This is a genomic window from Aquabacterium sp. (assembly GCF_049274795.1).
In the GTDB taxonomy this organism is placed as follows: domain Bacteria; phylum Pseudomonadota; class Gammaproteobacteria; order Burkholderiales; family Burkholderiaceae_C; genus Aquabacterium.
On the sequence record NZ_JBASTH010000120.1, the window covers coordinates 1 to 56,725 of the forward strand.

The 56,725-nt window shown below is 65.6% G+C and carries 46 protein-coding genes and 3 pseudogenes (1 of these 49 cut by a window edge); 24 read left to right on the forward strand and 25 right to left on the reverse strand.

The window, feature by feature from the left end; all coding sequences use genetic code 11:
- Positions 1 to 385: 385 nt before the first annotated feature.
- Entirely contained in the window at positions 386 to 664 is a 279-nt protein-coding gene (locus tag WAQ08_RS19475; protein ID WP_422193961.1) for a hypothetical protein, read from the forward strand.
- Positions 665 to 818: 154 nt separating this feature from the next.
- Complete coding sequence (locus WAQ08_RS19480) at positions 819 to 1,403, forward strand: recombinase family protein (protein ID WP_422193963.1); 585 nt, start codon at positions 819 to 821, stop codon at positions 1,401 to 1,403.
- A 26-nt stretch (positions 1,404 to 1,429) separates the two neighbouring features.
- Here WAQ08_RS19480 and arsB read toward each other — a convergent pair whose 3' ends face one another.
- Genes arsB through WAQ08_RS19500 form a run of 4 tightly spaced genes read right to left on the reverse strand, consistent with a single transcriptional unit; the run spans position 1,430 to position 3,858 of the window.
- Positions 1,430 to 2,452 (reverse strand): ACR3 family arsenite efflux transporter, encoded by a 1,023-nt coding sequence (gene arsB, locus WAQ08_RS19485; protein WP_422193965.1) that lies wholly within the window; start codon positions 2,450 to 2,452, stop codon positions 1,430 to 1,432.
- Between the two features lie 33 nt (positions 2,453 to 2,485).
- The gene (locus tag WAQ08_RS19490; protein ID WP_422193968.1) at positions 2,486 to 2,989 is read right to left on the reverse strand and encodes an arsenate reductase ArsC; all 504 of its coding nucleotides are present in this window, start codon (positions 2,987 to 2,989) and stop codon (positions 2,486 to 2,488) included.
- 7 nt (positions 2,990 to 2,996) lie between these two features.
- On the reverse strand, positions 2,997 to 3,503 hold the full coding sequence (locus WAQ08_RS19495; protein WP_422193970.1) for an ArsI/CadI family heavy metal resistance metalloenzyme: 507 nt from the start codon (positions 3,501 to 3,503) through the stop codon (positions 2,997 to 2,999).
- A gap of 10 nt (positions 3,504 to 3,513) precedes the next feature.
- On the reverse strand, positions 3,514 to 3,858 hold the full coding sequence (locus tag WAQ08_RS19500; protein ID WP_422193972.1) for an ArsR/SmtB family transcription factor: 345 nt from the start codon (positions 3,856 to 3,858) through the stop codon (positions 3,514 to 3,516).
- 363 nt (positions 3,859 to 4,221) lie between these two features.
- On the opposite strand from WAQ08_RS19500, the gene WAQ08_RS19505 reads away from it, so the two are divergent.
- From WAQ08_RS19505 to WAQ08_RS19515, 3 genes are all read left to right on the forward strand, one after another.
- The gene (locus WAQ08_RS19505; protein WP_422193975.1) at positions 4,222 to 4,476 is read left to right on the forward strand and encodes a hypothetical protein; all 255 of its coding nucleotides are present in this window, start codon (positions 4,222 to 4,224) and stop codon (positions 4,474 to 4,476) included.
- A complete protein-coding gene (locus WAQ08_RS19510) occupies positions 4,436 to 5,242 on the forward strand; it encodes a hypothetical protein (protein WP_422193977.1) in 807 nt (268 codons plus the stop codon). The genes WAQ08_RS19505 and WAQ08_RS19510 overlap by 41 nt, the downstream gene beginning before the upstream one ends.
- A 268-nt stretch (positions 5,243 to 5,510) precedes the next feature.
- Entirely contained in the window at positions 5,511 to 5,915 is a 405-nt protein-coding gene (locus WAQ08_RS19515; RefSeq protein ID WP_422193979.1) for a hypothetical protein, read from the forward strand.
- Between the two features lie 92 nt (positions 5,916 to 6,007).
- Here WAQ08_RS19515 and WAQ08_RS19520 read toward each other — a convergent pair whose 3' ends face one another.
- Both WAQ08_RS19520 and WAQ08_RS19525 read right to left on the reverse strand, forming a co-directional pair.
- A complete protein-coding gene (locus tag WAQ08_RS19520; protein ID WP_422193981.1) occupies positions 6,008 to 6,352 on the reverse strand; it encodes a DCL family protein in 345 nt (114 codons plus the stop codon).
- A 7-nt stretch (positions 6,353 to 6,359) separates the two neighbouring features.
- Positions 6,360 to 7,613: a carph-isopro domain-containing protein gene (locus WAQ08_RS19525; RefSeq protein WP_422193983.1), complete on the reverse strand. Its 1,254-nt coding sequence runs from the start codon at positions 7,611 to 7,613 to the stop codon at positions 6,360 to 6,362.
- A 238-nt stretch (positions 7,614 to 7,851) separates the two neighbouring features.
- Between WAQ08_RS19525 and WAQ08_RS19530 the strand changes: the two genes are divergently transcribed.
- Positions 7,852 to 8,751, forward strand: a complete 900-nt coding sequence (locus tag WAQ08_RS19530) for an SDR family NAD(P)-dependent oxidoreductase (RefSeq protein ID WP_422193985.1) — start codon at positions 7,852 to 7,854, stop codon at positions 8,749 to 8,751.
- 25 nt (positions 8,752 to 8,776) lie between these two features.
- Complete coding sequence (locus WAQ08_RS19535) at positions 8,777 to 10,093, forward strand: carboxylesterase/lipase family protein (protein WP_422193986.1); 1,317 nt, start codon at positions 8,777 to 8,779, stop codon at positions 10,091 to 10,093.
- 80 nt (positions 10,094 to 10,173) lie between these two features.
- Here the strand turns inward: WAQ08_RS19535 and WAQ08_RS19540 are convergent.
- Positions 10,174 to 10,512: pseudogene (locus WAQ08_RS19540) on the reverse strand (carbonic anhydrase); the annotation flags it as partial.
- Between the two features lie 193 nt (positions 10,513 to 10,705).
- Here WAQ08_RS19540 and WAQ08_RS19545 point away from each other — a divergent pair.
- Both WAQ08_RS19545 and WAQ08_RS19550 read left to right on the forward strand, forming a co-directional pair.
- Positions 10,706 to 11,458, forward strand: a complete 753-nt coding sequence (locus WAQ08_RS19545) for a helix-turn-helix domain-containing protein (protein WP_422193987.1) — start codon at positions 10,706 to 10,708, stop codon at positions 11,456 to 11,458.
- 115 nt (positions 11,459 to 11,573) lie between these two features.
- Positions 11,574 to 12,398: an SDR family oxidoreductase gene (locus tag WAQ08_RS19550; protein ID WP_422193989.1), complete on the forward strand. Its 825-nt coding sequence runs from the start codon at positions 11,574 to 11,576 to the stop codon at positions 12,396 to 12,398.
- Between the two features lie 22 nt (positions 12,399 to 12,420).
- Here the strand turns inward: WAQ08_RS19550 and WAQ08_RS19555 are convergent, their stop codons facing one another.
- The 3 genes and pseudogenes from WAQ08_RS19555 to WAQ08_RS19565 form a co-directional block, all read right to left on the reverse strand.
- Complete coding sequence (locus WAQ08_RS19555; protein WP_422193990.1) at positions 12,421 to 13,296, reverse strand: SIR2 family NAD-dependent protein deacylase; 876 nt, start codon at positions 13,294 to 13,296, stop codon at positions 12,421 to 12,423.
- 50 nt (positions 13,297 to 13,346) lie between these two features.
- The gene (locus tag WAQ08_RS19560) at positions 13,347 to 13,706 is read right to left on the reverse strand and encodes an H-NS family nucleoid-associated regulatory protein (protein WP_422193992.1); all 360 of its coding nucleotides are present in this window, start codon (positions 13,704 to 13,706) and stop codon (positions 13,347 to 13,349) included.
- A 111-nt stretch (positions 13,707 to 13,817) separates the two neighbouring features.
- Positions 13,818 to 14,631 (reverse strand): annotated as a pseudogene (locus WAQ08_RS19565) (NAD(P)H-dependent oxidoreductase).
- A gap of 96 nt (positions 14,632 to 14,727) precedes the next feature.
- Here WAQ08_RS19565 and WAQ08_RS19570 point away from each other — a divergent pair.
- From WAQ08_RS19570 to WAQ08_RS19580, 3 genes and pseudogenes are all read left to right on the forward strand, one after another.
- A pseudogene (locus tag WAQ08_RS19570) lies at positions 14,728 to 15,642 on the forward strand (LysR family transcriptional regulator).
- Positions 15,643 to 15,736: 94 nt separating this feature from the next.
- Positions 15,737 to 16,039 (forward strand): hypothetical protein, encoded by a 303-nt coding sequence (locus WAQ08_RS19575; protein ID WP_422193994.1) that lies wholly within the window; start codon positions 15,737 to 15,739, stop codon positions 16,037 to 16,039.
- Between the two features lie 39 nt (positions 16,040 to 16,078).
- Positions 16,079 to 17,362: an acetyl-CoA C-acyltransferase gene (locus WAQ08_RS19580; protein ID WP_422193996.1), complete on the forward strand. Its 1,284-nt coding sequence runs from the start codon at positions 16,079 to 16,081 to the stop codon at positions 17,360 to 17,362.
- A 13-nt stretch (positions 17,363 to 17,375) separates the two neighbouring features.
- Here the strand turns inward: WAQ08_RS19580 and WAQ08_RS19585 are convergent, their stop codons facing one another.
- Positions 17,376 to 18,371 carry a DUF535 family protein gene (locus tag WAQ08_RS19585; protein WP_422193997.1) on the reverse strand — a complete coding sequence of 332 codons (996 nt, stop codon included), beginning with the start codon at positions 18,369 to 18,371 and terminating at the stop codon, positions 17,376 to 17,378.
- Between the two features lie 476 nt (positions 18,372 to 18,847).
- Here WAQ08_RS19585 and WAQ08_RS19590 point away from each other — a divergent pair, with 476 nt between their 5' ends.
- Together WAQ08_RS19590 and WAQ08_RS19595 are read left to right on the forward strand one after the other, a co-directional pair.
- A complete protein-coding gene (locus tag WAQ08_RS19590; protein ID WP_422193999.1) occupies positions 18,848 to 19,534 on the forward strand; it encodes an NAD(P)H-hydrate epimerase in 687 nt (228 codons plus the stop codon).
- Positions 19,535 to 19,543: 9 nt separating this feature from the next.
- Complete coding sequence (locus WAQ08_RS19595; protein ID WP_422194001.1) at positions 19,544 to 20,374, forward strand: NAD(P)H-hydrate dehydratase; 831 nt, start codon at positions 19,544 to 19,546, stop codon at positions 20,372 to 20,374.
- 28 nt (positions 20,375 to 20,402) lie between these two features.
- On the opposite strand, the gene WAQ08_RS19600 is transcribed toward WAQ08_RS19595, so the two are convergent.
- The 3 genes from WAQ08_RS19600 to WAQ08_RS19610 form a co-directional block, all read right to left on the reverse strand.
- Positions 20,403 to 22,175 (reverse strand): diguanylate cyclase domain-containing protein, encoded by a 1,773-nt coding sequence (locus tag WAQ08_RS19600; protein ID WP_422194002.1) that lies wholly within the window; start codon positions 22,173 to 22,175, stop codon positions 20,403 to 20,405.
- 84 nt (positions 22,176 to 22,259) lie between these two features.
- Positions 22,260 to 24,482: a putative bifunctional diguanylate cyclase/phosphodiesterase gene (locus WAQ08_RS19605; protein WP_422194004.1), complete on the reverse strand. Its 2,223-nt coding sequence runs from the start codon at positions 24,480 to 24,482 to the stop codon at positions 22,260 to 22,262.
- Positions 24,479 to 28,465 (reverse strand): response regulator, encoded by a 3,987-nt coding sequence (locus WAQ08_RS19610; protein ID WP_422194006.1) that lies wholly within the window; start codon positions 28,463 to 28,465, stop codon positions 24,479 to 24,481. The genes WAQ08_RS19605 and WAQ08_RS19610 overlap by 4 nt, the downstream gene beginning before the upstream one ends.
- A gap of 192 nt (positions 28,466 to 28,657) precedes the next feature.
- Between WAQ08_RS19610 and WAQ08_RS19615 the strand changes: the two genes are divergently transcribed.
- Positions 28,658 to 30,148, forward strand: a complete 1,491-nt coding sequence (locus WAQ08_RS19615; protein WP_422194008.1) for a sensor histidine kinase — start codon at positions 28,658 to 28,660, stop codon at positions 30,146 to 30,148.
- Here WAQ08_RS19615 and WAQ08_RS19620 read toward each other — a convergent pair.
- The 3 genes from WAQ08_RS19620 to apbC all read right to left on the reverse strand — a co-directional run bounded on the left by WAQ08_RS19620 (position 30,131) and on the right by apbC (position 34,345).
- Positions 30,131 to 30,778, reverse strand: coding sequence for a response regulator (locus WAQ08_RS19620; protein WP_422194009.1), 648 nt, complete (start codon positions 30,776 to 30,778; stop codon positions 30,131 to 30,133). The genes WAQ08_RS19615 and WAQ08_RS19620 overlap by 18 nt on opposite strands.
- Positions 30,779 to 30,916: 138 nt before the next feature.
- Positions 30,917 to 33,157, reverse strand: a complete 2,241-nt coding sequence (locus WAQ08_RS19625) for a PAS domain-containing protein (RefSeq protein ID WP_422194011.1) — start codon at positions 33,155 to 33,157, stop codon at positions 30,917 to 30,919.
- A gap of 54 nt (positions 33,158 to 33,211) precedes the next feature.
- Positions 33,212 to 34,345: an iron-sulfur cluster carrier protein ApbC gene (apbC, locus tag WAQ08_RS19630; protein WP_422194012.1), complete on the reverse strand. Its 1,134-nt coding sequence runs from the start codon at positions 34,343 to 34,345 to the stop codon at positions 33,212 to 33,214.
- 199 nt (positions 34,346 to 34,544) lie between these two features.
- On the opposite strand from apbC, the gene metG reads away from it, so the two are divergent.
- Both metG and WAQ08_RS19640 read left to right on the forward strand, forming a co-directional pair.
- On the forward strand, positions 34,545 to 36,647 hold the full coding sequence (gene metG, locus WAQ08_RS19635) for a methionine--tRNA ligase (RefSeq protein ID WP_422194014.1): 2,103 nt from the start codon (positions 34,545 to 34,547) through the stop codon (positions 36,645 to 36,647).
- A gap of 55 nt (positions 36,648 to 36,702) precedes the next feature.
- Positions 36,703 to 38,472, forward strand: coding sequence for a SulP family inorganic anion transporter (locus tag WAQ08_RS19640; protein WP_422194016.1), 1,770 nt, complete (start codon positions 36,703 to 36,705; stop codon positions 38,470 to 38,472).
- Positions 38,473 to 38,480: 8 nt separating this feature from the next.
- On the opposite strand, the gene WAQ08_RS19645 is transcribed toward WAQ08_RS19640, so the two are convergent.
- Positions 38,481 to 39,518, reverse strand: coding sequence for a CYTH domain-containing protein (locus tag WAQ08_RS19645; RefSeq protein WP_422194018.1), 1,038 nt, complete (start codon positions 39,516 to 39,518; stop codon positions 38,481 to 38,483).
- Between the two features lie 88 nt (positions 39,519 to 39,606).
- On the opposite strand from WAQ08_RS19645, the gene WAQ08_RS19650 reads away from it, so the two are divergent.
- From WAQ08_RS19650 to WAQ08_RS19660, 3 genes are all read left to right on the forward strand, one after another.
- Positions 39,607 to 40,278 (forward strand): hypothetical protein, encoded by a 672-nt coding sequence (locus WAQ08_RS19650; RefSeq protein ID WP_422194020.1) that lies wholly within the window; start codon positions 39,607 to 39,609, stop codon positions 40,276 to 40,278.
- 76 nt (positions 40,279 to 40,354) lie between these two features.
- Complete coding sequence (locus WAQ08_RS19655) at positions 40,355 to 40,564, forward strand: DUF3460 family protein (protein WP_422194022.1); 210 nt, start codon at positions 40,355 to 40,357, stop codon at positions 40,562 to 40,564.
- A gap of 29 nt (positions 40,565 to 40,593) precedes the next feature.
- The gene (locus WAQ08_RS19660) at positions 40,594 to 41,457 is read left to right on the forward strand and encodes a segregation and condensation protein A (RefSeq protein ID WP_422194023.1); all 864 of its coding nucleotides are present in this window, start codon (positions 40,594 to 40,596) and stop codon (positions 41,455 to 41,457) included.
- Here the strand turns inward: WAQ08_RS19660 and WAQ08_RS19665 are convergent.
- Positions 41,442 to 42,401, reverse strand: a complete 960-nt coding sequence (locus tag WAQ08_RS19665; RefSeq protein ID WP_422194025.1) for a sterol desaturase family protein — start codon at positions 42,399 to 42,401, stop codon at positions 41,442 to 41,444. The genes WAQ08_RS19660 and WAQ08_RS19665 overlap by 16 nt on opposite strands.
- Positions 42,402 to 42,540: 139 nt before the next feature.
- On the opposite strand from WAQ08_RS19665, the gene panB reads away from it, so the two are divergent.
- Together panB and panC are read left to right on the forward strand one after the other, a co-directional pair.
- Positions 42,541 to 43,371 carry a 3-methyl-2-oxobutanoate hydroxymethyltransferase gene (gene panB / locus WAQ08_RS19670; protein ID WP_422194027.1) on the forward strand — a complete coding sequence of 277 codons (831 nt, stop codon included), beginning with the start codon at positions 42,541 to 42,543 and terminating at the stop codon, positions 43,369 to 43,371.
- Positions 43,372 to 43,401: 30 nt separating this feature from the next.
- Positions 43,402 to 44,277 carry a pantoate--beta-alanine ligase gene (panC, locus tag WAQ08_RS19675; RefSeq protein WP_422194029.1) on the forward strand — a complete coding sequence of 292 codons (876 nt, stop codon included), beginning with the start codon at positions 43,402 to 43,404 and terminating at the stop codon, positions 44,275 to 44,277.
- A gap of 59 nt (positions 44,278 to 44,336) precedes the next feature.
- On the opposite strand, the gene WAQ08_RS19680 is transcribed toward panC, so the two are convergent.
- From WAQ08_RS19680 to ettA, 6 genes are all read right to left on the reverse strand, one after another.
- A complete protein-coding gene (locus WAQ08_RS19680; RefSeq protein ID WP_422194031.1) occupies positions 44,337 to 46,433 on the reverse strand; it encodes an ATP-dependent DNA helicase in 2,097 nt (698 codons plus the stop codon).
- A gap of 84 nt (positions 46,434 to 46,517) precedes the next feature.
- Positions 46,518 to 49,394 carry a zinc-dependent metalloprotease gene (locus WAQ08_RS19685; protein ID WP_422194033.1) on the reverse strand — a complete coding sequence of 959 codons (2,877 nt, stop codon included), beginning with the start codon at positions 49,392 to 49,394 and terminating at the stop codon, positions 46,518 to 46,520.
- Between the two features lie 161 nt (positions 49,395 to 49,555).
- On the reverse strand, positions 49,556 to 51,706 hold the full coding sequence (locus WAQ08_RS19690; RefSeq protein WP_422194035.1) for a TRAP transporter large permease subunit: 2,151 nt from the start codon (positions 51,704 to 51,706) through the stop codon (positions 49,556 to 49,558).
- Between the two features lie 100 nt (positions 51,707 to 51,806).
- Entirely contained in the window at positions 51,807 to 52,862 is a 1,056-nt protein-coding gene (locus WAQ08_RS19695) for a putative solute-binding protein (RefSeq protein WP_422194037.1), read from the reverse strand.
- A gap of 179 nt (positions 52,863 to 53,041) precedes the next feature.
- Entirely contained in the window at positions 53,042 to 54,055 is a 1,014-nt protein-coding gene (locus tag WAQ08_RS19700; RefSeq protein ID WP_422194039.1) for a hypothetical protein, read from the reverse strand.
- A 274-nt stretch (positions 54,056 to 54,329) separates the two neighbouring features.
- A complete protein-coding gene (gene ettA, locus WAQ08_RS19705) occupies positions 54,330 to 55,994 on the reverse strand; it encodes an energy-dependent translational throttle protein EttA (RefSeq protein ID WP_422194041.1) in 1,665 nt (554 codons plus the stop codon).
- Between the two features lie 252 nt (positions 55,995 to 56,246).
- Between ettA and WAQ08_RS19710 the strand changes: the two genes are divergently transcribed.
- Positions 56,247 to 56,498: a hypothetical protein gene (locus WAQ08_RS19710; protein ID WP_422194043.1), complete on the forward strand. Its 252-nt coding sequence runs from the start codon at positions 56,247 to 56,249 to the stop codon at positions 56,496 to 56,498.
- Positions 56,499 to 56,539: 41 nt separating this feature from the next.
- Positions 56,540 to 56,725 carry the 5' end (the start) of a tRNA adenosine(34) deaminase TadA gene (tadA, locus tag WAQ08_RS19715; protein WP_422194300.1) on the forward strand. 369 nt of this gene lie beyond the right edge of the window, so the window shows 186 of its 555 coding nt (coding positions 1–186); it begins with the start codon at positions 56,540 to 56,542; the stop codon falls past the right edge of the window.

The following is a 56,725-nucleotide window of genomic DNA, read 5'->3' on the forward strand; positions in this document are numbered from 1 at the left end:
TGGTGACCCGCGAGTTCATCAGGGACGCGTGACAGGGCGATGGCGCCCGGCTCATATATGGCGAATTTTTCTGAGGGGGTATGTGATGAGCCCAGCCCGCAGATTCCCCCCGTGCCCCCCTCGTTTCTCTGTCGTTGGTCCCGCGCCACGCGCTGTCACGGCATTAGCCTTCCCTACTGAGGAACGGTCTCTGCGTCGGGATCAGCCAAGAGCTAGGCATGACTTGGTAAACGCCAGATTGGCACTTGAGATGGTCCCCCTGTCGGGACGTTCCCCATGCAGCAACGAGCAGCATTTAACTCGGGCATTCGCAAGGCATCGGCATATCGCCTGCCATCCTTGGGTCCGCGTCGATGTTGACGCGAGCAACGAACGAGAGAACCACATGGCCCATGCCGCACCCAGCCCCGCCACGAACAAGCTCGCTGAGCCTGTGCCCCCACAGTTCACCTTCACCCTGGGTGTCCCCGAGATTCAAGCCCTACTTGCCATCGTGGGTCTCACCCGTGGGGGTGCGCTGGACACGCTCTATCAGGCCCTGGAGTATTTCCACGAGCAACACGACATAGAGCGGAAAGAAGTGTCCGAGCCCCACGACATACACGGCTTCGATCTAGACCGACTTGTGGACTGGTGGTCTGTTGAGGAAGCCACAGACGCCTGACCCAGCGCCAGCCCTAGGCCGCCCCTGTTGGAAAACGAAGGATTCCGACACCCCGCCCGGGCTGGCCTGATTGATGTTGGAAATATAGGCCTTGACAGTTATCGACACCATCGAGATACTGACAGCCTTTTCTGACACCCAAGGGTCCATCAGCATGACCGCCCGCATCTATGGCTATGGCCGCGTGAGCACCACCGACCAGACCACCGAGAACCAGCGCCTGGAACTGGAAGCCATGGGTCACAGCCTGCCCGCACAACGGTGGTTTGCTGACACCATCTCGGGCAAAGTGCCAGCCCTCCAGCGGCCCCAGTTCGCCAAGATGCTGGACCGCATGGAAGCGGGCGACATGCTGCTGGTCTCCAAGCTGGACCGCCTGGGCCGGGACATGATTGATGTCATGCAGACCCTTCGCCTGTTGGCCGAGCGTGGGGTACGCGTCAAGGTCCAAGCCCTCGGGGACACCGACCTGACCAGCACCGCAGGGAAGGCCGTGGTGGGCATTCTGGCCGCTGTGGCTGAGATGGAGCGGGACATGCTGGTGGAGCGCACCCAGGCGGGACTGTCGCGGGCCAAGGCCGAGGGCAAGCAACTGGGGCGCCCATCCAAGACCAGCGAGGCGGACAAGCAGGCCATCCGGGAACGCCTGGGAGCCGGCGACACGGTCAGCCAAGTGGCGAAGGACTATGGCATCTCGCGGGCATCGGTCATCGCCGTGAGGGACACGCTGGTGGCTTGACGTGCTTCGCTGTCAGCCCCTCGTCGTCACGCAGTCCTTTCGTACCACCCCTTGCTCTGGTTCACCACACGCACCACCAGCAGCATCACGGGCACCTCAATCAACACGCCAACGACAGTAGCCAGTGCGGCCCCCGACTGAAAGCCAAAGAGGCTGATGGCGGCGGCCACGGCCAGCTCAAAGAAGTTGCTCGCACCGATGAGGGCCGACGGACAGGCCACGCTGTGGGCTTCCCCGAGCTTGCGATTGAGCCAGTAGGCCAGCGCCGAATTGAACAGCACCTGGATGAGGATGGGCACGGCCAGCATGGCAATCACCAGCGGCTGATCAATGATGGCCTGCCCCTGGAAGGCGAACAGCAGCACCAGCGTGGCAAGCAGCGCAGTGATGGACCACGGCCCTATGCGGGCCAATGAAGCCTCAAGCGCAGCTGTCCCCCGCTTCAACAGTGCTCGGCGAATGATCTGCGCCAGGATGACAGGCACCACGATGTAGAGCACCACCGACATCACCAGCGTGTCCCATGGCACCGTGATGGACGACAGGCCCAGCAGCAGGCCCACCACGGGGGCAAAGGCGAAGATCATGATGATGTCATTGAGCGCCACCTGGCTAAGCGTGAACAGGGGATGCCCGTTGGTCAGCCGGCTCCACACGAACACCATGGCCGTGCACGGGGCTGCCGCGAGGAGGATCAAGCCCGCTATGTAGCTGTCGAGTTGGTCTGCAGGCAGCCAGGGGGCGAAGACTTCACGCACGAACAGCCAACCCAGGAACGCCATTGAAAAGGGCTTCACCGCCCAGTTCACGAACAGTGTCACGCCAATGCCTCGCCAGTGGGCCTTGACCTGCGACAGGCTCCCGAAGTCCACCCTAATCAGCATCGGGATGATCATCACCCAGATGAGCAGGCCCACCGGCAAGTTGACCTGAGCGACCTCCATGCGGCCAAGCGCCTGGAATGGCTCCGGGGCAAGTTGGCCCAACCCGATGCCGACCACGATGCACAGGAAGACCCATACCGTCAGATAGCGCTCAAACACGCTCATCGGGTGAGCTTTGGACTGCGACACGATAGCCCCTCAGCTCTTGGCAATGGCGGCCAGCGCATCGGCCAGTGCGGACCTGTCCATGGTCTCCAGAGGCTGCGCAAGGAGCTGCAACATCCGAAAGCCGATGGCCTGACGGGTCAGCTCGAAAGCCCGGCGCTTGCCCTTGTCGCCCCCTTCCGCATTTGACGGATCCGGGTAGCCCCAGTGGACCTTGACCGGCTGGCCGTTCCCGCCGAAGAACACAGGACACGATTCGGCCGCAGCACTGTCGCAGACCGTGATCACGATGGACAGAGGCGGCGCATTGGGTCCTGTGAACTCATCCCAACTCTTGCTCCGATAACCCGCCGTATCGATGCCCACACCTTGCAGTGCTTCGAGCGCGAACGGGTTGAGTCGGCCACTCGGGGCACTGCCCGCGCTGTGGGCCTTCACGTCTCTGCCAAGTCGAGCCGAGAGGTGATTCAGCATTCCCTCCGACAGGACGCTGCGGGCCGAGTTGTGGGTGCACAGGATCAGAACATGTGTGGTCATGTCGGCCTCAGCAGCATCCGGTTGAAGCGGACTTCACGGGGATTCCGATGGGCTTGCCGGTGGTCCTCGGGGCGCAGCATGCCGAACCCGTGGCAGCCATCTCGGGCGCACTTGCTTCAACGTGCTCGGGCTCCCCCCCGCTGAAGACAGGGATGGTTCCCAGTGTGCGGAAGTGCTCCCATGGCAGGCCTTGGGGGTCCACGATCCAGTGCTTGTCGCTGCGGGCGTAGCAGCAGGAGGTTGCCCCCTCGTCGATGAGCGCCATGTCGGCCGCCTGGGCTTGAGCCTTCATCGCGCTCAGGTCCTCTTCGTTGTCCACCTGGATCCCCAAATGGTCCACCCCGAGGTGTCCATGGCCCCGCGTGGAGATGGCGAAGTTCACCGCTGGCTCATCCAGCATCCACTTCGCATAGTCGGGCTCAACACGAGCGGGTTGAGTGCCGAACATCGCCGAATAGAAGGCGACATTGCGGGCGAGGTCATCCACATGGACGTGAACATGGAAGCGCTTCATGGGGGACTCCTTAGCAGGTCGTGCAGCTTCGGGCGGCGGGGTTGTCAGGGTCGGGGACGGTGGCGCAGGGGCTGCCTTGGCAGCAGTGTTCAGTCAGGTAGCCGAGCAAGCCGTTCATGTGTCCGTACGCAGCGCGGTAAATGAGGTGGCGGCCATCACGCTCTTGTGTCACCAGCCCGGCATTCATCAGCTCCTTCAAATGGAACGACAGGGATGTGGATGGAACCCCGAGCTGTTCGGTCAAGGCGCTGGGGGTCATGCCTTCTGGGCCAGCAACAACCAAGGCGCGGAACGCACGAAGTCGGCTCGCCTGAGCGAGGGCAGCTAGGGACTTGATGACGGTTTGCTCTTCCATAATTCAATGATATTTGAAATATTGAATTGATAAGCAAGGTCCGACTAAACCCCGACCTAACGAAGAACTATCCGCCCGAAACGCCTGGCCGCCCCCTGCCGCCAGCAAGTGGAGCCGCGCGAGTGAAAACAGTGAAATCGCGGATGGAGTACGGAACAGCGGACAGCGGTCTGTGCTGGCGCTGGCCGCCCCCAAAACCGGGGCGCATCTCGATCAAATCGTTTGACAAATCAACCACCTAGTTCTGCAAAACGGCCCAACTGCCCACCAAACCCTCTTCCTCGGGAGAACCTTCAATTCCGACGGTCTCCTCCATCGTCATCACCGGCCCCATTCGCGGGCCATTCAACGGAGTACGCAGCAATGCAGCACCACAACCCGATCCCGATCCAGGGCCAGCGGGAGAAGGCCGTCTTCCGGACGGTCCCCATCCCCGTGTTCGCCTTCGATTACCTGAAGGACACCCAGCGAGCCATCGAGGCCAGCGGCCACCGCATCACCTTCAACGAGGTCCTGGCACGAGTAGTCATCGAACATCAGCAACATACGCAGAACGCAGTCAACGCAGTCCGAATCCATGAGCAAGAAGTCAACGGCACCCCAGCCCGATACCGCTGAAGCCTCCAATGCCATCGAGTGGCATGAGGAGTGGCTAAGCCCTGAACAGGTCATCCGGCTGAAAAGCCTACAGGTCCGCAAGAAGTTGGACGCGGGGGCCATCAGCAGATACCGCGACATGACCAAAGCCGGCAAGGTCCCGCCGCCCATCAAGGTGGCCGAGGTCAAAAAGGCTGGTGTCATTCAACACTACCTCGTGGACGGCTGGCATCGCTGGGAAGCGGGGGCCGTGGTCACCGGGCACGATGTAGACGGCAACCCTGTAATGGATCTTCATGGGATGCCCGGCCCGGGCGGAACCTTGGTCAAGGTCTTGTGCGCACCCATGAGCATGAAGGACGCCACTTGGGAAGCTGCACAAGCCAACCTGGACCATGGCGTGCCTCTCAAAAGTACCGAGTTGGTGGCTGTGTTCAAGGCCTTCGTCAGAGCGGGCAAGCACCGCACTCGCAAGGGCTACAGGTCGTATCGCGAGATGGGCACCGTGCTGGGCATCGCAAAGTCCACCCTGGGTCGTTGGATGCACAAGCACTTCCCAAAGATTGCAGCCAACATAGGCGGGAACGATGGGGCGGCACCGGGCGGGCTCAGGGATGCGCCCGAGTTGCCCTCGCCAGCCGATGAGGTCGTATCCGAAGTGAAGCGCATCAGAGCAATTGCACTGAGCTTGCCCCCAGGCGAGAAGCGCAGGGTGTCCGATGCCCTTCAGGAACTGCTGGCCGACCTGGGCAAGCTGCCTGTGATGGAGGATGCGAATGCGTTCTGACGACGAAGGCCAACAGGGCAAACCTGCGGACCACCCGGTGGCTGTCCCATTGGGACACCTACAGTCATCGACAAGTGCCGAGACCTCAATACCCATCGGCACTCCCGGTCGATTGGTGGGCGATGGCGTGTTGCGCCAGCAGCACCCGTCCCCCGTGGTCACAGCCGACTCCCCGCCCATGGACCTAAAACAAGCCAAGGCGCTGGGCCTCAAGCTCTACCCATCCAGGGCCTACTGTCGCCGGTCGCCCCAGCATGGCCGACTGCGCATGGTCTCCTCCAACGAGTGCGCCACCTGTGCTGAGCTTGAAGCGAACCTCATGAAGGAACTGCGGACCAGTGCCATGGACAAGCTGAGGGCCGAAGTCGAACGCAAAGTGCGCCGCGAGATGAAGACACTGATTGCCGATGCTGAAAAGCAGGCCCAGGACATCTTGAAGGCCGCCCAGCGGGAGGCGATGAACAAGGCGAAGCAACTTGAGAAAGCGAGGGCAACCAGGGCTGCGAACAAGGCCGCCAAGGAAGCCGCAGCGCTTGCAGCAGCTACCCCATCAGCCGAGCCAGTGGAGCCCGTGGTGGGTGCGCTGGAGGCCTCGGTGGGACCGCCCTGGGAGGGGCTGGAGGATAGCCCCGAGGCCAGCGCCAGCGGGCTCGATGTAGCCCCCTGGGACTGAGGGCAAGAGTGGATGCGCGGGTGTTCCTGATGGAGCGCCTGCGCGTCTGCTGGCATCTGTTTTTTTCCCAGGCCCCGACATGCGGATTCTAGTTAACGGCTTTGGCGAGCGGCGGCATCCAGCGCCCGCCTGTAGCTGAAGTCAATACTTGTCTCGTCTCGGCGAACCACGAAGAAGCAAGAGGTGTGGCCAGGATGGTCCGTGTCCAACCTCTTCTCAAAATAGGCGACGCCTGCACCAGCTTTGGTTGGCTCACCCGGCTGGAGGTCTGCGTCGTAGACGCTCAACAGAGCTTCCAAATCCGCATGGTCAGCCGAATCAAGAACTCGTTCCCCCACTCGATAGCGGCCCAGCATTGCCTTGAAATGTGCTTCAGCATCACCCTTCTTGGGCCAGGAGCGGCCGGATGACAAGGAGACTGGAATCGACTTTCCCATGACGACCTCACTGTTGATACGCTGCAATTGCCAGTTGTGCAAAAGAGATAGGCAGCTTCCTCTCCTTCACCTTGCTTTCGATGTAGTTCTGGAATCTGCCGCCCGCAATATAGGTTTCGCGAAACCATCGGCGAAACTCCCCCAAGGCTTCCTCTGGGTAGCACCATGGCTCCTGCGGATTGGAGACGGCTTGCGGGAAATAGTCTGGATAGTTGTGTTCGTACTTCCTGCGCGCTCCATACCTCGTATCCCCCTCGATGTTGCCCCAGTGCTTGGACCAGTGGATGCCTACGCTGATATCCGGCACGAACGTTTCATCAATATGGAGGCCCGCCTGTCCGAGCGTCACAATCATGTCCGCAATCTCCTTGAAAACACCAAAGGTGCCCTTGGGTAAGGCGTTGTAGGTCAACGAAACGCGGTCATGAAAGTACTTCCATTTCTCTGGAAGGGCGTTGGTTGGGTCATATCCGACCTGCGTGTAGATGAAGTCACGAAGGGCTCCTCCGGCGAGCAGGCGATAGTTCTTCTTTGCCTCTTCCTTGACGTTGGGGCCAGCGTCAAAAGAGTAGTACTCCAGAACAGCAAGGCATACGTTGTCGGGGTATGCAAAAAATGTCCCGCTTCGCTGTTCGACTTCGATATAAGGCATGTCAACAGAGTGCCCGTGCGACGCCAGGATGTCGCGGATCTTCGAGACCCGAGGCAGAGATACTTCCTGGACCCACTCTTCACCGATGCCTTGAATGGCGTTATGGAACACGCCGCAAAGTCGTGCAAGCCCCCGGCCCGTAAGGAAGGGCGTCCCATCCGACAGTACGCCCATGCCGATGCCATCAATCTCGACTTGCTTCTGGATGCCTAGATCAAGATGCGACTGCTTGCCGGCCACCTTGGAGGGCATTTTTAGCACTAACTCATTGCCACCATTACGTTTTTGGGTGGCCAGCGCGATTCGGTTGGAGGCTACAAAGTCGCCCGCCGACAGCTCCAGTCCCTTCTCGCGTGCCAAGTTCAGGATGGGTTCTTGCCACTTCGCGGGGATGACGCCGGCCTTCGCCCAATAGCTAACCGTACTTTGAGACTTGCCCAAGGCGTTGGCCAATGTAGTCTGGCCCCCAAACAGATTGATGATGTCCTTCGCGTGCATAGAGCCTCCTGCTTGCTCGATGCAGTGTATCCGAACATCGTTAAAAAACGAAATTTCCGTTTTTGTTTGTCGGTATTTTTCGTTTGATTGGTGGCAGGTCTTGCGCAACATATGCGTTAGACTGGTGGCTGTGCCGTTGCGCTGTGACAGTTGTTGAAGTTGGGCCTTCTGTAAGTCGTTGATTTTGCTGGGTCAATGCCGGTCGGCTGTTATTTCGAATCTCACCGCTTCCGCCAGTCCTTTTGATTCAATATCGAGAACTACAAATCAAGCGCCTAGGCGCTTTTTTTGTGCCTGAACCACCACCACGGGCCGTCCTGCACGGGCGTTCCAACCTGCGAGACTGATCATGGAACTGAATTTCACCGGCCGCGTGGCCATCGTCACGGGTGCAGGGGGCGGCCTGGGCCGCGAACACGCCCTGGCCCTGGCCAAGCGCGGCGCCAAGGTGCTGGTCAACGACATGGAGCGGGGCGATGGCCAGCCTTCGCCCGCCCAGAAGGTGGTCGACGAGATCGTGGCCGCCGGTGGTGAAGCCATCGCGTTCTCCTGCTCCGTGACGGACTTTCCGCAGGTGCAGGCCATGGTGCAAAAAGCGCAGGACACCTGGGGCCGCGTGGACGTACTCATCAACAACGCCGGCATCCTGCGCGACAAGTCCTTCGCCAAGATGGAGCTGGATGACTTCCGCCTGGTGCTGGATGTGCACCTGATGGGCGCTGTCAACTGCACCAAGGCCGTGTGGCCATTGATGGTGGCGCAGAAGTACGGCCGCATCGTGATGACGACCTCGTCCTCCGGCCTGTTCGGCAACTTTGGCCAGGCCAACTATGGCGCGGCCAAGATGGCCCTGGTGGGCCTGATGCAGACGCTGTCCATCGAAGGCGCCAAGAGCGACATCCGCGTGAACTGCCTGGCACCCACCGCAGCCACGCAGATGACCGAAGGCCTGCTGCCGCCGGCCATGCTCGAACTGCTCAAGCCCGAGGCCGTCACGCCTGCCATGCTGGTGCTGGCGCATGAATCGGCGCCCAACCGCACCATCCTGAATGCCGGGGCCGGCACCTTCGCGGCCTCGCACATCACCATGACCCAGGGCCTGCACCTGGGGCTGGGCGATGACGTGCCCGAGCGTCTGGCCGAACAACTGGCGGCCATCACGGACCGCGCTGGCGACAAGGTGCCTGGCAGCGGCTCGGAGCAGGGCACCAACGAGATCACCCAGGCCACGGCGGCGCTCCAGCGCTGAGCGGCACGACCAGCGGGCGCCGTCAATGCCCGCGCAGGCCAGTACCGAGCGGCCCTTGCCGGTGATGGTGTGGATCCACGGCGGTGCCTTCATCAATGGCGCGGGCTCGCAGTACGACGGCACGGTGCTGGCGCGTGAGGCCCAGGCCGTGGTGGTGACGGTGAACTACCGCCTGGGCATCTTCGGCTCGCTGGCGCTGGATGCGCTCGCTGCAGAGGCCAAGGCCGGGAACTACGCACTGCAGGATCAGCAGGCCGCGCTGCGCTGGGTGCAGCGCAACATCGCGGCCTTCGGTGGTGATGCGGGGCGCGTGACGATCTTCGGCGAATCGGCCGGTGGCACCAGTGTGTGCAACCAGTTGATCTCGCCAGCGGCCAAAGGGTTGTTCCAGCGGGCGATCATCCAGAGCGGCACCTGCCCGTCCGTGCAGCCTACGCGAGCACAGACGGTGGCGGTGGGCAACGCGTATGCCGACAAGCTTGGCTGTGCGCCGGGTTCCGGGCAGTTGGCCTGCATGCGCGGCAAGTCCGCCTTGCAGGCGCTGGTGGCCTCTCCGCCGATTGATGCGGCCGATCCGGCCTCGCTGGGGCAGTTCAGCCCGCACATCGATGGCGTGGTGCTGCCGGAGGCGCCGCGCACGGCCATCCGCGCCGGGCGTTTTCACAAGGTGCCTGTGCTGCTGGGCAACAACGCCGATGAGGGCACGCTGTTCATCGCGCTGGCCTTCGAACTGCAGCGGCGCACGCCCATGACGGAGGCCGAGTTCCAGTCCATGGTCAAGGGCAACGCGGGGGATTCGGGCATCGCCGCGCTGGCGTCGTCCATCGTGCTCGATGCCTACCGCTCCAGCCGCTATGGTTCGCCCAACCTGTCGGCCGCGGCGCTGCTGGGCGACAGCCTGTTCGCCTGCCCGACGCAGTTCCTGGCGCGTGCGCTGTCGGACCACGTGCCCACCTACGCCTACGAGTTCCAGGAGAAGAACGCGCCGGCTTTCGTGAGCGATCCCTTCATGCCCTGGGGCGCCTTCCATGCCGCGGAGCTGCCCTTCGTGTTCGGCACGCGCATCGTGACGACACCGCCCAGCCCGGATCCGGCCGAGGTGGCCACGCCCGCGCAACTGGCCTTGTCGAAGGCGATGATGGCCTATTGGGGGCAGTTCGCCGCTACCGGACAGCCCAATGCAGCGGGGCAGAAGGCCTGGCCGCGCTTCAACCGCCTGCTGCAGGCCACGCAGACGACCTTCAAGGCGCAGGGCATCGGCACGGAACTGCTGGGTGCCTCCTATCTGCGGCACCAGTGCCTGCTGTGGGATGCCACGGCGCTGCTGGGCACCTTGCAGTGAAAGGCTTTGCCCTTGGGTGATGATCGGGTCAGGTGATTGACCTGGTCGGCCTCGAACGGTTCCAGCGCCACGCGCCGGCCATGGATGTGGCGCAGATCCTCCAGATGGCGCAACCAGTAGTCGGCCAGGCCCACGCGCTGCCCACGCAGTGCCGCCTGCACGCCGCCGCAGCCATAGTGGCCCACAACCATCACGTGGCGCACCTTGAGCACATCCATTGCATCCTGGATCACCGACAGGCAGTTCAGGTCGGTGTGCACGATCAGGTTGGCGATGTTGCGGTGCACGCAGACCTCGCCGGGCAGCAGCCCGACGATCTCGTTGGCGGGCACGCGGCTGTCCGAGCAGCCGATCCACAGGTAGCGGGGGCTTTGCTGGCCGGCCAGATGGCTGAAGAAGGCCGGATCGCGTTGCTGCATGGCCTGGGATCAGTGCTTGTTGTTGTCCAGCAGGAGGTCGATGTCGTCCATGGGCGGGTGTGTCCTTTTCATCTTGTGCATGCGGCGCGCTCTGCGCACAGGCGCGCGCACGCATCCTCGCACCGCCTTGACATTTCTGTCTTGGAACAATTGGTCGTCGGTATGATCTGCTGACAGTGCACAGGAGACAGGCATGGGCACCGGAGCCAACCGGTTGATCTTCGACAGCGACATGGTGTTCTACGCGGGCCTGCTGGGCCGGCCGCGCACCCGGGTGCTGGGCGCCTGGACGCTGTACGCACCCGCCTCAGGCGCCATGCAGATCACCGTGGGCGATGAGGCGCCGATGGACGTGCCCGCCTGGGTGGTGCCACCCTATGTGCCGCACAGCCTGCGTACGGCGGATCAGCGCATTAAGTGCGTGCTGGTCGAGCCGGATTTCATCGACGTGGCGCGCCTGCCGGAGGTGCTGTTGCTGGATGAGCCGGGCGCCAACTGGGGCGAGCGGCTGGCCTTGTTCGCCGAACACCTCACAGGGCAGGGCAGGGTGGGCGACGAACCCTGCCTGGAAACCGCTTTGCTGGGCACGGCCTTGCCCCGCCGCCGCATCGATCAACGGATCGCGAACGTGATCGAGCGCATCCGGCAGGATCCCGCCAGCCTGGTCACCGCCGATGACTGCGCGGCGGATTGCGGCCTGTCGGCATCACGCTTCATCCACCTGTTCACCAGCGAATGCGGCATGCCGTTTCGCAGCTTCCGTACCTGGAAGCGGGCACGCAGCCTGCTCAATGCCGTGGACAGCGGGGCCACGCTCACCCAGATCGCCCTGGACCTGGGCTACAGCGATTCAGCTTACTTCAGCAATTCGATCCGCTATTTCACGGGCTTGCGCCCCCGGGACATCCTGGCCGGTTCGCGCGCGCTGGTGGTCGACAGGCGCTAGCCCGGGCGGCTCAGGGCCTTCACCCCGGTCACCCCCGTTTAGCCGGTTTGCACAAGCGGGGGCGGCGTGTCGCCGCTATCGTGGCGCCAGCAACCCCACGGCTTGAAAGGCCCGCATGACCTCCCTGAAAGACAAGACGCTGTTCATCACCGGTGCCAGCCGCGGCATCGGCAAGGAAATCGCCCTGCGCGCCGCGCGCGATGGCGCCAACATCGTCGTGGCTGCCAAGACGGCCGAGCCCGATCCCCGCCTGCCGGGCACCATCTTCACCGCAGCGCAAGAGATCAAGGCCGCGGGAGGGCGTGCCTTGCCCTTGCAGGTTGACATCCGTGACGCGGACGTCGTGGCCGCAGCCGTGAACCAGGCCGCCGAGCATTTCGGCGGCATCGACATCTTGGTCAACAACGCCAGTGCCATCAGCATCACCCGCACCACGGACACGCCGGCCAAGCGCTACGACCTGATGATGGACATCAACATGCGCGGCACCTTCGTGTGCTCGCAGGCCTGCATTCCGCACCTCAAGCGCGCGGCCAACCCGCACATCCTGGTGCTGTCGCCGCCTATCAACCTCAACCCCAAGTGGCTGGGCGCGCACCCGGCCTACACCGCCTCGAAGTACGGCATGAGCCTGCTGGCGCTGGGCATGGCCGAGGAGCTCAAGGGCGATGGCATCGCCGTGAACTGCCTGTGGCCCAAGACCATCATCGCGACTTCGGCGCTGAAGGTGGCGCAGGCCGGCCTGGGCGAGATGGGGCGCCTGCCGCAGATCATGGCCGATGCGGCCTACGACATCCTCACCTCGGATTCACGTGCCCGCAGTGGCAACGCCTTCGTCGATGAGGACGTGCTTCGCGCGCGTGGCGTGACGGATTTCAGTGGCTACCTGGTGACACCTGGCATGACGCCCATCATCGACCTCTTCCTGGACGTCGAGTAAGGCTGGCGGGGGGCGGCGTGGTTCACGGGCCTGATGAGGGCCCGATATCGGTAGCTGCGCTCAGGGCGGCATCGATGCCCTGCAAGCCATGCAAGGCCGTGGCCTCCATGCTGATGGCACGCAAGCCGTGGTCCGTGTGCGCTTCACGCGGGTTGATGCGGATGAAGCCCGCACCATGCTTGCGCGCGACACGTTCGCTGAAATAGCGCACCGTGGGCACATGCAGCCCCGCCCCCAGTTCGATGACCACGGGGCGGGCGGTGTGCCTCAACCACGCATGCAGGCGGCTTTCCTGCGCATCCGACCGCTGGCTGAGCCAGTCGCCGTCCCCGAACATCAGGATGTTGGGGCGGGCCAGTTGGCCGCAGCACGGGCAGGTGGGCAGTGGTGCCGTCCACTCGCAGGCCAGTGCATCCACTTCGACGCTCAAACCGTCGGCGGGCCAGATGTCGGCAGAGCAGGGCGTGGCGCACTGCAGGTGGTGGATGGAGCCGTGGCACTCGTGCACCTGTGTGTGCTCGAAGCCGGCGGCCTGGAACTGCCCATCGACATTGCTGGTGAACACGAAAGCGCCCTGCGGCATGCGCTGAGCCCAGCGGCGCAGGATGTGAAAGCCTTCGTGCGGCACGGTCTGCCGGTACAGTTGCAGGCGATGCCCGTAGAAGCCCCAGGCCAGCCGTGGCCGGGCCTGAAAGGCAGCCGGGTTGGCGATGCTGGTGAAGCCGATACGGCCCTGCGCTAGCGCAGGGTAGGCGCGCCACAGGCCTTCGTCACCCCGGAAGTCGGGCAGGCCGCTGTCGACACCCAGGCCGGCACCGGCGGTGATCAAGAGGCCATCAGCCTGCGCGATGAGGCGGGCCGCGGCGTGGTGCTGGGATATGGCGGTGCTGGCACTCATGGCACGGTCAGGCCACATCAAGGGCATGACAGCGCCATGAGGCTGGGCCTTTACTGGGCCTGAACGGCGAAGCTCTCCAGCGTGGCGCCGGAGGCCAGGGCAGTGCGCAGCCAGCCGGGGCGGGGGCCACGGCCGGACCAGTTGTTGCCCGCTGCATCACGGAACTTGGGCGTGGCGGCAGCCTTGGCCTTGCGGGCGCCGCGCTTGCCAGCCTTAGGTGTGGTGGTGCTCTTGCCGGTGGCGGCGCGGCCGGGCTTGTCCAGGCCCAGGTCCTTGGCCGTCAGGCCGTAGACCTCGATGGCCTTCTTGATGCGCGCGACGACTTCGGATTTCTCACGGTCCTTGAGCTTGGCTGCCTGGCTTTGCAGTCGTTCAATCTCAGCCATGAGTTCGATGTAGGTCTGGGCCATGTCGGTATGGGTCGTTATCGATGGGTGAAAGAGCTTGCGCTCACGACCTCCGCTGCTAACTTCTTATTGATCTTTCCGCGGACTATACCTCTGATGGCGAAAGGGCTCTTGTCAGGCGCCCGTGATGGTGCCTGATGTGGCGGTGGTGAGATGGGCGGTAAAGCCCGTGAGATCAGGAGCAACATCGTCGCGCAAGGTCAGTGCCGGGATCTCGTAATCACCACCATTTTGCGCACGGTAGGCGATGGGCTCGGTGTGCCACAACGCGTTCAGCCGCTGCCCAGTTCAGCCTGGATCAGCGCGTACCGTGCATCGTCAACCTTGCTGGTGCGGTGAACGATATAAGGTGGCAGCACCGACATGCCCGGGTAGTACAGCATGCCGTGGTGGATGGGGAACAGCAGATCGTCGATCGGGCCGTTGATGCCGCGCGGGCCGTAGTGCGAGGCCCAGCCACCGGTGGTGACCACCAGCATTGCGCGCTTGCCGGCCAGGGTGCCTTCGCCGAAACGCTCGCCCCATCGGTGGTCGTAGTGCTCGCCCAGGCCATAGGCGAAACCGTCGGCGTAGACACGGTCGAACCAGCCCTTCATCACGGCGGGCATCGAGTACCACCACAAGGGGAACAGCACGATCACGGCATCGGCCCACAGCAGCTTGGCCTGCTCGGCCGCGATGTCATCGGGCTGCGTGCCGTGCTGCAAGGCGCGGCCTGATGCGGTGGAGGGTTTGAAGCGGCCATCGGCTCAAGCGCGTCGGCGGGCTGGAAATCATCGCGGTCCAGCGAGGTCTTCCAACGCATGGCGTACAGATCGGAGACCTGCACCTGATGGCCCTGGCTTTTGAGGTGATCGACGATGAAGCGGCTGAGGGAGCCGTTGAGCGAGCGCGGCTCCGGGTGAGCGGTGAGCAGGAAGACATTCATGGTGAAGCAGGCCTTGTGGGCATGGGAAACAGGCTTCCCATCTTGAAGACGCGGCCCGTAAACTGGAAATGGATTGCTTGGATACGGGGTATCGACATGGCCTATACCAGCCCTGGCCGCACGAACCGTTTTGATCGCCTGGACCTGAACCTGCTGCTGACACTCGATGTGCTGCTCAAGGAGTTGAACGTGATCCGTGCGGCAGAGCGCCTGCACCTGTCGCAGCCTTCCGTCAGTGCGCAGTTGGCCCGGCTGCGGGAGCACTTCGGTGATCCGCTGCTGCTGCCTGGCCCGCGCGGCATGAAACCCACGGCGCGCGCGCTGCACCATTGGGAGATGCGCTGGCCCTGCTGGCCGATGCCGTGGCGCCAGCGCAGGGCTTCGATGCCGCGCAGGCCACGAACACCTGGCGCATCGCTGCTGCCGATTACGGCGAGATGGCCGTGCTGGCGCCCCTGATCAGGCGGCTGCGTGAGGTGGCGCTGCATACGCGTCTGGCCGTGATCCCGCTGGACACCAGGCACCTGGCGCGTCAGGCTGAAAGCGGCGAGATCGACATCGCCTTGCACATCAGCCATGACGCACCGGCGGGGTTGCGTCAACGGACCTTGCTGGATGAGCGCTATGTGCTGGTCGGCCGGGCGGATCATCCTCGCCTGCGGCGGCGGCCCAGCCTGGCGCAGTTCTGCGCGCTGGGGCACGTGATCGTGTCGCCCTGCGGTGGGTGGTTTCCAGGGCGCCATGGATCTGGCCCTGCAGGCGCTGGGGCTGCAGCGTGAGGTGGTGCTGTTGGTGCCGCATTTCCTGTTCGCGCTGGACACCGTGCGCCGCACCGATCTGGTGGCGATGCTGCCCTCGCGCCTGGTGCATCAGGCCGAAGGGCTGCGCGTGGTCGAGCCGCCATTGCCGGTGGCCGGCTACCAGATCGCCATGCTCTGGCACGAGGCGGTGCACCGTGATCCGGCACAGGTCTGGCTGCGTGAGCAGATGGTGGCCAGCCTGGCGGATTGATGTCCCTGTCACGAAGCTTGCTTACGCTGGCAACCAGCGGGGCGGACTTTCACCGCCACGCACCACCAGAGGGCGCACACCATGTTGACGACACTTGGCGCCTTCCACACGGCTTTCGGCCTCGGCGCCCTTGTGGCGTGATGGCGAGATCACGCATCGCAACGACCTGGGCAAGGTCTACATCGCCACCACGGTGATCACCTGCATCACCGGCTTCGGCATCTTCCAGCATGGCGGATTCGGCAAGCCGCATGCGCTGGGCGTGATCACCCTGCCCATGGGCAAGCCGTTGTTCGACAGCCCGGAAGCGCCCGGCCTGCAGATCATCGGCGGCGTGCTGTTCCTGATCTTCCTGGTGGGGGCCTACGTGCAGGTCAAGCGGCTGGGCCGACGATGACCTATCCTCACGCCACCCTTGATCTTTCTGGAGGCTGACATGCCTTTCCATGGCGACATCTGGCTGGCCTCCGGCCTGCGCACCCCGTTCTCCAAGGTGGATGGCCCGCTGGCCTCCTACGATGCGATCAGCCTGTCGGTGCCGCTGGTGCAGCAGATGCTGGGGCGGCTGGAGGGCGCGTTGCCGGACTTCTTCGTGTGGGGCACGGTGGTGCCCAACCTCACGTGGAGCAACATCGCCCGCGAGGTGCTGATGGACGCGGGCGTACCACCCACCATCCCGGCGTTTTCCACCATCATGGCCTGCTCGACCAGCATGATCGGCACCATCGAGGCCGCTGGCATGCTCAATGGCGTCAACCGCAACCTGGCATTGGTGGGCGGGGTGGAGTGCCTGAGCCGCATCCAGTTGGGCCTGGGCCAGAAGCTGTCCGACTGGATCCGCAAGTTCCAGCAGGCCAGATCGCTCGGGCAGAAGATCTCGCAGGCGGGTGATCTCAAGCTGTCCGACATCCAACTGCACATCCCTGGTGTGACCAACCGCACCACGGGCAAGAGCATGGGCGAGCACACCGAGCTCACCGCGCGCGAATGGCACATCAGTCGCGAGGCGCAGGATGCCCACGCGCTGTTCAGCCACCAGGGCGCGGTGAAGGCGTGGGACAGCGGCTTCTTCGATGACCTGGTCATGCCCGTGGGCGACGTGAAGCGCGACACCATTCCACGCAAGGACACCTCGCTGGAGCGCCTGGCCAAGCTGCCGCCCTCGTTCGATCGCACCAGCGGGCACGGCAGCCTCACGGCCGGCAATTCATCGCCGCTGACCGATGGCGCCGCCAGCTTGTGGGTGGCGACCGAGCAGGGGTTGGGCAGCTTGCCCGCCGGCACGCCGCGCGCACGCCTGGTCGATTGGGAGATCGCCTCCATCGACCTGCACCACGAAGGCCTGCTGATGGCGCCGCCCTACGCCATCCCGCGCCTGCTGGCCCGCCATGGCCTGCGCTATGAAGACATCCACCTGTGGGAAATCCACGAGGCCTTCGCGGCCCAGGTGCTGGCCCACATCGAGGCGCTGGAGAGCCCGGCTTTCCTGAAGGACAAGGCTGGCGTGGATCCCCAGGCCTTCGGGGCCTTCCCGCGTGATCGGCTCAACCCCACAGGGGGCAGCCTGGCAATCGGCCATCCCTTCGGGGCAACGGGTGCACGGATCGTGAGCCAGGCGGTCAAGGAGTTGTCGCAGCGGCCGGCTGGGCAAAGGGCCATCGTCAGCATCTGCGCGGATGGTGGGCAGGGCAGCGTGGTGCTGCTCGAATCCGCTGGCTGAAAGGGCTGCGCGTTTACAGGTCTGAGGCCGCGCCAGCGATGCAGTCGCGCGTGGCCTGGGTGATCTCGTGCTTGAACTCGCGCTTGAGCAAGGTGCGCTTGCGGTGCTTGGAGGCGATGGCCTGGATGGGCTTTTCAGGGTAAGGCACCTGCATCAGGTGGTGGCCGTCGGCTGTCTTGCTGCTTTGATAGCGATCCCAGAACTCGGTGTAGTCGAAGCTCATGTTCGACTGCTGGATAGACTCCGACGAGATGCTGTGTTCGATGCCGACGCCGGCGATCACCTCGATGCCCAGGGCCTCGGCCATGCCCGCGATGGCGGCCATCAACAGATCTGGCGGGGCGATCTCATGACAGGCCTTGGTGGCCAGACGGATCTGGTCGAAGGTGCCGGCCACGCCCTGCACGCGCCCGATGTAGAGCGTGTGCCCGTGCCGCGAAGGCGTGCTGCCCGACGGCATGGAGAGCGCACTGGCCGGCACGATCGAGAACGACACCTTGTACACGTCCGCTGCGTCCATCCGCAGCGTGAAGGTGAGCTCGCCTTCGCGATGGCCGCTCACGGCACAGGGGCCGCTGACATGGATGCTGAAGTGGTGCCCCTGCTCTTCGCTGATCCAGGGGATCAGCGTGCCGTGAACAACGCCGGAGCAGAACCGAGCCCCCAGGCGTTCGTTCAGGAACTGGTAGTGCGCTAGCAGCAGTTCAAGCCGGGTAGCCCGTTGGAAGTTGCTGGAGAGGTAGGGCAGGGTGTAGCGGTAGGCGGTGCGGGGCACCTGCCGCAGGATGTCGCGGGTGTGCTCCGCCTTGAGCACCTTGAGCAGGCGCTGGTGATCCTTGTAGTGCCACGCGATCTGCAACAGGCGGCTGATGCCGTCCAGCATGCCGGACAGGCTCTTGGTACGCAGGTCTCGCTTCAACCCTGCCCATGACAGGCCGGCGCCCGAGGCAGATGCAGCAGGGATCGCAGAGGCCAGCTTGGAGTCTGTCGAGAGAGGCAGGGCGGACATTTGATGCACCTTGCTACGCAGAGCAATATTTCTTTGCATTCACTGTACGGTCATAAATGACAAATGCCAGTGGGGTAGATACGAGGGCTGATTAACGCAGCAAAGAAAACAGCCCGTCGGCCTAGGGGCTGACGGGCTGTGGCTCGGACGCGCTCACCGCGCGCCCTGGACTGGCGAGATGGCTGCCAGCCCTGACTCTCCGGAGGAGAGCACCGCCTCACCGGCGGCCAGGCCTGCTTGGCAGGTCCATCCTGCCAGTCCGGCCGGGAGGAGCCGAACGCTGCCTGTGATGACCACCGAGATCCGGTGTGTCCTGTGGATTGGCGAGTACCTCGTCAAACATCCACGGACTCAGTGTGGCTCATTTCGTGGGGCTGCGGGGCCTTCGTGGCATGCTGTCAGCCACCGTGGCGTGATGCATGCACGCCCAAGGCGTTTGAAACGCGTGTGCGGATGGCGAAGGGGCACAGGGGCTGATGAACGAGTTGCTGACATGTGAGCAGATGGCGCAGGCCGATGCATGGGCCATGGCCCATGGCGTGGCAGGCCCCACCCTGATGGCACACGCCGGGCAGGCCGTCGTTGACGCCATCCGGGCTCGCTGGAGCCCTCGGCCCGTGGTGGTGCTGTGCGGGCCTGGCAACAACGGCGGCGATGGGTATGTGGTGGCGCGGGGGCTGAGCGAAGTCGGCTGGACTGTGCGTGTCGCGTCGGTGTCGCCTATCTCCGGCTTGCGCGGGGATGCGGCCCACCATGCGGCCCTGTGGCGCACCAGTGCGGCCGGGCACGAGCCTGAGACGCTACACCCTGGCTTGCTTGATGGCACGGCCTTGGTGGTGGATGCCTTGTTCGGTGCCGGCTTGAGCAGGCCTCTGGATGCGGTGTTGTCCGAACTGATGGCTGAGGTGGCCGTGCGTGGCATCCCGGTGGTGGCGGTGGACGTGCCGTCCGGTGTGCGCGGGGACACCGGCGAATCCTGGGGGGCTGCCCAGGCGCAGCTCACGGTCACCTTCTTTCGCAAGAAGTCAGCGCATCTGTTGATGCCCGGCCGTGCCCTGTGTGGCGAGGTGCTGGTGGCCGACATCGGCATCGCGCCGCAGGCCTTGTCCGCCGTGGTGGCCCAGGCCTGGGAGAACGTGCCGGCCTTGTGGTCTGCCCTGTGAGGCCCTCCGGTGGGCACCACGCACAAGTATCGCCGAGGCCACGTCGTGGTGCTGGGCGGTGCACGCATGGTGGGCGCGGCCCGGCTGGCGGCCCGTGCGGCGGGGCGCATCGGGGCAGGCATGACGACGCTGGCTGTGCCGGCATCGGCCTGGCCGGTGTATGCGGCCGGTGTGTTGTCCACGATGGTCCACCCCTTGCCTGATCACGCCGTGGTGCACTTCCTGGAGGATTGGGCCGCGTTGCTCGCCTCGCCCAAGTGGGCGGCGGCGGTGCTGGGTCCGGGCGCACTGGCTGGTCTGCCCGAGCCTGCTGGCGCCACCTTGCGCTCACTGGTGCTCACGGCCTTGCAGGCGCCTGGAGGCCGGTCGCTGGTGCTCGACGCCGATGCGCTCACCGCCTTCGAGGCATCGCCCCAGGTGCTGTTCGATGCCATCGCGCAGTCCACCAGCCCCGTGGTGCTCACGCCGCACGAGGGTGAGTTCCAGCGGCTGTTCGGCGCGGTCGACGCGGGCAAGCTTGATGGCACGCGCGAGGCGGCCCGCCGAAGCGGCGCGGTGGTGCTGCACAAGGGGGCCGACACGGTGATCGCTGCGCCGGACGGTCGTGCCGCCATCAATGCCGGTGCGCCGGCCTGGCTGGCCACGGCCGGGGCGGGCGATGTGCTGGCCGGCATGATTGGCGGCCTGCTGGCTCAGGGCGTGCCCGACTGGGAGGCCGCGTGCGCGTCGGCCTGGGTGCATGGGGCCTGTGCGCAGGCTTTCGGACCGGGCCTGCTGGCCGATGACCTGCCCGAGCAGGTGCCTGGCGTCCTGCAGTCGCTGTGGACCCACAGCTGCTAGGCGTTGGGGTGCAGGCCGTGGTGGGTCGTCAGCCGACGCACGTGCGGTTCTTGCCAGTACGTTTGGCTTCGTAGAGTGCCATGTCGGCGCGATCCAGTGCATGCTCGATCGGTTCGCCGTCGCGGTACTGCGTGACGCCGGCCGAGAAGGTGATGAACACCTTGTGCGTGTCCTGCGTGAAGAACTCGGCGCTGAGCTGGCGTTGCAGGCGGGTCAGCACGTGCTGGCCTTCTTCCACCTCGGTGTTGGGCATCAGCACCACGAACTCCTCGCCGCCGTAGCGCGCCAGCGCGTCGCTGGGCCGCAGGGATTCGCTCACCCGGCGTGAGAGGAACTTCAGGGCTTCGTCGCCCGTGTGGTGGCCCAGGGTGTCGTTGAGCTTCTTGAAGTTGTCCACGTCCAGCAGGCCGATGGCCAGCAGTTGCCCCTGGCGGTCAACGCGCGAACGCTCGCTGTCAAAGAGGCGCATCAGCCCGCGGCGGTTGGCCACCTGCGTGAGCGGGTCGGTCGAGACCTCGTCGGAGAGCTTGCGGATCTCGTCTTCCAGATCTCTGACGCGTTGCGTGAGTTCGGTGGCGCGAGTGTGCTCGGTGTGCAGGCGCTCCTGGGCCTGCGAGATAACGCCATGCACAGCCAGGCTCTCGGTGACCATCTCGCGCACGACGCCGGTCAGGCTTTCCAGCGTGTCGGCCTGGCCGATGGTGTCGGCGTAGCGGCTGAGGTTGTCTTGGAAGCGGCCCGTGGTGTGGCCCAGCTCGCCGATCTCGCTGAGCATCTGCTGGATCAACTGCTTGAGCGCCTGGCGCGCGGCATCACGCTCGCCCTTCAGCGACTGCTGGCGCAGGCGGGTGTCGTCCAGCAGTTGCTGGATGCGCCGTGCACCCCGGCTGGTCAGGCCTTCGGAGAGCTCGGCGCGCATGGCCTCGCTCTGGCCCTGAGCCCAGCTGTCGTCCTCGGCCAGGTCGACCAGGCTGTCGGTGAGCGAGCGGCACAATTCCAGCAACTGGTCCATCACGTGGTGGCGGTGCTCGATCACGCGGCGTGCCTGCGTGCAGGCGTTCTGCAGTTCGCCTTGCAAGATGTCCTGGGGCGCCTGCATGTCCAGGGCCCGGTTCACGGCAGTCTGCAGCGCGGCCTGGGCATCGGCGGCCTGGGCGTCCGAGGCGGGCAGTGCGGTGCTGATGGTGTCTACCAGCGGAGTGCTGAGCCAGCGCGCATCGGGTGGCGGTGTTGCACCACTGGATTCGGCCACGCTTTGCTCAGGCAGGGCACTCGGGGCGGCGTCTTCACCGGGGGTACTCACGACGGTGCTGGTGCCAGCGGCTGTGGCTGCTTCAGGCGGCAAGGTGGGCGTGGCTGTATCCAGTGCCTGTGCTGCCGCTTGTTCATCTTCAGGGCGGTCGCTGTCCCAGGCCTGCACCAGGGGCTGAAGGCGTTGCAGCAGCCTGCTCGACGATTGCTTGCTGCCGGCCAGCACGCGCTGCAGGCTGTCCTTGCGGCGAGCGGCTGTCCATTGCTTGTTGCTGCGCTCCAGGCCGCGGGCGATGCGTCCGATCAGTGCGGCCCATTCGGGCCCGTCTTCGGTGTCCAGCGCCGCTGGGGCTGTGGGCAGCGCAGGGGGCGCTGCGGGCAGGGCGGCATCGGCCATGGGCCAGCCCAGTGCCGCCGATTCGGCCGCGTAGGCGGTGCGGAAGTTTTCGGGCGTGGGCTCCTGGCGATCAGTCGCCAGGCGTTTGAACGCCGCCTTGGCCAGCAGGGCCGGGGCGGGAGGCGTGGCGGAGTCAGGTGGCGTTGTGCTCATGGATGAATCGGTGCCGAGCGCGTCGCTGAGCGCACCGTCGGGTCAGCGGGGGCTGCGCTCAGTTCGCCACCCGGTCAGCTGGGGTCAACTGGGTTTGCCACCCGCCACCGAACCCAGGGCGCCGAAATCCGTTTCGATGCGTGGCATCGGGCGCTTGTGCAGATCCTGCAGCCATTCGTCGATGTCCTTCGGGGGCATGGGGCGGGCGAACAGGAAGCCCTGGCAGATCTGGCAGCCCAGGTTGTAGAGCACTTCCATCTGCGAGACCTGTTCGACCCCTTCGGCGATGACGCGCAACCCCAGGGCGCGCGCCAGCGCGATGATGGCAGAAACCACCGCCGAGCTCTGTGGCGTAGTACCGAGATCGCGCACGAAGGAGCGATCGATCTTGAGCTCGCTGATGGGCAGCGAGGTCAGGTAGGCCAGCGAGGAGTAGCCCGTGCCGAAGTCATCGATGGAGATCTCGATGCCCAACTGGTTGAGCTTGTGCAGCGAGGGCACGACACCCTGCAGATCCTTCATCAGGCCGGTTTCGGTGATCTCCAGCTCGATGGCGCGGGGGGCCACGCCTTCGGCCTTGAGGATCTGCTCGATGGTGTCGACCAGGTCCGGGCGTTCGAACAGGCGGCTGGGCAGGTTCACGGCGATCGACGAGTCGAAGCCGAACTTGTCCTGCCAGACGCGGGCCTGGCGTGCCGCCTCGGTGATGGCCCACAGGCTCATGTCGTTGATGAGGCCGGTGGCCTCGGCCAGCGGGATGAAGTCACCCGGGGGGATCAGCTTGCCGTCGCGCATCCAGCGCATCAGGGCTTCGGCGCCCACCATCTGGCTGGTGCGCACATCGATCTTGGGCTGGTAGTACAGCACCAGTTCGTTGCGCTCCAGGGCTTTGTGCAGGGCGGTGTCCAGGTCCAGGCGCACGCGACCCTTGCTGGCCAGCTGCGGGTCGTAGAGCATGGACGAGTTGCGGCCGTGGCTCTTGGCCAGGTCCATGGCCACGTCGGCGTGGCGCAGCAGGTCGGCCACCGTCAGGCCGTGGCCCGGGAAGCACGACACGCCCACGCTGGCGGTGATGAAGCACTCCTGGCCGCCGGCCATCATGGGTTCGCGCAGGCTGTCGAGGATCTTGTGGGCCGTGTGCATGGCCTCGCCCTCGTCGCCCACCTCGGGCAGCAGCACCACGAACTCGTCGGCGCCCAGGCGGCCTACGGCCTCCAGGGTGCGGTGGCTGCGGTGGCCGTGCAGGTCCAGGCCGCCTTCCATGACTTGTTCGGAGTGGCGCACGCAGTTGCGCAGGCGGCGCGAGACCTCGATCAACAGTTCATCACCGGCGTGGTGGCCCAGGTTCTCGTTGATCACCTTGAAGCGGTCCAGGCCGATCTGCAGCAGGGCCACGCGGTGGTTGTTGCGCTTGGCATGCTCGATGGCGCGCTCGCTGCGCCAGAAGATCTGGCGGCGGTTGGGCAGGCCGGTGAGCGTGTCGAAGTTGGCCAGGTGCTTGATCTTGTCCTCGGCCATGCGACGGTCGGTCACGTCCTGCACGATGCCGGTGTAGCCGATCAGGTTGGCCAGTTCGTTGAATTCGGGTTCGGCCTCGACGTGCAGCACGCGCAGGCGGCCATCCTGCAAGGTAACCTGGATGTCATTGCACAGCACGGTGCCGTGGTCCAGCACGTCACGCAGGATGCGGCGGAAGGCGGCTTGATCTTCGCGCGGCATCATGCGGATGATCTCGCGCAGGGCCGGGTGATCCTGCGGCCCCATGCCGAACACGCGCAGGCCTTCGAGTGAGAAGGCCAGGCCGCCGCCCTCCTTGCGCCAGTCGAAGCTGCCCATGCGGGCCAGATCCTGGGCGCGGGCCAGCTTGGCCTTGCTGCGTTCCAGCTCATGGCGCGTGCGCGAGGCGCGCAGCAGGTAGCGCAGGCGGCCGGCCAGCAGGCTCCACTGGTTGCACTTGACGAAGAAGTCGGTGGCGCCCACTTCATAGGCGCGGGTGATGGAGGCGTCGTCGTCCAGGCCCGTGAGCATCAGCACCGGGATGGATTCATAGCCGGGCATGTTGCGCAGTTCTGCGCAGGTCTGGAAACCATCCAGGCCAGGCATCACGGCGTCGAGCACGACCACGTCGGGCAGCCAGTCGGAGATGCGCTGGAGCGCGTCCTCGCCGGAGGGGGCCTCCACGATGGAAAACCCCCGCTCGCGCAGCGCGATGGAGGTCAGCAGCAGGTTCACCTCGTCGTCGTCAACGAGCAACACACGCGGTTGTTCCACCACCGTGTCGTCGTCGAATGGCGCGTACAGGCTCATGGCGCGGCCTCCCTCAGCAGGGGCAGGGCGGCAATGACGCGCTTGGCCTCGTCCTGGAGGGCGATGATGAGCGGCCCCAAATCGTCTCCCGTTTGTTCACGAATCACGGTTTCGATTTCGACACAACTGTGTGACAACTTGAGTGCCCCGAGGTTGGCCGACGAAGACTTCATGGTGTGCGCGACGTCCCGGACGGTCTTGAGATCACCCGCACGCCAAGCATCCTCCAGTTGACCAATGTACTTGTCAACCGAGTTGGCGAACATGCGGGTGACCCTGTCGAGCAGGTTGTTGCGGCCATCGGGGTCGAGTTCGATCAGGCGCTGCACGGCCACTTCCTCGAAGACTTCACGCCAGGAGGGCTGGGGCGATGCCGTTGGCTCCGCGGGGGGTGCCACCGTGGCCGGCGCGGGGGCCGGTGCCGGAGCCGGGCGGGTGACGGTGTTCTGCAGCACGCGCACCAACTGCTGCATGCGGAAGGGCTTGGACAGGTAGGCATCGAAGCCCAGGCCCAGGAAGCGCTGCTCGTCACCTTCCAGTGCGTTGGCCGTCACGGCGATCACGGGGGTGGAGGCGGGTGGTGTCGCGAAATTGAAACGTCCCTGCCTCGGGTTGCGAAACAGTTGAAGTGCCTCCACGCCGTCCATGCCTGGCATCTGGATGTCCATAAGTACGACATCGTACACATCCTCGGACAGGCGACGCAGGCCTTCCATGGCCGAATTGGCCAGGTGAACCGTGCATCCTGCACGCGAGAGCATGTGGCTGCAGACCTCCTGGTTGACCAGATTGTCTTCGACCACCAGCACGTTCAGGCGCAGCTGCACCATCTCGGCCGAGGGCGGCATCAGGTCGGCCGACAGGCCCAGGATGGCCTGGCGCAGTTCGGTCTTGCGCAGGGGCTTGGGCACGAAGCGGTCGTAGCCGGAATCCTGTGAGCGGCGCACATCATCGACCGTGGACATGGACGACAGCAGCACCAGCTTGAGCTGCGGGTAGCGTCCGGATTTGCGCAGTTGCTCGGCAAACCCCAGGCCGTCCAGGCGCGGCATGTTCATGTCCACCAGGGCCATGTCCATGTCCAGGTCGGTGGCGGAGTCCAGCAGGATGTCCAGCGCCTCTTGGCCGTCGCGGGCGCAGGTCACGCGCATGCCCCAGGCCGACAGGATGTTCTCCACCACCGTCAGGTTGGTGGCGTTGTCGTCCACCACCAGCATGTGCAGGGCCGGCATGTCGATTTCTTCGAGCATGGCGAAATCGGAGTTCATGTTGGCCACAACCACAGGGATGCGGAAGATGAACTCGGAGCCCACGCCCGGGGCGCTCTGCACTTCGATCTGGCCTTGCATCAGCTCGACCAGTTGCTTGGTGATGGCCAGGCCCAGGCCGGTGCCGCCATAGCGGCGCGCCAGGCCGGCATTGGCCTGCGTGAAGGCGCTGAACAGCTTGGGCGTGTCTTCCGCGGCGATGCCGATGCCGGTGTCGCGTACGCTGAACTCCAGCTCGATGGTCTGGCCGACCAGGTCGGAGGCGGTGCGGCTCAGGTCCGTATCGACGCGGCGCACGTTGACGACCACCTCGCCGCGCTCGGTGAACTTGACGGCGTTGGCCACCAAGTTGGTGATGATCTGTTGCAGGCGCAGCGAATCGGCGTGGATGACAGGCGGCAGTCCGGGCTGGAAGTGCGAGGCGATCTCCAGGCCCTTCTCGTGGGCACGCGGGGCCATCAGCTCCAGCGTGTCGTCCAGCATGGTCTGCAGCGAGAAATCGGCGGGTGCCAGTTCCAGGCGGCCGGCCTCGATCTTCGAGAAGTCGAGGATGTCGTTGATGATCTCCAGCAGCGATTCGCCGGAGCGGAACACCGATTGGGCGTAGCGGCGCTGCTTGTCGCTGAGGTTGGTGCCCATCAGCAGTTCCGTCATGCCCAGGATGGCGTTCATGGGCGTGCGGATCTCATGGCTCATGCTGGCCATGAACTGGCTCTTGGCCTGGCTGGCGCTTTCGGCGGCGTCGCGGGCGCGCTGCAGTTCCAGGGCCTGCTGGTGCTCGTCGGTCACGTCGGAGACCAGGCCGTAGACACGCCATTCGTCGCTGTCCAGGCGGCGGGCGTGGCTGCGGCGGCGCAGCCAGCGCAGGCCGCGCGCGGGGTGCTGGATGCGCAGCACCTGGTCGGTGGGCTGGGGCTCGTCCTGCGGGGCGTCGGTGTCTGGCGCAGTGGGGGCCAGCAGGTGGCGGTCTTCGGGGATGACGAGGCTGTCGAAGAGGCTGGCGTCGCGTTGCAGGGCGTCGGCCGAGATGCCCATCACGGCCTGCGTGCGCGGGCTCAGGTAAACGAAATGCCGGTGATGCTGGGTGGCCACGTACACGCAGTCGTCCATCGATTCGACCAGCTCTCTGAAACGGCGTTCAGACTCTTCCAGGTCGATCCGCGCCTGACGTTGAGCGGTGATGTCCCGGGCGAGGGTGATGAGCAGTCGGGGCTGACCATTGACATGCCGCAATGCGAAATGGCGTGCATTGACCACGAAGCGGCGCTGCGAATTTTGCCATACGAAATCGTGGTCGACCGTCTCGCCAGAGCGGATGGCCTTGCGCATCTGCGGCTCGACCAGGGACAGCACTTCGGGGCCCAGCACCTCGGCCAGCGGGCGCTTGACCACCTGGTCGTGGCGCAGGTCCAGCTCGTACTCGGCGAAGCGGTTGATGGCCGCCACGGTGAGGTCTTCCGGGTCCATCACCATCAGGCTGATGGGCAGGTTGCCCAGCAGGGCCTCCAGGAACTCCTTTTCCTGGGCCTGCTGGAACTCCAGCTGCTTGCGCTTGGTGATGTCGTTGAGCAGGCACACATACTGGTGGCGGCTGCCGCTCTCGTCGAGCATCAGGATGGCGTCGATCTCGCCCCAGTAGCGGGTGATGGCGCCGTGGCTGTTGCGGCTGCTCTCGAACGAGACGCGGAAGGGTGCGGCGTTGCTCATCAGCCCGCGTACCTCGTCGGCCAGGGAGGTGTCGGCCACCTTCTCGGCCAGCAGTTCGGGCAGGGCGCGGCCCAGCACCTGGTCGTCCGGCCAGCCAGTGAGCGCGGCGAACATGGGGTTGATCCACTCGATCAGCCCGTCGCGGTCGAGAAGGGCCACGCCGCTGGTGATGCGCGAGGCCACCAGGCTCAGGCGCCCCAGGTTCTGGGCGTCGTGGGCGATGCGGTTGCGGGTGTTGTCACGCTGGGCCACGAAACCCAGTTGCAGGGTGGCCACCTGCAGCACCACATGCTGGTCGGTGGACAAGGGCAGCGGATCGCAGTATTCCAGCAGGGCCACGGGCCAGTTGTCGACGATCACAGGCACGGCCAGCACACGGCGAGCGGCGCCCTGGCGCCAGGGCGTGGGGGTGTGCTGGGCGGGCACGCTGTCCAGGTCGACCACGTAGGGCTGGCGCAGGATCAGGGCCTGGCCCAGGGGCAGGTCGTCGCGGCGCACGGTGGACATCGCGGCCGGGTCGATGTGATCGTCGTGGTCGCTGCCGGAATCCATCCAGGGACGCAGCAGGGCGGAATCACCATTCCAGCCCTCCACGTGCAGGCACACCCAGGCGCGGGAACCCAGGTGATCATGCAGGAGTTGGCCGACGTCGTTGAGGGCTTGGGGCAGGGATGTGGCCTGCTGGGCCGCCTGTGCGATGTCGCGGGTCAGGTGCAGCCAGCGCTGGGAGGCCGGGCGAATGTCGGGCAAGGTCTGTGGTTGCTCTGCAAACGGGGAGTCCGCCGGAGAGCTCGAGGCCGGACCGGGGAGGGTGCTTCCCTCAAGCAGGGATCGGGCCTGCATGCTGTGACGCACCATGTAGCCCATGCCGGCGGCTGACCAGGCCGCCAGGGCCAGGCCGAAGCCGCTCCAACCCCAGGGCAGGGCCGCCAGCATGCTGGCGATCAACCCCGCGAGGGCGAGCAATGGCAACCATGGTTTTCGCGTCGAATCCTTGACCTGCGACATCGTGTGAATCCACGGATGGGGATTTACCCCTTTACCTCCGATGAACACCGGGCATACTAGACAACTGGTATGCGGAGCCTTGCACTGTACAGGGTTCCAAATGAATGGAACCAGCCGAAGAAACCCCGTCCTGCCCTTCATACAATCAAATTGATGCAGGAATTTCAAACACGACATATGCAAGCCCGCGGCATGCTTGACCACCATCTGGCAGCTCATTGGCTGGCCTTGATTGGCGGGCTGGTGGCTGCCCTCGTCGTGGTGCTTACGGATGCAGCCGGCTGGATGGCTGTGGTATTTCTGCTGCTGGGTGTCGCACCTTTGCTGCTGCACCGCCCGATAAACCGTGTGGCAACGGTGCCGACATATTCCCCATCCAACGTGGCGGGATATTGGCAGGACTGGGTGGCCGGTTGGTATTGGCAAACCGACGCGGAACACCGGCTGGTGTTGCTCAAACCCGATGGTGATGACCAGGATGCCTGGTTGGCGGCGCAGCGCCTGGTGGCCTCTGCCTGCCCCTTGTGGCTGTGCGATGGCCTCGCGCGCGATGACTTGGACGATGCCGGGCGCGTGGCGCTGGCCATGCTGGAGACACGTCTGCGCTCGAAGCTGCCGGTCGATGTCGGCAACCTGCCCTGGCCTTTCTCCAGAGACGGCATGCTCGCAGGGGCCCGGGTGCTGGGCGTGCCGCGTCTGGATGCGCAGGGCGGCTTTGCCGGCTACCACGGTGTCTGGCGGCCGCCACAGTCTGCCGCCCCGGCGGCTGCCAGCCTGGCGCCTGCCAACCAGGCCGGTGTCGTCGACCTGACGGGCTCGTTCACGCCGATGAGCGAGGCCGAGCAGGAGGTGCTGCGCTATGCGCTGTCGCATGACCTGCGCGCGCCCTTGCGCGTGGTCGATGGTTTCGCGCGCATCGTGCAGGAAGACTACGGCCGCCTGCTGGACCGCATCGGCAACGACCACCTGGAGCGCATCCTGACGGCCACGGGCCGCATGAACGGCATGATCGACGCCATCCTGGAGCAGGCCCAGTTGTCCCAGGCGCCGGTGGACCGCTGTCCGATTGACCTGAGCGCGCTGGCACGTGAAGTGGCGGACGAACAACGCGGGGCGCAGCGCTCTGGCTTGGTGGCGCCAGGCGTAGAGGCTCCGGTCGCACCTGTGCAGATCCTGATCGAGCCGGGCATGCATGCCGAGGCTGATCCCCCGCTGGTTCGGCGCGTGCTGGACAACCTGATCGGCAACGCCGTGAAGTACAGCGGCAAGGTCGAACGGCCCCGTGTCGAGGTGGGCCGGGTGTCTGCTACCGATCCCTGCGTGTTCTATGTACGTGACAACGGCGCCGGTTTCGACATGCAGCACGCCGACAAGCTGTTCGGCCTGTTCCAGCGCTTGCACAGCACCAAGGAGTTCCCGGGGGCGGGCGTGGGCCTGGCGGGGGTGCAGAACATCGTGCGCCGCCATGGCGGGCGGGTCTGGGCCGAGGCGGAGCCAGGGCAGGGCGCGTGCTTCTATTTCACGCTGGTGGCGTCGGCATCGGCCTCGTCACTGAGGCCCACGGCGGTGGCGCCCCAGGGCACAGGCAAGGTGCTGCCGCTGACTGATCTGGCTGGTACGCCCCTGCCGCCCACCGCGGAGTTGGGCGCGGCACGCTCAAGCGTGTCAGTGCAGCGGCCCTAGGCCCGACAGCACTTCCTGGGCCTCGAGCAGGCGCTGGCTCAAGGCTTCGAGCGAACGGCCTTCTTGACGGGCCTGGGCCTTGAGGCGGTCCAGCGCGGGCAGGCGCGCCAGCGAATGGCGGTGCATCACGATGCCCACGGCCAGGGCCACGGTATCTTCGAGCGGGTTCAACGCTTCGGGCTGGGTCGCCAGCGCCGGCGCGACAGGCTGGTTGAGCGTGTCGTCCGAGGCTGGGCGCTTGGCAAAGGCGGCCTCCACGGCGGGCACGATCTGCTGGATGTCCAGCGGCTTGACCAGGTAGGTCACGGCGCCCAGCGCCTTGACCTGCTTGATGGTGGCCTCGTCCGAGAAGGCGGACAGGAACATGAAGGGGATCTGGCAGTACTCGCGCAGGTAGGCGGCCACGTCGAAGCCGGTCTTGCCTTCCATGCGGATGTCGAGCAGGGCCAGATCAGGCTTGTGCTGGCGCGCTAGCAGGATGGCGTCGTCGCCGTTGTCGGCGTCAATGACTTCATAGCCGGCCTGCGACAAGCCGTGCGTCACGGTGGCGAGCACCAGACGGTCATCGTCAACCACCAGAACCTTGCCCTTGACGGGCGCGCCATCGGGCGCAGTCGTCGTCGCATTCATGATGTCGGGTCGCTGCCCGGGAACTGGTGGTGACGCATTCAGCAGCCAGGTGACCGCTGTTCTTCCATGCCAACCGCCATCCGGATTCTTATGAATTTATGGTGAATGGTTCGTGCCCGATTCAGGCACGCAAGTTCCCTATTGTGGCCAAAGTGCGAACTGTTGACCAGCGGGTTCACCTAAGTTCGGGGGATAGGGCGACAGGCTGATGCCCGGCGGCGTCAGTTGCAGGCGGGTCAGCACCTGGGCACCGTCCTGCTGGATCTGGATGGTGGAGCTGCGCCGGGGCAGCAGGGCGCGCACCAGGCCCAGGCCCGAGACACCACCCCGGATGCGGTCCATCGTGAAGCCTTCCGGCACGTGGCCGCGGTTGCGGATGCTGATCGTCACGCCCTGCTCGTCGCTGCTCATGCCGCAGGCGATGGGGCTGCCCTTGTCGCTGTGCTTGTGGGCGTTGGTCAACAACTCGTTCAGGCTCAGGGCGATGGGGATGGACTCGGCCTCGGGCAACTGCCAGTCGTTGACCTGGGGGCCTTCCAGCGTGAGGGCGATCGGGTGGCCGAAGGTTTTCTGCACGGACGAGGCGATGGCCTCGACCACGCTGTGCAGCCGCAAGGGGCCGCCGGCGCCCACCTGCAGGCCGTAGACCTGGGCGATGGCCTGCACCTGGCCGACCACCTCGGAGATGGCCGGGGCCACCTCGGGCTTGCGCTGGGCGATCTGCTGCAGCAGGCCGGCCACGCCCTGCAGGTTGTTCTTGATGCGGTGGTGCACCTCGCGCACCAGCATTTCGCGCTGGGCGATGGCGGCGTCCAGCCGGGCCTTTTCGGCGGCGCGCTGCTCGGTGATGTCCGAGGAGACCACCAGCAACTGGTCGGCGGCCTGGTCGTCGCTGCCCAGGGGCAGGTAGTTCACGTCCCAGATCTGGAATGGGCCCTTGCCGTTGCCATTGCCCACCTTGTGCTCGCGGTGCACGGGGGCGTTGGCGTCCAGGGCGGATTGCATCTCCTCGCGCATCTGGCGGGCGCGGGCTTCGGGGAACAGGGTCTCGGGCGGCTCGCCCACGGCCTGAAGGGGGTCGCGTTGCAGGAACCCGGCGGCGGCCTTGTTGGCCTGCAACACGCGCAGCGAGGAGGCCTCCAGCAGGCTGATGGCCATGGGTGCCATCTCGATGATGCGCTTGAGGGTGGCTTGCGCCTCGGCCGAGCGGGCCTCGGCCTGGCGGCGGCGGTCGATGTCGAGCAGGGCGTAGGTGGTCTGGCGCTGGTTGAACTCGCCCAAGGTGACCACGGCGTTGCCCACCACCCAGAAGATGCGGCCGTCACGCCCCATGACCTGGCACTCGAAGGTGTGCGACTGGCCGTCGAGCAGGTCGTCCAGGTACTCGGTCATCCGGAAGGGGTGGTCCAGATCGGTGGTGGCCACGGTGGACAGCGGCTGCCCCACGAAATCGCGCAGGTCGCCGCCGAACATGCGCCGCGCCGAGCGGTTCATCCAGGAGATGCCGTTGGCGTCGAGCGTGACGATGCCGACGAAGACGGAATCGAGGATGGCGCGCGTGCGGTCGGCCTGCAGGGCCAGGTCGCGCCCCATGGCTTCCAACTGGGCCTTCTGGGTGCGGATGCGGGTGATGTCCGACAGCACGGCGATGGCTTCGAGCGGCCCGCCAGCGCTGCCGATCCGCTTGATCGAGAGGGCATACCACATGGTCGGCTTGCCGGGCACATCGATCTCGAGCTCGCTCTCGTACTGGGGCTCGCGCTGCAGGCGCGCCACCGATTCGGATGCGACGCGTTTGATGCGCGGATCGTGGCTGAGCAGGGCTTCGAGCTGCTGGCCGGTCAGGGTACCGGGCTCGACGCCCAGCATGCGCTCGAAGCGTCGGTTGCAGCGCACCAGGGTGTCGGCGCGCAGGTAGGCGATGCCGGCGGGCGAGCTTTCCAGGATGGTGGTGAGCTCGTGCAGGAGGGGTTCGGTGTCCAGGGCCGGGTGCGGCTGGGCGGTGACATCCCCCGTGGTGCTGGGCGTGGCGCTCCAGGCGATGCACAGCAGCTTGCGCTCGCCCCCGGGCGCAGGCGATGTCGCCGCGTGCACCTTGCCCATCAGCACACAGGGCACCAGGTCGTCGCGTGTCACATGCACCCGGGTCGGGAAGGCGCCTTCGCCGGGGCGCAGGCCCAGCAGGCCCAGGGGCGTATCCCAGCCTGTGAGCTGCTGGATGTGGGGGGCGGTGGTGGCCAGGTGCTGGCCTGGTGTGGGCGTGCGTTCCACCAGGGTGGCGAACGCGTGGTTGTGCCGCAGCCAGCGGCCCTGCTCATCGAACTCGGCGAGGGCCGAGGGGACCAGGTCAAACCAGTCGTCAGAAGGGTTCAGGTCCATGAGGCAACGCAATGCGAGGGGTGTGGGTGTTGGAGCCGCCAGCCGCGGCCAGGTTCAACTCTGGGGAGGTGCGGGCGGCTGGATCACCTGCACGCCCGGCAGCTTGGAGGAGTAATCCTTGGGCAGCAGGGACACCAGCGCGGCGGCGCGGCGGGCGATGTCGCGGTACAGTTCTGCGGCGCGGCTGGTCGGATCGGACACCAGCGTGGGCTGGCCTGAATCGGCCTGCTCGCGGATTTTCAGATCCAGCGGCAACGAGCCCAGCAGCTTGACGCCGCCTTCATCGGCCAGGCGCTGGCCGCCGTGCTCGCCGAAGATGTGGGCCTCGTGGCCGCACTGCGGGCAGTGGTAGACGGCCATGTTCTCGACCACGCCCAGCACGGGCACGCTGACCTTCTCGAACATGCGCAGGCCCTTGCGGGCGTCGAGCAGGGCGATGTCCTGCGGCGTGGTCACGACCACGGCGGCCGTGAGCGGCGCGCGCTGGCTGAGCGTGAGGTGGATGTCGCCAGTGCCGGGGGGCATGTCGACGATCAGGTAATCCAGCGGCTGGCCGGGCTCACCCCAGTTGGACAGGCGCAGCAGTTGGTCAAGCGCCTGGGTGGCCATGGGGCCGCGCCAGATGGTGGGGGCCTGGTCGGCCACCAGCAGGCCGATGGACATCATCTGGATGCCGTGGTTGACTGGCGGGGTGATGGTCTTGCCGTCGGGGCTGTCCGGTTTGCCGGACAAGCCCAGCATCAGGGGCTGGCTGGGGCCGTAGATGTCGGCGTCAAGCATGCCCACGCGAGCGCCCTCAGCGGCCAGGGCCAGCGCCAGATTGACGGCGGTGGTGCTCTTGCCCACGCCGCCCTTGCCGGAGGCCACGGCCACCAGATTCTTTACGCCGGGCAGCACCGTCATGCCGCGCGGCACGGCATGGGTGATCACCTTCAGTTGCCAATTCACGGTCACCTCGGTGATGCCGGCCACGCCCTGGAGCGCCTGCGCCACCAGCGCGGTGTAGGCCGGCCACTGGCTGCGCGCCGGATAGCCCAGGGCGATGTCCAGCACCGCCTTGGCGCCATCGACCACGAGGTTCTGAAGCTGGCGTGTCGACACCCAATCCTTGCCGGTCAGGGGATCGGTCACGGTCTTGAGGGCGTCGACCAGGGCGGTTTCGGCGGCGGTGCGGGGGGGAAAGCTCATGCGGGGATCTGGCGACGGGAAAACAGCGGACAGCGCGGGGTCGGTGCGGGCGTGACACAAGGGCGACAGGGTTGGTGCAGGGCCAACATGGCATTGGCGCCCGGGCTCCCAGTCTAGCGCCCTAAAATGGGAAGGGTTTCCCACACGTGGCCCTGGCATGCGCATGCGTTGCCTGGCGGCCACCCACCACCGCTCCACCATGCCACGCCAGCTTTTCGTCACCACCGCGCTGCCCTACGCCAATGGCCACTTCCACATTGGCCACATCATGGAATACATCCAGGCCGACATCTGGGTGCGTTTCCAGCGCATGCAGGGCAACCAGGTGCATTTCGTGGGCGCGGACGATGCACACGGCGCGCCGATCATGATCGCGGCCGAGAAGGCCGGCAAGACACCGCAGCAGTTCGTGGCTGACATCGCCGCGGGCCGCAAGCCGTACCTCGATGGTTTTCACATCAGCTTCGACCATTGGTCCAGCACGGACAGCCCCGAGAACCACGCGCTCTCCAAGGAGATCTACCTCGCGCTGCGCGCCGCCGGCCTGATCGCCGTCAAGCCCGTCGAGCAGTTCTTCGACCCCGAGAAGGGCATGTTCCTGCCCGACCGCTTCATCAAGGGCGAGTGTCCCAAGTGCGGCGCGAAGGACCAGTACGGCGATTCGTGCGAGGTCTGCGGGGCGGTGTATGCGCCCACCGAGCTGAAGAACCCGTTCTCGGCGCTGAGCGGCGCCACGCCGGTCATGAAGACCAGCGACCACTACTTCTTCAAGCTGTCCGATCCGCGCTGCGGCGAGTTCCTGCAGACCTGGACGCAGGACGGCAAGCTCCAGCCCGAGGTTGCCAACAAGATCAAGGAATGGTTCACCAAGGACGAGAACGGCGAAGGCGGCCTGGGCGACTGGGACATCAGCCGCGATGCGCCGTACTTCGGCATCGAGATCCCCGAGGCGCCGGGCAAGTACTTCTACGTGTGGCTGGACGCGCCCATCGGCTACCTGGCCTCGCTCAAGAGCTACTTCGCCTCGGGCGGGCCCAAGGCGCGCTACGGCGAGCAGCGCGGCTTCGAGGAGTTCATTGCCGACCCGGGGGTCGAGCAGGTGCACTTCATCGGCAAGGACATCACCTACTTCCACACCCTGTTCTGGCCGGCCATGCTGCATTTCAGCGGCCGCAAGCTGCCTTCGCAGGTGAATGTGCATGGCCACCTGACCGTGGGCGGCGAGAAGATGAGCAAGAGCCGTGGCACCGGCCTTGATCCGATCAAGTACCTCAAGCTCGGCATGAACGCCGAGTGGCTGCGCTACTACATCGCCGCCAAGCTGAGCGCGCGCAACGAAGATCTTGACTTCAACCCCGAGGACTTCATCGCCCGTGTCAACAGCGACCTGGTCGGCAAGTACATCAACATCGCCAGCCGCGCCGCGGGTTTCTTGAGCAAGCGCTTCCAGGGCCGCCTGTGCCAGGTGGGTGGCACGCGCGAGGAAACGCCCGAAACCATCCAGGCGCAGGAGATGCTGCATGCGCTGCAGGCCCGGCAGGGCGCCATCGTCGAGCTGTACGAGCAGCGCGACTACGGCAAGGCGCTGCGCGAGATCATGCTGCTGGCCGATCGCATCAACGAGTACGTGGATGCCAACAAGCCCTGGGAGCTGGCCAAGCAGGAAGGCCAGGATGCCCGCCTGCACGAGGTCTGCTCGGTGTGCATTGAGGCCTTCCGCATCCTGACGATCTACCTCAAGCCCGTGCTGCCTTCGCTGGCCGAGCAGGTCGAGGCCTTCCTCAACGTGCCGCCGATGTCCATGGCCAAGAGCCAGGAGCTGCTGGGCGTGCACACCATCGGCGACTACAAGCACCTGATGCAGCGCGTGGACGCGAAGATGCTCGAAGCCTTGCTTGAGAAGCCGGAGCCCGTGGCCGCGGTGGTCGAGGCCGTCAAGCCCGGCGGCGAGGATATCGCCCCCACGATCACCATCGACGATTTCACCAAGATCGACCTGCGCATCGCCAAGATCGTCAACGCCGAGCACGTGGAAGGCAGCACCAAGCTGCTGCGCCTGACGCTGGACGTGGGCGAGGGCCGCACGCGCAATGTGTTCTCCGGCATCAAGGAGGCCTACCAGCCCGAAGACCTGATCGGCAAGCACACCGTGATGGTGGCCAACCTGGCACCACGCAAGATGAAGTTCGGCGTGAGCGAGGGCATGGTGCTGGCGGCTTCGCATGCCGATGAAAAGGGGATCCCCGGCATCTATGTGCTGGAGCCCGTGGCGGGCGCGCAACCCGGCATGCGTGTACGGTGATATGACGCTGATGGTGCGTTGATCTGGCGCGGGGCTTGCTGCAAGATCACTGACCATGAGCAGTGCCCACCTGCCGCCCCACGATGAGGGGCCCTCAGCCCACCCGGCAAGGCCAAACCCGGCGGCCGGCTGGCTGAGCCGCCTTGATCTGGCACCCTTTCGCCCGCGCCTGATCGATTCGATCAAGGACTACAATCGCGGGCGCTTCTTCGTGGACCTGGGCGCCGGCCTTACCGTGGGCATTGTGGCGCTGCCGCTGGCCATGGCGTTTGCCATAGCCTCCGGTGTCAAACCCGAGGCGGGGTTGTTCACGGCCATCATCGCGGGCTTCCTGATATCGGCCTTGGGCGGCTCGAACGTACAGATCGGTGGGCCAGCAGGCGCCTTCATCGTCATCGTCTACGGCATCGTCGAGCAGCACGGGCTGGCCAACCTGCTCATCTCCACCGTGCTGGCCGGCGGGCTCATGTTCCTGCTGGGGCTGTTCAAGCTGGGCGTGCTGGTGCGCTACATCCCGGTCAGCATCGTGATCGGCTTCACCAACGGCATCGCGGTGCTGATCGCGCTGTCGCAGCTCAAAGACCTGTTCGGCATGATGCCGGCCCACATGCCGGCGGATTTTGTCGGCCAGATACGCACGCTGTGGGCGCACCAGCACCAGTTCAACGTGTTCGCCTTCGGGCTGGGCGCGGCCACGCTGGCGCTGCTGTTCATCTGGCCCAGGTTGTTCACATCCACCCGGCTGGTGGCCGCCTCACCCAAGCTTGAGCGCTCGCTGAAGGTAGCGTCGCGCATGCCGGGCCCCATCGTGGCGCTGGTGCTGCTGGGCGGGCTCACCGCGCTGCTGGAGTTGCCGGTACAGACCATTGGCAGCAAGTTCGGTGGCATCCCGCAATCCTTGCCGGCCTTCGAGTTGCCAGCCTTCACCTGGGATGGCGTGCGCCAGCTCTTCATGCCGACGGTGACCATCGCGCTGCTGGGGGCCATCGAATCCCTGCTGTGCGCCCGGGTGGCCGACAACATGGCCGACCACCCCCGCCATGATCCGAACCAGGAACTGATGGCCCAGGGCGTGGCCAATGTGGTGACGCCGTTTTTCGGCGGGATTCCGGCCACGGGCACCATCGCGCGCACCGTCACCAACGTGCGTGCCGGCGCCACCAGCCCGGTGGCCGGCATCGTGCACGCGCTGGCGCTGCTGCTGATCGTGCTGGTGGCGGCGCCCCTGGCGGTGCACGTGCCGCTGCCGGTGCTGGCCGGCATCCTGTTGTTCGTGGCGTGGAACATGGGCGAATGGCATGAGTTCGCCCGCCTGCGCCAGTTCAACTTCACCTACCGCACCATCCTGGTCGGCACCTTCGTGCTGACGGTGATCTTCGACCTGACGGTGGCGGTGGAGGTAGGGCTGGTGCTGGCCTGCGTGTTCTTCATCTACCGCATGAGCACGCTGTTCCGTGTGGAGGCCGTGGCGCCGCCCACGGAAGGCTGGCCTGCGGGCACCCAGGTCTACCAGTTGTACGGGGCGCTGTTCTTCGGCGCCGTCGGCAAGGTGGAGGCCCTGGCGGAACAACTGCCCGCCAGCAACTGTGTGCTGGTGCTGGACCTGCAGCGCCTGGTGGCCATGGACACCTCGGGGCTGGATGCCTTGCTGCAACTGCGCCGGCAGCTTGAGCGGCATGGGCAGACCTTGCTGCTGTGCCGGGTCAACGAGCAGCCGCTGGGCCTGATCCGCCGCAGCGGCCACGATGCCCGCTTCGGACAGGCCAATGTGCTGCCCACGGTGGACATGGCGCTGGTGCGTGCGGCAGAGATCGCCCGCGCCTGACAGGCCTCTCAGCGGCGGATCGCTGTCAGCAGGTCCAGGCCCCAGTGCGTGACGCTGGCGCTGCAGGCCAGGGCCTGTGCCGATGTGGCATCGGGCTGATCACTTTGCAGTTGGGTAAGTTCGGACAGGATCTGGCGGGTGGCTTCCCAGACCTTCGAGGGCAGCGCTTCGCGAACTAACTCATGCCGGTCGGCCAGCAAGAGCAGGTTGGCCGTGGCGTCGCGCCAGGTGCTGAGTGCCTCGGGCCAGCCTGGCCGGCCGGCAGCCACTTCGCTCCAGTTGCCTGCCGATGCGTCCAGGGCTGCCGAGAGGATCTGGGCCGTGTCCAACTTGTCGCCTGAAAGATCAGTCGAGAGCCAGGTGCCCAGCGTGTGCGCGACAGGCCGAGCACCTGCCGTCTGGCCGCTGCGATCTGCCTGGGCCAGGCGGGTGCCCCGGTAGGCCTTGGATTGCACGTCCAGCCACACACCGTACTTGTCCACCCAGTGGCGTGCCGTGTCGATGACGGCCTCGGCCCTGCCTTCGGTCAGTTCGATCTCAAGTTCGTGCAAGGGTTCGCGCAATGCGCCGGCCTGCACTTCGCCAATGTCCACGCAGACGATGACCTGCCCCCGAGGGTGGGACTGCTGGCAGGACCAGCGCTCGAAGCGGGTTTCGTACACGGCCTTCAGCCCCAACTCATCCGCGGTGGCAGCACCAAGATCGACCCGTGCCCAGGCACGAGCCAGGGCCTGGCGGACAGCTTCGGACGTGTGCAGCGCCAGATCGGGCTTGAGGCGGCCATCCAGGGGCGCATTGGCCGGCTGGTTGTCTTCCACGCGCGTCATGGCGTCCCGGCCGGCGGCCTTGAAGGTCTGGACCCAGTCTGCACCCTCGCGCCGTACGCGCAACGCCATCTTGTGGCCGGCAAGGCGGCTGTCGGCGGTGTCGAAGTAGGCGGCCTGCAGAGCCAGTGGCTCGATGCTGGCCCCGGCGCTGGCCACTGCCTCGCGCACGGTGCTCGCCTTCGAGGCCGGAATCTGGAACTTCAGTTCGATTTCTTGCATGCCCCGCATTGTGGGACTGCCCCGGCCTTTGCAATTGGAAACACTGCGGTATCCTTGTCTGAACAGGGTTGAACCAACGAGAGACATCGTGAGTTTTCTGAACGATCTGAAAAAGCAGGCGGATCAACTCAGGGCCGGGCAGGGCGTGGACCTGGTTGCGCAGCAGGCGCGCATACAGGCCACCGAGCAGGTCTGCCAGATGACCTTCAAATACTGGGTGGATCTGTGCAGCCAGCTGGATGTGCTGCAGCCTTTGGCGCGTGGGCGGTACGTGTTCGACAGCAAGGCGGCTTTTGACGGCTGCCGCCTCACATCGTTCAGGCCGGACATCCGAAAACGGACCTTGCATGGCCTGCAGGTCACGGACCATGTCGCCTTGAATTGCGACATCCGCACCGGCCAGGCGGTCAGCCTGACCAAGGATTTCATCACGGACATCGAGAAACTGGAGCGCCGCCTGCTGCAAGGCTCGGTGCAATGCTCGCCCCGGCAGGTGCGTGATCCGGACACCAACAAGTTGATCGAGGTGCGCTACGAGTTCGTGGCCGACATGCAGGCCGGTGTGCGGCTCAAGCCGAACTACGACGAGGCCAGCGTGCAGTTCACCATCGACAACCTGGAGGGGCTTGGCCGCTGGGTCATCGCCTTCCCGGCGGCTGACGTGAACGTACCCCTGCTAGAAGAGCTGGCCAAATGGCTGGCGGGGCAGCCCAACGAATTCGCCCGTCGCGGCAAGGTGCTCGAACTGCGCGAATGCTGACGCGATGGCAGGCAGACACCAGCGGGCGGAGCCGCTAAAATGGGAGCCCCTTGCCCCACCCGAGCGATTTTTCACCATGCCGCTGTTCTGGAAACCCTACAAGTCCGACGCCACCCAGTTCATCGAGAGCCTGAAGCAGCGCGACCCCCAGCTGGAAGATCGTCAGCGCCAGGGCCGCAACCTGCTGTGGGACAAGGATCTGGACCGCCAGGAGCAGGCCGAGTGGCGTGATGCCCGCGTGGAGCAGCCCTCCTATGTCTACTTCTCCTGGAAGCCCAAGGCCTGAGGCCGCCAGGCCCAGGTGGGTTGCCGCGCATGAACGATGCCGTGCTGGCGCCGGATGGCGGCGACGCACCTGCGGCTGCACTGGACGACAAGGGCCAGCCTGACGTGGTCGACCACGTCGCCGTGGCCCGGCTCTATGGTGAGCCGCTGTTCGCCCTGCCCACCGACCTGTACATCCCGCCCGATGCGCTCGAGGTCTTCCTCGAGACCTTCGAAGGCCCGCTGGATCTGCTGCTCTACCTGATCCGCAAGCAGAACTTCAACATCCTGGACATTCCGCTGGCGGATGTCACGCGGCAGTACCTGGCCTACGTGGACCAGATCCGCAAGAGCAACCTCGAACTTGCGTCCGAATACCTCTTGATGGCAGCGATGCTTATCGAGATCAAGTCGCGGATGCTGCTGCCCCCGAAGAAGACGGAAGAGGGCCAGGAGCCCGAGGATCCGCGCGCCGAACTGGTGCGCCGCCTGATCGAGTATGAGCAGATGAAGCTGGCCGCGGCCAAGCTGGACCGCGTGCCGCTGCTGGGCCGCGATTTTCTGCGCGTGCACGTGCACAACGACCCCACGGTGCGCGTGCGCCATCCCGATGTGGCCCTCGACGAACTGCGCGAAGCCTGGGTCGACATCCTCAAGCGCGCCAAGCTGCATACCCACCACACCATCACGCGCGAAGAGCTCTCCGTGCGCGAGCACATGGGCATCGTGCTGCGCACCCTGCAGGGCAAGCGCTTTGTCGAGTTCGAGCACCTGTTCGATCCTACGCGCGGGCCGCAGGTGCTGGTGGTCACCTTCATCGCCATGCTGGAGCTGGCCCGCGAGCGCCTGCTCGAAGTCACGCAGGCCGAGGCTTTCGCCCCCATCTACGTGCGCCTGGCCTACCAGCCGGCGTGAACCGGCCAGTCCTCCACATCGTCAGCCTGCACCGTGGCAGGCGCCATCAGGCGCGTCAGGGACCAGCTGGGGTGGCGCTCGGTGATGGGGCGTTGCCATTCCGGCGGCGCCCAGAGGTGCTTGAGCCGGGCTTCCAGAGGGCCAGCGCGGCAGACGTCGCGGATCAGGTCGGCCCATTCGTGGAAGACCATCACCAGCGTGCTGCGCGTGTACACCTGCCGCACGATGCCGTAATCACAGGGCTCGATCTCCGGCACGAAGGTGCCGAACATCTTGTCCCAGATGATGAAAATGCCGCCGTAGTTGCGGTCGATGTACTGCGGGTTGCGCGCGTGGTGCACCCGGTGGTGCGAGGGCGTGTTGAACACCGCCTCGACCATGTCCGGCAGGCGCCCGATGGCCTGCGTGTGCACGAAGAACTGGAAGGCCAGGCTCACGCCCACGCACAGGATCACGTGCCCGGGCTGAAAGCCCAGCCAGGCCAGCGGAAGCCAGAACAGCCACACGCCCGACAGCGGATGCGTGGGGCTGTGCCGCAGGGCGGTTGACAGGTTCAGCGTCTGGCTGGAATGGTGCGTCACATGGTTGGCCCACAGCCAGCGCACGCGGTGGCTGGCACGGTGCATCCCGTAGTGGCAGAGATCCTGCACCAGCAGTAGCCCGAGCAGTGACCAGACGGTGACGGGGATGTCCATCAGCCGGTGCTCGTGGACCACATAGAACAGGCCCGTCAGCAGTGTCCAGGCGAAGCCGTCGGCCAGGGCATGGCTCAGGCCGAGCGCGAGGTTGGCGGAGGTGTCCTCTTCGGTATAGCGCTGGCCTGTTTCAGCGTGGCGTGACAACCACCGAGCCTCCACCAGCATGCACAGTGCGAACACAGGGCCCATCAGGAGCAGGAAAACCTTCTCCAGTCCCAGGCCCGTGATCGCGTCTATCCATTGCATGTCCGGCATTGTTGGCCCCCTGGCTCGGGAGGGGTTCCCGGGCTTTCCCGTGATTTTTCTGCGACAAGTGTTCAGCCGGCCTAGAATCGCGCCACTTCTGGCGGCGTCTGGCGCCGCATGCTGAGGACAAGAGACATCCATGACGACCCCCACTGCCACGCCCGCTGAACGCCGTCCGATGACGCTGCACCGCCTGCGCGAGATGCATGCCAAGGGCGAGAAGATCACCATGCTCACGGCCTACGACGCCATGTTCGCCAGGTTGATGGACGAATGCGGCGTGGACACCATCCTGGTGGGCGATTCGCTGGGCATGCTGGTGCAGGGCCATACCAGCACCGTGCCCGTCTCGCTGGATGAGATGGTCTATCACACGCGCTGCGTTGCGCGCGGCAACCGCCATGCCTGGCTGGTGTCCGATCTGCCCTTCGGCAGCTACCAGGAGGGCAAGGAGCAGGCCCTGCGCTCGTGCGTGGCCCTGATGCAGGCCGGCGCGCAGATGATCAAGCTCGAAGGCGGCGGCTGGACACCCGAGACGGTGCACTTCCTGACCGAGCGCGGCATTCCGGTCTGCGCACACTTGGGCCTCACGCCACAGACCGTGCACGCGCTGGGCGGGTTCCGCATCCAGGGCCGTGACCAGGCCGGTGCCGACACCCTGCGTCGCCATGCGTCCGAACTGGCCCAGGCCGGCGCCGCGATGATGGTGCTGGAGCTGATGCCCTCGGCCGTGGCCAGCCAGGTGCAGGCCGACAACCCCGGCGTGATGACCATCGGCATCGGCGCCGGTGCAGGTACGGCCGGCCAGGTGCTGGTGCTGCACGACATGCTCCACGTCACACGCGGCAAGCTGCCCCGTTTCGCGCGCAACTTCATGGCCGAAGGCGGCTCGATCGAGGATGGCATCCGCCGCTTCGTGACCGAAGTGAAGGGCGGGCGCTTCCCCGACGAAGCCCTCCACGGCTATTGAGTCCACGCCATCGCTCAGGAACACCGATCCATGAAGACCGTTCACACCATCAAAGAACTGCGCGAGCACCTGGACCAGGCTCCGGCACGCCCGGTGTTCGTGCCCACCATGGGCAACCTGCACGAAGGCCATTTGGCCCTGGTGCGCCGTGCCCGTGAACTGGGTGCCCCCAAGGGTGCGCCCGTGGTGGCCAGCATCTTCGTGAACCGCCTGCAATTCGGGCCAAACGAGGATTTCGACACCTACCCCCGCACGCTTGAGCGTGATGCGCCACTGCTGGCCGATGCCGGCTGCGACGTGCTGTTCGCACCCTCGGAGGCCGAGCTGTATCCGCAGCCGCAGGGCTACAAGGTGGTGCCGCCGACCGAACTGGCCGACATCCTGGAGGGTGCTTTCCGCCCGGGCTTCTTCACCGGCGTGTGCACGGTGGTGCACAAGCTCTTCAACATCGTGCAGCCCGGCACGGCCATCTTCGGCAAGAAGGATTACCAGCAGCTCATGGTGCTGCGCAACATGGTCCAGCAGATGGCGCTGCCCATCGAGGTGCTGGGTGGCGAGACGCTGCGTGCCGATGATGGCCTGGCGCTGTCCTCGCGCAATGGCTACCTGAGCGCCACCGAGCGCTCCGAGGCTGTGCAGTTGAGCGCCGCGCTGCGCCGTGTGCAAGAGGCCGTGGCCGCCCAGCGTGCCGCCGGTGGCCTGTCGCCCGATTCGCTGGCGCTGCTGGAGCAGCAGGCCATGGCCACCTTGTCCAGCCGCGGCTGGAAGCCTGATTACGTGCTGGTGCGCCGTCAGCGCGACCTGCTGGTGCCGGCGGCCGATGTCCTGGCCCGGCAGGAGCCGCTGGTCGTCCTGACCGCCGCACGGCTCGGCACCACGCGCCTGATCGACAACCTGGAGCTGTGACCTGCCTGTGATCTGTGGTTGCTGCCTGGGAAGGCCGCTCGCAGTGCATCGCTGGTTCGTCAGGCCTGAGGCTGCTTGAGCGACAGCAAAAAATCGACCGCCTCGGCCTGCACGCGGCTGCGCCGCATCGGCGGCAGGCTCTGCCAGATGCGGCGGCCGTAGGGCTTGTCCACCAAGCGCGTGTCGCAGATCATCAGCACGCCGTGGTCGGTCTCGCTGCGGATCAGGCGGCCGGCGCCCTGCTTGAGCGCGATGATGGCCTGGGGCACCTGGTGGTCCATGAAGGGGTTGCCGCCGCCTTGCTCCAGCAGCTCCAGCCGCTTGGCCAATACGGGGTCGTCCGGCGGCGCGAAAGGCAGCTTGTCGATGATCACCAGCGTGAGGGCATCGCCCTTCACGTCGATGCCTTCCCAGAAGCTGTGGCTGCCGACCAGCACGGCGCGGCGCAGGCGACGGAAGTCGTCCAGCAGCATGGGTCGGGGCGCATCGCCTTGTGTGAGCACCGTCAGGTTCAGGCCTTCGGCTTCGATGCGGGCCTTGAGCCGTTCAGCCGCACGCTGCACGGCGCGGTGGCTGGTGCACAGCAGGAAGGCGCGCCCCTCGTTGGCGATGATCAGGGGCAGTGCCGCGTCCACCACGGCATCGGTGTGCGCTGGCGCATTGGGAGCGGGCAGGGTCTGCGGCACGTACAGCATCGCCTGCGAGGGGTAGTCGTAGGGGCTGGACCAGGCCTGGCAGCGCGCGTCCTGCAGGCCCAGGGCCTCCTGGAAATGGCTGAAATCCTGGCGCACGGCCAGCGTGGCCGAGGTGAAGATCCAGGCCTTGCGGGGCGGGGGGGCGGGCTCGTCGCCTTCCGGTTCCTCATCCCAGGCGGATGCGTCATCGCCTGAAGGCTCGCTGCTGCCATTGACACCCAGGCGCTGGCGCCTGAACACATCGGCCACGGAGATCGGTGTGCGGTGCAGTTGCACGCCCAACTGGCTCACGTCCAGCCAGCACAGTTCGGGCTGGTCGGCGCGCTCCGGGTGGCCCCAGGCGCTCAGGCGCTGCATCAGCTCGTTGGCGCGCCGGTGCAGGTTGGCCAGGTCGGGGCTGCGTTCGGCCTGGGCTTCGAGCACGTCGCGCAGTTCACGCAAGGTGTTGCGCAGCGTGTCCAGCGCCGGCCACACCGCATGATCGGCCGGCAACTGGCCTTGCGACCATTTGGAGATGCCGGCGTCGAAGCACAGGCGCAGATCCTTCAGCGCGCGGTCGATGGGGGCAATCGCATCGGGCCAGTGCAGCGCATCGCGCGCATGGGCCAGGCCGATGGCCTTGGTGTCGCGCAGCAGGTCCATCAGTTGCGCGCTTGACACCGTGTCGCCGAAGAACATGGTGGCGGTGTCCGGCAACTGGTGCGCCTCGTCGAAGATGATGGTCTGCGCGTTGGGCAGCAGCTCGGGCACGCCCTCCTCACGCAGCATCAGGTCGGCGAAGAACAGGTGGTGGTTCACGACGACGACATCGGCGTCCTGCGCCTCGCGGCGGGCCTTGAGCACGAAGCAATCGTTGTAGTGCCCGCAATCGCTGCCCAGGCAGTTCTCGCGCGTGGAGGTGACGCGCATCCAGATGGGCGCCGTCTCCGGCACTGCGGCGCATTCGGCCTTGTCGCCCGTGGGCGTGAGGTGGATGAAGCGGTTGATCTGGCCCAGGTCACGCACCTCCTGGCGGCTGCCCAGTTGCGTGGCCTCCTGGTTGGTGCGTTCCAGGTGGTGCCAGCACAGGTAGTTGCTGCGTCCTTTGAGCAGGGCGGTCTTCACGGGCAGGGCCAGTGCATCACGCACATTGGGCAGGTCGCGGTTGAAGAGCTGGTCCTGCAGGGCCTTGGTGCCGGTGGACACGATCACCTTGCCGCCTTGCAGCAGGGCCGGCACCAGGTAGGCGGCGGTCTTGCCCACGCCTGTGCCGGCCTCCAGCACCACGCTGCTGCTTTCGCGGATGGCCAGGGCGATGGCCTGGGCCATCTCGATCTGTTCGTGGCGGACGCGGTAGCCGGGCAGGGCACGCGCCAACGGGCCGTCGGCGGCGAACAGGGTGCGCAGGCCGAGTGGGTCGGGCGGTGGTGAGGTGTCGGGGCTGGCCTGCTCAGGCGGGGCCGTGGGGGAAAGGTCGGTCATGGCGCGCTGGTGGCGGCTTGCTGGTCGGGCGATACAGGCGTGAACAGGGGCGAGGGGCAAGGGGGCCGTGGAGCGCTGGCGCGATCAAGGCGCAGAGCGCACCACGGAGGCGTCCAGGGCCCGCTTGAGGGTGTCCAGGCAATCGCGCCGGTGGGCTTCCGCCACGCTGCTGGCATCGCTCGAACCCAGGGCACCGGGCCTGGACAGCAGCTTGACGAGTTGCTCGGCCTGCAGCCGCAACTGCACGCGCACATCGGCCCGATTGCTGCCCTTGAGCAGGGCCACGCTCAGGCGGTTGATGTGGTCCCGCTGCAGGTTGCGGCGCCAGGGCGGCGGCACGGTGCGTTCCTGGTGGCGGGGGGCGAGCCAGATGGTGGCGCGCAGGCGGTCGTGGAACTCGCCCAGGGTCAAGGGATGCGTGTCGCGGTCGCGGGTGCGGTCGATGTTGTCCAGCAGCCGGTCGGCCAGGCCATCGGCCATCAGGTCGCTCAGCACGCTCCGTTGCAGCACGGCCAGTTGCACGGCGGCCGAGAAGTCCGTGGGCGAGACGCTGCCGCCAGGGAACTGGCTCTCGGCGCGCTCAAGGTAGTCGGGCGCCAGGCGGCGTTGCAGGGCCGGTGGCAGCTGGATGCTGCGGGGCGAGAGGATCTGATCGAGCAGCAGCGTCAGCGCGGCGCGTTGTTGGTCCGCTGGCAGTGGGTCCAGCGCATCCTGGCCGCTGGCGGCCGTGCCGCGGCGCGTGACCAGGCCACCGATCTGGCGGGTGAGGATGTCGGCTGTGCGCTCGACATCGCGCAGCGCATAGCTGACACGGCGACGCAGCACACCAGCGTCGTCCGTCGGGCCCAGGCGCACGGTGGTCTGGCGCGCGATCAGGTCGCGGGCGATGGCCAGCCGTATGCGCGCAAAGGCGACCGGATCACGGCCCAGGTCGAAGGTGAGCGCTTCGGGGTCCAGGCCCAGCGCGCTGTCTTCGTCGGTACCGTAGGCCAGTGCATAGGCCTGCTTGGGGTCGGCACTGCGGCGTGCGATGGCGTCGAGCGCGGCCTTTTGCACGGCGGGCGTGCCGGCCAGCGGCTTGTAGGCGTACTCGATGGCCCAGAAGTCATAAGGGCCCAGCGTGGTCTGGAAAGGCGTGACCGGGGGCTGGCCGGGCGCGCTCAGGTTGATGGCAGCGTAGTCCATCACCGAGGCGCTGTTGCCTTCGCGGGCCGTCAGGGGGGCATCGAGCAGTTGCGCCTGGGTGCGCCAGCGCGAGGCCTTGAAGTTGTGGCGCAGGCCCAGCGCGTGCCCCACCTCGTGCATGGTCGTGTCGCGCAGGTAGGCCAGCACGAAGGACTTGACCTCGGCGCTGTCGGGCGGCAGATCGCCGGGCACGTCGTGAACCTGGGCCCATACGTCCATGCCGTAAGCCATCTGCTCGGCCGCGATCATGGCGTGGTCACAGTGGTCTTCTGCCGGCAGCAGGGCATCGAAACCGTGGCGCTGCGTGGCGGCTTTGGTGCCCTTGGCGGGGCGTTCGTCGTCGTCATCGCCCAGGTTGAAGACCTGGCTGCGCACCGCGCGAATCGCCCGGGTGGACAGGCTCTCCAGTGCCACCTCGGCGGTGAGGATCTCGCCGGTGCGCGGGTCTACGTGAGAGGGGCCGATGGCGCCGAAGGTCGGGCGTGCGTTGGTCATCCAGCGCACGATGGCCTGGCCGTTACCGACGATGTCCAGGGGCTCATCGGCGGTGCTGTCGCGCACCTGGATCGCGTTCTTGAAGCCGATGGCCTCGAAGGCGGCATTCCAGGCCAGCACGGCCTCGCGGATGGTCGGGCGGTAGTCGTCGGGGATGCTGCGGTCCAGCCAGAAGGTGATCGGCCGCACGGGCTCGGACAGCGCAGCCCCGGGATCCTTCTTCTCCAGACGCCAGCGGTTGACGTAGCGGATTCGGGGGGAGCGGGCGCGGTCGTTGGTGAAGTCGGCCACGGTCGAGACGAAATGGCCGATGCGCTCGTCGGCCAGGCGTCCGCCCATGGGCTGGGCCGGCAGTGGGCTCAGCGTGTACTGAACGGTCAGGAACAGGCTGCGTGGGTCGGGCAGGGCGGTCGGGATGGCCGGCTGGCTGCCACTGGAGGGTGCCGATGAGGTGAGCGAGCCCGTGGCGTAGTGCTGCTGAATCTCCAGCGTCAGGCCCGACGGCGTGCTGCGCGCCTGGGTGACCCCGCTGTTGCGGGCATCCAGGGCATAGCCCTGCCGGAAGGTACGCTGCAACTGCAGGCCCAGCCCCAGCAGATCACCCGCCATCAGGCTGGACAGCTCGACCAGCACCTTGCCATCGCTGCTGCGCGGCTGGCTGGCCACGGGCACGCTGGCCAGCAGGCTGGGTGAGAACGCATCCTTCACGGCAAGTGCTTGCGGGGTGCCGGCCGTGGCCGTGAAGCTGGCATTGATGGCCACCAGCTGTACCTGCTGGTTCACGCGGCGGAACTCTACCCACTGAGGGCGGCCCACCTGCGCACTGCGGCTGGCCAGCAGGCCACCAAAGAAGCCGGCCTCACCCAGGCCCGTGCGCATCTTGGGCGACAAAAAGAAGGCTCGGCCGAAATCAGACGGCGCCAGCTCTACCCAGACCTTGTCCTGCCGCTTCCACACGGGCAGCACGCCATCGAGGCGGTCTGCGCCGCGTACCACCGTGTCGAATGGGGGCGCCTGGCCTGATGACGGTGCCGGTGTCGCGGTGCCGGGTGGTGTCAGCAGGCTCACCTGGGCGGGCACGCCAGCCGGCAGCCCCGACACGGCCACGGTGGCCGCCGGCGCTGGGGCGGGTGCCTGGTTGCTGGTCCACTCCGTCCAGCTTTCTTTCAGGGGCTGGACGATCGCGCAGCCGCTCAGCCCCAGGCAGGTGGCGGCCGTCGCCAGCGTGTGGAGACGGAAAAAGCCCCGGGAGCGGGAGGGCAGGGAACGGCTACCTGACATCAAATGTGCTGGATGCTTGGATCGGGTCTGGACGTGCGCGGGCGCAGTGGAGCACGCCCCTTCACCTTACCACCACCCGAATACCTCCTGATGGGGGATGAAAAAACCGGCTGGGGCGTAGGCCCTCAGCCGGTTGTGGTGTTTGGCGCGTCAGGCCGTGCTCAGTGTGCGGGCGGAACGAACCAGTCCTTGATGAAGTGCAGCGCAGGCGTGTCCATGACCAGCAGCGGCCCGAAGGCGACGATGGACAGGCCCACCGTCATCACGGCCAGCGGCAGGATCCAGCGCTCGTAGCGGCGGTAGAAGCCCAGGTGCTTGACCTCGCTGTCGGCCTGGTTCACTTCGGCCTCGCCGATCACCTGGCGTGTGAGCAACTGGTTCAGCGCCACTGGGGGCAGCAGGTAGCCCAGCTCGAAGGCCACCAGCACCATCATCCAGAAGTGCACCGGGTCGATGTTGTTGGCGTAGGCGATCGGGGCCAGCGTGCCCGACACCAGCAGAACGGCACCGAACGGGTCCATGATCATGCCCAGCAGCACCTTGACGACGACCAGGAAGGCCATGGCCGTCCAGTGGTTCTCGAACACCTTGGGCGCCAGGTTCATGATCTCCGAGCGCTCGATCACGCCGCCCATGGCCAGCGACAGGGTCATCAGCGACAGCAGCGCGCCGATGTGGCCGATGGTCTCGTTGGTGGCGAAGCGGATGGACGATTCCACGCCGCTCTGGCGGTGGCTGGCGTAATCAGGCGTGATCTCGGCCTTGCCCTTGTTGAGGATCTTGTCGAACACCAGGATCAGGATCATCAGCACCGGCATGATGGTCGGGGCGGTGATTTCGTTGAGCTTGGTGTCGAGGGCGAACTCGTACAGGGCCACGATCACGGCGACCACGGCGATGTAGGGGATCAGGGGCACGATCTCGCGCAGCATGGCCGGTACGGCCACACGCGGTGCCTCGATGGCCGCGCGCTCGGTGCGCAGCATCTGCGAGGCCAGGAAGAACAGCGTCGAGGTGACCAGGAAGACGTAGAAGCCCCAGTGGTACAGGCCTGCCGTGGTGACCTGCTTGTTCAGCGCCGCGATCAGCACCACCAGCAGGCAAGGACGCAGCACCACGCCCAGCGAGCCGGACATGGCGGTGGCGGCCAGCGCGAACTGGCGGGCACCACCCGAGGCACGCACCTCGTGGTAGATGATGCCGCCGGCGGCGATCACGAAAATCCCGGAGGCGCCGGTGTAGGCGGTGGGCACGGCCGCAGCCAGCAGGATGATGTAGGTCAGCAGCTGCGGCGAGAGCTTCCACGGGCGCACCGTGTTCATGAACAGATCGACGATGCGGCTCTGCTTGAGCAGCATGCCCGCCCAGATGAACAGCCCCAGGTTCATGAAGATGCTGGGCAGCTCCATCAGCTGGTTGATGTAGATGGCCAGGCCGGCGGGATGGCCGTGCAGCAGGAAATACAGGCCCGACAGGATGGCCATGTGGGCGAACAGCGGGATGGACAGGAAGGCCAGGCCCCAGGTGCCCTCGCCATGCGGCGATTTGGGACACCAGATCACGCGCTTGAGGTTGATCAGCAGCAGGGTGGTGAACAGGGCCATCCACAGCCAGTGCAGCACCTCGTGCTCGATGGGCACGCCCGATTCCTGCAGGATCTGGTAGTAGCGCACGCAGGAGAACAGCAGCAGGCCCGAGGCGGCTGACAGGGCGATCGAGCCGAGCCAGTAGTCACGGCTGTAGTGGCCGGGGCGGATGCCGATGTGGTGGAAGCCCAGCGTGGTGGTGATGGCGGCGATGCCCACCATCAGCAGCAGGATCAGCGAGCGGTTGCTGGTACCCAGCTCGAACAGCGCGAAGAAGCTGGTCTCCAGCGTGCGGTAGAGCTTGACCTGCGGGGTCTGGTGATCCTTGATGCGCTCGTACAGGTCGTGTTTGAGTTTGCAGATCTGCTGGGACTGGATCACCGACTCACGCACGGCGGCAGGGTCACGCTTGGTCTCGCCGAACAGGCTGTCGATGTCGTCGCCGCCACCGCTGGAGCCGGTGTCGGAGAGCTGACGCTGCACCTCGGCATCGATGTCGACGTTGGCGTTGCACTCCGGCTTGACCGGGTCCGCGCGCAGCATGAAGTACTGCACTTGCGCCTTCTGATCCCCGAACATGGACTCGCCGAACTTCAGCAGTTGTCCATGAACCATCTCGCCGGTGCCGATGATCAGCGTCAACAGCAGCAGGGTGAAAACGGGCAGGCTGGAAAACCATTCCAGCGGGGTTCTTCCCAGGAACTTGGGAGACGACTTCGTTTGCATGGCGATCTCGCGGGACTCCGGCGCTACGTCTGCCGGATTCAAATGAACGGGGGGCGTTCATGCCCCCCGATGGACAACTCTGGTCAGCGCGGTGGCGCGCTTACTTCCACTCTTCTTCCGATTTCGTGGAGCATTCGGGGTCTGCCGGGTTGACCGTGCAGCGCACCTTCTTGATGACCCTCAGCCCGCGCTTGTCATACAAGCCCTTCTGAGCGATGTCCACGCGTGATTCACGCAGCATCAGGGTGTACTTGTAGGCGTTCTCGGCGCTCAGCTCCATCCAGGTGCTGGCCGGCACGCTGGCGTCCGCCTGCTTGACCAACTGCATCGCGCGGTCGAACTGGGTCAGCCAGTAGGCGCGCGACTTCTCGCCGAAGTCCTCGGAGAACTTCGTCTTGTTGATGATCATCTGGTAGGTGAGGATCAGGATCGGGAAGCGGGCGATGGCGCCCTTGCTGCCGATGCCCTTGTAGAGCTCCAGCGGCTTGTAGGCCAGCGTGGGCGCGGCGATCATGTCGACCGAGCCGTTGTTGAACTTGGTCGAGAAGTTGGTGATGTCGGCGGAGATCGGCTGGGCGCCGATGCGCTGGATCATCACGGCCTGGGCCTTGTCGTAGTCGAAGGCGGCGATCTTCTTGCCGGCCAGGGCTTCGACGGTGTTGATCTTGCGGTCGTTGACGACAGGGTAGGCGGCGCCCAGGGGCACGATGCCGGCCACCTCGTAGTTGCCTTCGGTCATCAGCTTGGTGACCTGGGGCGATGCGGCCGAGTAGGTCTGGATCAGCTTGCGAACGACGTCGTAGCTGCTGGCCATGTCGATCTTGCCGTCGCGCACGATGGTGGTCGAGCCCAGCGTGTCGATGGAGGCCGCCACGGCATTGAACTGGCGCGTGCGGAAGGCGGTGGCGATCACGGCATCGCACTGGCCGGTGCGGAAATCTTCCGTGGCCACGCCTTCGTTGTTGTAGGCCTTGAGCTCCAGGGACACACCGTGCCGCTGCATGGCAACGATGTAGTCCTTGGTCATGTTGAACAGGTCGCCAGAGGCGCCGAGCAGGTCATAGACGCAGACCTTCTGGGCCGCCTGGGCGCCCAGGCTGGCCGCAGCCAGCAAGATCGCCGCGCCGACCTTGCCAAGGGAATGGTTCAACTGCATGGGGGTGTCTCCTACGGTACGTCCTGGCCTTCAGGCCTGTTGTCTGTCTCGCTGCACGCTCGCTTGTTCGGGGAAATTTCAGCGATTCGAACAGCTGTATGAATTGCGTAACTATAGCGAGCAGGCCCCGCCGCAGTCAGTGCCCTCCCCGTGAAAACGGGGGAGGGCTTTCCCGAGTGTTACTTCAGGAAACTGTCGACGTCCACGCCGGCGTCGGCCTTGTCGTCCCAGAACTTGCCCAGCGAGTTGAAGGGCGTGCGCGAACCGGTGTTCTGCGTCCACATGCGGTCGGAGATGTTCTCCAGCTGTGCCGTGGCCACCACATCCAGGAAGCGGTACTGGCGGTTCACCTTGAAGTTCTGCACGCTGGTGGCGCGCTTGATGATGGCGCGGATGGTGGCTGTGTCATCGGCGGACGAGGCGGCGATGGCATTGACCACGTGAGCCAGGCGCACACCCTTGGCTTCGCCAATGGTCATGGCACGGTCGAAGGTGCCCTTGATGTCCTTGCCTTCGGAAGCGCCGGGGATGATGCTCCACACGGCGGCCTGGGTGGCTTGAGGCACGCCCCACCACTTGTTGTTGTCCAGGCAGTTCATGGCGGAGGCGGCCAGCGGGGCGATGTCGGTGGGCACGCCCACGGATTGCTGGGCGGCGATGTCGTTGGTCATGGCCTGCACACCGGACAGCGAGCCCAGCAGGAACACCAGTTCATCGAAATCGCGCTTGAAGCGCGGGCAGTTTTCACCGTACTTGAAGAAGTAGGTCTGCTCCAGCTTGTTGCGCATGCGCTTGAAGGAGGTGTACTGGCGTTCCGCGGTCAGGGCCAGCAGGCGCTTTTGTGCCACGCGGGCATCGGTGGCTTCGTCGGCGCGCTTTTCGCGCACGGCACGCAGGTAGCGCAGCTCTTCGGCCAGCGCCTTGGATTCGGAGCAGACACCAGCGGCGCTGAACATCACGGTTTCGGCCAGAGAGGGGTCACCATGGAACTCGCGGGCGGCACCCACCAGCGGTGCATTGACCATCGAGAAGTTGCAGACCATGTCGACATCGCTCATGGCCAGCGCGGGAGGAGTAAAGCCTTCCTCGATGACGTGGAGGGTCACACCGCTGGTGGCCGACTGCAGCAGGGCACAGCCACTCATGGTCAGGGCCGACACGGCCGCAACGCTGACTGTGAGGAGTCGGGTCATCCTTGAAATCATTGATCTGTCTCCGGGGTGAATCTGGACCAGGCTGGTGTGGTCTGCAGGTAGATGAGATGCAATTGGTTTCTTGCCGAAATGGCAAAAAAGTCCGTGAAATTTTATCTGTCGAACGTTTTGTGATTCGGGTATGGAAACCCTAGGGTTCCTCCCTGAAAATCCAGCAGGGACAAGGGTTTGCGGCCCGTGAACAGGGGGATATGGCATGAAAAAGGCCCGGCGCCTGTGGGCAGCCGGGCCTGGTCGGACAGTGTGATCCGTTTTACTTGATGGGCTTGAAACGCACGCGCTTGGGGCGGGCGCCTTCTTCACCCAGGCGCTTCTTCTTGTCGGCTTCGTACTCCTGGTAGTTGCCGTCGAAGAAGAACCATTGCGAATCACCTTCGCAGGCCAGGATGTGCGTGCAGATGCGATCGAGGAACCAGCGATCGTGGGAGATGATCATGGCGCTGCCGGCGAACTCCAGCAGGGCGTCTTCCAGCGCGCGCAGGGTTTCGACGTCCAGATCGTTGGAGGGTTCGTCGAGCATCAGCACGTTGCCGCCCTTGGCCAGGGTCTTGGCCAGGTGCAGGCGGCCGCGCTCACCACCGGAGAGGTTGCCCACCAGCTTCTGCTGGTCGTTGCCCTTGAAGTTGAAGCGGCCCAGGTAGGCGCGCGAAGGCATCACGAACTTGCCGACAATGATGTTGTCCAGGCCGCCGGAGACGTCTTCCCACACGGTCTTGTCACCGGCCAGGCCTTCTCGGCTCTGGTCGACGAAGGCCAGTTGCGCCGTCTTGCCGATGGCGACTTCGCCGCTGTCGGGTTGCTCGACGCCCTGGATCATGCGGAACAGCGTGGATTTGCCAGCGCCGTTCGGGCCGATGATGCCGACGATGGCGCCAGCGGGTACCTTGAAGCTCAGGTTGTCGATCAGCACGCGGTCACCGAAGGACTTGGTGACGTTCTTGAACTCGATGACTTCATTGCCCAGGCGCTCGGCCACGGGGATGAAGATCTCGTTCGTCTCGTTGCGCTTTTGGTAGTCGACGTCGCTCAGCTCTTCGAAGCGCGCCAGACGGGCCTTGCTCTTGGCCTGGCGGCCCTTGGCGTTCTTGCGCACCCATTCCAGTTCGACCTTCAAGGCCTTGGCGCGGGCGTCTTCGCTCTTCTGTTCTGCTTCCAGGCGCTTGCCCTTGGCATCGAGCCAGTCGGAGTAGTTGCCCTTGTAGGGGTGGCCTGCACCGCGGTCGAGTTCGAGGATCCACTCGGCAGCGTTGTCCAGGAAGTAGCGATCGTGGGTGATGGCCACCACGGTGCCGGAGAAGCGGCTCAGGAACTGCTCCAGCCAGTCCACGGACTCGGCGTCCAAGTGGTTGGTGGGTTCGTCGAGCAGCAGCATGTCGGGCTTGGACAGCAGCAGGCGGCACAGGGCCACGCGGCGCTTTTCACCACCGGAGAGGTTGCCGATCACGGCGTCCCACGCGGGCAGGCGCAGCGCATCGGCCGCCAGCTCCAGTTGAAGGTCGGTGTTCTCGGAACCGCCAGCCGCGATGATGGCTTCCAGCTCGCCCTGCTCGGCGGCCAGCGTGTCGAAGTCGGCGTTCTCGTCGGCGTAGGCCGCGTAGACCTCGTCCAGGCGCTTCTTGGCGGCCAGCACGCCGCCGATGCCTTCTTCAACCGCTTCACGCACGGTCTGGTCGGCGTTCATCTGCGGCTCCTGGGGCAGGTAGCCGATCTTGATGCCGGGCATGGGCACGGCTTCGCCTTCGATCTCCTTGTCCACGCCCGCCATGATCTTCAGGAAGGTGGATTTGCCGGAGCCGTTGACACCCAGCACGCCGATCTTGGCGCCGGGGAAGAAGCTCAAGGTGATGTCCTTGAGGATTTGCCGCTTCGGGGGAACAGTCTTCCCGACGCGGTTCATGGTGAAAACGTACTGGGCCATTTATTGGCCCTCCTGTGAACGTAGTGAACAGGGCACGCCGAAGGCGTGTGGGGGGTTCGTCAAAACGTATTGAGCCATCGTGCTGCCTTCTGGCCTGTGGACCAGGCTGCAAAGTGTGTGGGTGCAAAAGTGTGATTATCCGCCAGCCGGGGCCAGGCACGGCTGACGGGCCAGCCATTGCGTCACCAGTTGTACCTGCTTTTCAGCCACAGGCGATAATTTGGGGCAATGCTGCACTGATGGAGCCCTGCCATGTCTCGGATCGTTGGATTGATCGTCGTGCTGATCGTTCTGGTGGTGGGTGCCTTGCTGGCCAAGCGCCAGATCAGCGGGATCCATGCCGCGCCGGGCGCTGCGTCTCAGGCGTCCGCTCTGGCTGTGCCGGATGTGCGGACACCGCAGGATGCACGTCGCATCACTGAGCAGGTGCAAAGCGAGGTCAATCAGATGGTGGAAGACCACGACAAGCAGCTCAAGCAGAACATTGACAGCCAGACACCGTGACCGACAACGCCGCCCTCATCACCCCCGCCGACGAACACGCCATGCGCATCGCGCTGGACCAGGCCCACAACGCCTGGCTGGCGGGCGAGGTGCCGGTGGGCGCGGTCATCATGCGGCAGGGACAGGTCATCGCCACGGGCTACAACCGGCCGATCACCACGCACGACCCCACGGCCCATGCCGAGATCGTGGCGCTGCGCCATGCCTCGCAGTTGCTGGCGAACTAC

Bases quoted from the DNA above. Each gene is read 5' to 3' on its own strand.
- WAQ08_RS19585 (WP_422193997.1), bottom strand. From the start codon at position 18,371: ATGTCCGCCCTGCCTCTCTCGACAGACTCCAAGCTGGCCTCTGCGATC.
- WAQ08_RS19625 (WP_422194011.1), bottom strand. From the start codon at position 33,157: ATGGACCTGAACCCTTCTGACGACTGGTTTGACCTGGTCCCCTCGGCC.
- WAQ08_RS19610 (WP_422194006.1), bottom strand. From the start codon at position 28,465: ATGTCGCAGGTCAAGGATTCGACGCGAAAACCATGGTTGCCATTGCTC.
- WAQ08_RS19475 (WP_422193961.1), top strand. From the start codon at position 386: ATGGCCCATGCCGCACCCAGCCCCGCCACGAACAAGCTCGCTGAGCCT.
- WAQ08_RS19490 (WP_422193968.1), bottom strand. From the start codon at position 2,989: ATGACCACACATGTTCTGATCCTGTGCACCCACAACTCGGCCCGCAGC.
- WAQ08_RS19520 (WP_422193981.1), bottom strand. From the start codon at position 6,352: ATGGGAAAGTCGATTCCAGTCTCCTTGTCATCCGGCCGCTCCTGGCCC.
- WAQ08_RS19515 (WP_422193979.1), top strand. From the start codon at position 5,511: ATGGTCTCCTCCAACGAGTGCGCCACCTGTGCTGAGCTTGAAGCGAAC.
- WAQ08_RS19495 (WP_422193970.1), bottom strand. From the start codon at position 3,503: ATGAAGCGCTTCCATGTTCACGTCCATGTGGATGACCTCGCCCGCAAT.
- WAQ08_RS19655 (WP_422194022.1), top strand. From the start codon at position 40,355: ATGCCGCTGTTCTGGAAACCCTACAAGTCCGACGCCACCCAGTTCATC.
- WAQ08_RS19560 (WP_422193992.1), bottom strand. From the start codon at position 13,706: ATGGCCCAGACCTACATCGAACTCATGGCTGAGATTGAACGACTGCAA.
- WAQ08_RS19505 (WP_422193975.1), top strand. From the start codon at position 4,222: ATGCAGCACCACAACCCGATCCCGATCCAGGGCCAGCGGGAGAAGGCC.
- WAQ08_RS19480 (WP_422193963.1), top strand. From the start codon at position 819: ATGACCGCCCGCATCTATGGCTATGGCCGCGTGAGCACCACCGACCAG.
- WAQ08_RS19710 (WP_422194043.1), top strand. From the start codon at position 56,247: ATGTCTCGGATCGTTGGATTGATCGTCGTGCTGATCGTTCTGGTGGTG.
- apbC (WP_422194012.1), bottom strand. From the start codon at position 34,345: ATGAGCTTTCCCCCCCGCACCGCCGCCGAAACCGCCCTGGTCGACGCC.
- WAQ08_RS19695 (WP_422194037.1), bottom strand. From the start codon at position 52,862: ATGCAGTTGAACCATTCCCTTGGCAAGGTCGGCGCGGCGATCTTGCTG.
- WAQ08_RS19535 (WP_422193986.1), top strand. From the start codon at position 8,777: ATGCCCGCGCAGGCCAGTACCGAGCGGCCCTTGCCGGTGATGGTGTGG.
- WAQ08_RS19545 (WP_422193987.1), top strand. From the start codon at position 10,706: ATGGGCACCGGAGCCAACCGGTTGATCTTCGACAGCGACATGGTGTTC.
- WAQ08_RS19580 (WP_422193996.1), top strand. From the start codon at position 16,079: ATGCCTTTCCATGGCGACATCTGGCTGGCCTCCGGCCTGCGCACCCCG.
- WAQ08_RS19640 (WP_422194016.1), top strand. From the start codon at position 36,703: ATGAGCAGTGCCCACCTGCCGCCCCACGATGAGGGGCCCTCAGCCCAC.
- metG (WP_422194014.1), top strand. From the start codon at position 34,545: ATGCCACGCCAGCTTTTCGTCACCACCGCGCTGCCCTACGCCAATGGC.
- WAQ08_RS19665 (WP_422194025.1), bottom strand. From the start codon at position 42,401: ATGCAATGGATAGACGCGATCACGGGCCTGGGACTGGAGAAGGTTTTC.
- WAQ08_RS19660 (WP_422194023.1), top strand. From the start codon at position 40,594: ATGAACGATGCCGTGCTGGCGCCGGATGGCGGCGACGCACCTGCGGCT.
- WAQ08_RS19510 (WP_422193977.1), top strand. From the start codon at position 4,436: ATGAGCAAGAAGTCAACGGCACCCCAGCCCGATACCGCTGAAGCCTCC.
- WAQ08_RS19525 (WP_422193983.1), bottom strand. From the start codon at position 7,613: ATGTTGCGCAAGACCTGCCACCAATCAAACGAAAAATACCGACAAACA.
- WAQ08_RS19645 (WP_422194018.1), bottom strand. From the start codon at position 39,518: ATGCAAGAAATCGAACTGAAGTTCCAGATTCCGGCCTCGAAGGCGAGC.
- WAQ08_RS19700 (WP_422194039.1), bottom strand. From the start codon at position 54,055: ATGACCCGACTCCTCACAGTCAGCGTTGCGGCCGTGTCGGCCCTGACC.
- WAQ08_RS19685 (WP_422194033.1), bottom strand. From the start codon at position 49,394: ATGTCAGGTAGCCGTTCCCTGCCCTCCCGCTCCCGGGGCTTTTTCCGT.
- WAQ08_RS19500 (WP_422193972.1), bottom strand. From the start codon at position 3,858: ATGGAAGAGCAAACCGTCATCAAGTCCCTAGCTGCCCTCGCTCAGGCG.
- arsB (WP_422193965.1), bottom strand. From the start codon at position 2,452: ATGAGCGTGTTTGAGCGCTATCTGACGGTATGGGTCTTCCTGTGCATC.
- ettA (WP_422194041.1), bottom strand. From the start codon at position 55,994: ATGGCCCAGTACGTTTTCACCATGAACCGCGTCGGGAAGACTGTTCCC.
- WAQ08_RS19590 (WP_422193999.1), top strand. From the start codon at position 18,848: ATGAACGAGTTGCTGACATGTGAGCAGATGGCGCAGGCCGATGCATGG.
- WAQ08_RS19555 (WP_422193990.1), bottom strand. From the start codon at position 13,296: ATGAGTGCCAGCACCGCCATATCCCAGCACCACGCCGCGGCCCGCCTC.
- panB (WP_422194027.1), top strand. From the start codon at position 42,541: ATGACGACCCCCACTGCCACGCCCGCTGAACGCCGTCCGATGACGCTG.
- WAQ08_RS19600 (WP_422194002.1), bottom strand. From the start codon at position 22,175: ATGAGCACAACGCCACCTGACTCCGCCACGCCTCCCGCCCCGGCCCTG.
- panC (WP_422194029.1), top strand. From the start codon at position 43,402: ATGAAGACCGTTCACACCATCAAAGAACTGCGCGAGCACCTGGACCAG.
- WAQ08_RS19690 (WP_422194035.1), bottom strand. From the start codon at position 51,706: ATGCAAACGAAGTCGTCTCCCAAGTTCCTGGGAAGAACCCCGCTGGAA.
- WAQ08_RS19620 (WP_422194009.1), bottom strand. From the start codon at position 30,778: ATGAATGCGACGACGACTGCGCCCGATGGCGCGCCCGTCAAGGGCAAG.
- WAQ08_RS19605 (WP_422194004.1), bottom strand. From the start codon at position 24,482: ATGAGCCTGTACGCGCCATTCGACGACGACACGGTGGTGGAACAACCG.
- WAQ08_RS19615 (WP_422194008.1), top strand. From the start codon at position 28,658: ATGCTTGACCACCATCTGGCAGCTCATTGGCTGGCCTTGATTGGCGGG.
- WAQ08_RS19680 (WP_422194031.1), bottom strand. From the start codon at position 46,433: ATGACCGACCTTTCCCCCACGGCCCCGCCTGAGCAGGCCAGCCCCGAC.
- WAQ08_RS19550 (WP_422193989.1), top strand. From the start codon at position 11,574: ATGACCTCCCTGAAAGACAAGACGCTGTTCATCACCGGTGCCAGCCGC.
- WAQ08_RS19530 (WP_422193985.1), top strand. From the start codon at position 7,852: ATGGAACTGAATTTCACCGGCCGCGTGGCCATCGTCACGGGTGCAGGG.